General features: G+C 55.2%; 49 protein-coding genes and 1 riboswitch (1 of these 50 cut by a window edge). Of the genes, 18 read left to right on the forward strand and 31 right to left on the reverse strand.

All coding sequences use genetic code 11. The features are described from left to right. A protein-coding gene (gene uvrA, locus KCR01S_RS14200) for an excinuclease ABC subunit UvrA (RefSeq protein WP_061283356.1) crosses the window boundary here: on the forward strand, positions 1 to 86 show its 3' portion. The gene continues 2,740 nt to the left of window position 1, outside the view; the window shows 86 of its 2,826 coding nt (coding positions 2,741-2,826); the start codon falls outside the window, past its left edge; its stop codon occupies positions 84 to 86. On the opposite strand, the gene KCR01S_RS14205 is transcribed toward uvrA, so the two are convergent. The 5 genes from KCR01S_RS14205 to dnaB form a co-directional block, all read right to left on the reverse strand. Continuing rightward, entirely contained in the window at positions 87 to 440 is a 354-nt protein-coding gene (locus KCR01S_RS14205) for an MmcQ/YjbR family DNA-binding protein (RefSeq protein ID WP_061283357.1), read from the reverse strand. It abuts the gene before it with no gap. Between the two features lie 131 nt (positions 441 to 571). Further along, positions 572 to 1,285, reverse strand: coding sequence for an acid phosphatase AphA (aphA, locus tag KCR01S_RS14210; RefSeq protein ID WP_061283358.1), 714 nt, complete (start codon positions 1,283 to 1,285; stop codon positions 572 to 574). Between the two features lie 197 nt (positions 1,286 to 1,482). Next, positions 1,483 to 2,676 carry an aromatic amino acid transaminase gene (gene tyrB / locus KCR01S_RS14215; protein ID WP_061283359.1) on the reverse strand — a complete coding sequence of 398 codons (1,194 nt, stop codon included), beginning with the start codon at positions 2,674 to 2,676 and terminating at the stop codon, positions 1,483 to 1,485. Between the two features lie 129 nt (positions 2,677 to 2,805). Further along, complete coding sequence (gene alr, locus KCR01S_RS14220; protein WP_061283360.1) at positions 2,806 to 3,885, reverse strand: alanine racemase; 1,080 nt, start codon at positions 3,883 to 3,885, stop codon at positions 2,806 to 2,808. A gap of 47 nt (positions 3,886 to 3,932) precedes the next feature. Further along, a complete protein-coding gene (gene dnaB, locus KCR01S_RS14225) occupies positions 3,933 to 5,348 on the reverse strand; it encodes a replicative DNA helicase (protein ID WP_052281837.1) in 1,416 nt (471 codons plus the stop codon). Positions 5,349 to 5,411: 63 nt separating this feature from the next. On the opposite strand from dnaB, the gene KCR01S_RS14230 reads away from it, so the two are divergent. Then, complete coding sequence (locus tag KCR01S_RS14230; protein WP_061283361.1) at positions 5,412 to 6,395, forward strand: quinone oxidoreductase; 984 nt, start codon at positions 5,412 to 5,414, stop codon at positions 6,393 to 6,395. 172 nt (positions 6,396 to 6,567) lie between these two features. On the opposite strand, the gene pspG is transcribed toward KCR01S_RS14230, so the two are convergent. From pspG to KCR01S_RS14250, 4 genes are all read right to left on the reverse strand, one after another. Then, positions 6,568 to 6,807 carry an envelope stress response protein PspG gene (gene pspG / locus KCR01S_RS14235; protein ID WP_061283362.1) on the reverse strand — a complete coding sequence of 80 codons (240 nt, stop codon included), beginning with the start codon at positions 6,805 to 6,807 and terminating at the stop codon, positions 6,568 to 6,570. 139 nt (positions 6,808 to 6,946) lie between these two features. Next, positions 6,947 to 7,945 (reverse strand): tRNA dihydrouridine(20/20a) synthase DusA, encoded by a 999-nt coding sequence (dusA, locus tag KCR01S_RS14240; protein ID WP_061283363.1) that lies wholly within the window; start codon positions 7,943 to 7,945, stop codon positions 6,947 to 6,949. Between the two features lie 122 nt (positions 7,946 to 8,067). Beyond that, entirely contained in the window at positions 8,068 to 9,315 is a 1,248-nt protein-coding gene (locus tag KCR01S_RS14245) for a conjugal transfer protein TraF (protein WP_061283364.1), read from the reverse strand. Positions 9,316 to 9,489: 174 nt separating this feature from the next. Then, positions 9,490 to 9,978 (reverse strand): cupin domain-containing protein, encoded by a 489-nt coding sequence (locus tag KCR01S_RS14250; RefSeq protein WP_061283365.1) that lies wholly within the window; start codon positions 9,976 to 9,978, stop codon positions 9,490 to 9,492. Between the two features lie 125 nt (positions 9,979 to 10,103). Here KCR01S_RS14250 and zur point away from each other — a divergent pair, with 125 nt between their 5' ends. Then, positions 10,104 to 10,619 carry a zinc uptake transcriptional repressor Zur gene (gene zur / locus KCR01S_RS14255; RefSeq protein ID WP_052281831.1) on the forward strand — a complete coding sequence of 172 codons (516 nt, stop codon included), beginning with the start codon at positions 10,104 to 10,106 and terminating at the stop codon, positions 10,617 to 10,619. A gap of 42 nt (positions 10,620 to 10,661) precedes the next feature. Here zur and KCR01S_RS14260 read toward each other — a convergent pair whose 3' ends face one another. From KCR01S_RS14260 to KCR01S_RS14275, 4 genes are all read right to left on the reverse strand, one after another. After that, positions 10,662 to 10,871: a CsbD family protein gene (locus KCR01S_RS14260; protein WP_035897337.1), complete on the reverse strand. Its 210-nt coding sequence runs from the start codon at positions 10,869 to 10,871 to the stop codon at positions 10,662 to 10,664. Between the two features lie 135 nt (positions 10,872 to 11,006). Then, entirely contained in the window at positions 11,007 to 12,326 is a 1,320-nt protein-coding gene (gene dinF / locus KCR01S_RS14265) for an MATE family efflux transporter DinF (RefSeq protein WP_061283366.1), read from the reverse strand. Between the two features lie 69 nt (positions 12,327 to 12,395). Then, positions 12,396 to 13,004 carry a transcriptional repressor LexA gene (gene lexA / locus KCR01S_RS14270; RefSeq protein WP_061283367.1) on the reverse strand — a complete coding sequence of 203 codons (609 nt, stop codon included), beginning with the start codon at positions 13,002 to 13,004 and terminating at the stop codon, positions 12,396 to 12,398. Between the two features lie 99 nt (positions 13,005 to 13,103). Then, complete coding sequence (locus KCR01S_RS14275) at positions 13,104 to 13,472, reverse strand: diacylglycerol kinase (protein WP_061283368.1); 369 nt, start codon at positions 13,470 to 13,472, stop codon at positions 13,104 to 13,106. Between the two features lie 185 nt (positions 13,473 to 13,657). Here KCR01S_RS14275 and plsB point away from each other — a divergent pair, with 185 nt between their 5' ends. Continuing rightward, complete coding sequence (gene plsB, locus KCR01S_RS14280) at positions 13,658 to 16,099, forward strand: glycerol-3-phosphate 1-O-acyltransferase PlsB (RefSeq protein ID WP_061283369.1); 2,442 nt, start codon at positions 13,658 to 13,660, stop codon at positions 16,097 to 16,099. Positions 16,100 to 16,189: 90 nt separating this feature from the next. On the opposite strand, the gene ubiA is transcribed toward plsB, so the two are convergent. From ubiA to malK, 5 genes are all read right to left on the reverse strand, one after another. Further along, positions 16,190 to 17,062: a 4-hydroxybenzoate octaprenyltransferase gene (ubiA, locus tag KCR01S_RS14285; protein WP_061283370.1), complete on the reverse strand. Its 873-nt coding sequence runs from the start codon at positions 17,060 to 17,062 to the stop codon at positions 16,190 to 16,192. Positions 17,063 to 17,076: 14 nt separating this feature from the next. Then, positions 17,077 to 17,574 (reverse strand): chorismate lyase, encoded by a 498-nt coding sequence (gene ubiC, locus KCR01S_RS14290; protein ID WP_061283371.1) that lies wholly within the window; start codon positions 17,572 to 17,574, stop codon positions 17,077 to 17,079. A gap of 245 nt (positions 17,575 to 17,819) precedes the next feature. Beyond that, positions 17,820 to 18,758, reverse strand: coding sequence for a maltose operon protein MalM (gene malM / locus KCR01S_RS14295; RefSeq protein WP_061283372.1), 939 nt, complete (start codon positions 18,756 to 18,758; stop codon positions 17,820 to 17,822). 114 nt (positions 18,759 to 18,872) lie between these two features. Next, complete coding sequence (locus tag KCR01S_RS14300) at positions 18,873 to 20,210, reverse strand: maltoporin (RefSeq protein ID WP_061283373.1); 1,338 nt, start codon at positions 20,208 to 20,210, stop codon at positions 18,873 to 18,875. A 102-nt stretch (positions 20,211 to 20,312) separates the two neighbouring features. Further along, entirely contained in the window at positions 20,313 to 21,422 is a 1,110-nt protein-coding gene (malK, locus tag KCR01S_RS14305; protein WP_061283374.1) for a maltose/maltodextrin ABC transporter ATP-binding protein MalK, read from the reverse strand. A 370-nt stretch (positions 21,423 to 21,792) separates the two neighbouring features. Between malK and malE the strand changes: the two genes are divergently transcribed. From malE to malG, 3 genes are all read left to right on the forward strand, one after another. After that, positions 21,793 to 22,983: a maltose/maltodextrin ABC transporter substrate-binding protein MalE gene (gene malE, locus KCR01S_RS14310; RefSeq protein WP_061283375.1), complete on the forward strand. Its 1,191-nt coding sequence runs from the start codon at positions 21,793 to 21,795 to the stop codon at positions 22,981 to 22,983. 121 nt (positions 22,984 to 23,104) lie between these two features. After that, positions 23,105 to 24,649, forward strand: a complete 1,545-nt coding sequence (gene malF / locus KCR01S_RS14315; protein ID WP_061283376.1) for a maltose ABC transporter permease MalF — start codon at positions 23,105 to 23,107, stop codon at positions 24,647 to 24,649. 48 nt (positions 24,650 to 24,697) lie between these two features. Continuing rightward, on the forward strand, positions 24,698 to 25,588 hold the full coding sequence (malG, locus tag KCR01S_RS14320; protein ID WP_061283377.1) for a maltose ABC transporter permease MalG: 891 nt from the start codon (positions 24,698 to 24,700) through the stop codon (positions 25,586 to 25,588). 109 nt (positions 25,589 to 25,697) lie between these two features. Here malG and psiE read toward each other — a convergent pair whose 3' ends face one another. After that, positions 25,698 to 26,108 carry a phosphate-starvation-inducible protein PsiE gene (gene psiE, locus KCR01S_RS14325; protein WP_061283378.1) on the reverse strand — a complete coding sequence of 137 codons (411 nt, stop codon included), beginning with the start codon at positions 26,106 to 26,108 and terminating at the stop codon, positions 25,698 to 25,700. 203 nt (positions 26,109 to 26,311) lie between these two features. On the opposite strand from psiE, the gene KCR01S_RS14330 reads away from it, so the two are divergent. Then, a complete protein-coding gene (locus KCR01S_RS14330) occupies positions 26,312 to 26,821 on the forward strand; it encodes a GNAT family N-acetyltransferase (RefSeq protein WP_061283379.1) in 510 nt (169 codons plus the stop codon). Positions 26,822 to 26,830: 9 nt separating this feature from the next. Further along, a complete protein-coding gene (locus KCR01S_RS14335) occupies positions 26,831 to 27,286 on the forward strand; it encodes an acyltransferase (RefSeq protein ID WP_061283380.1) in 456 nt (151 codons plus the stop codon). Between the two features lie 45 nt (positions 27,287 to 27,331). Here the strand turns inward: KCR01S_RS14335 and KCR01S_RS14340 are convergent, their stop codons facing one another. The 5 genes from KCR01S_RS14340 to pgi all read right to left on the reverse strand — a co-directional run bounded on the left by KCR01S_RS14340 (position 27,332) and on the right by pgi (position 33,100). Continuing rightward, positions 27,332 to 29,428, reverse strand: coding sequence for a YjbH domain-containing protein (locus KCR01S_RS14340; RefSeq protein ID WP_061283381.1), 2,097 nt, complete (start codon positions 29,426 to 29,428; stop codon positions 27,332 to 27,334). After that, positions 29,428 to 30,168, reverse strand: coding sequence for a capsule biosynthesis GfcC family protein (locus tag KCR01S_RS14345; RefSeq protein ID WP_156478765.1), 741 nt, complete (start codon positions 30,166 to 30,168; stop codon positions 29,428 to 29,430). The genes KCR01S_RS14340 and KCR01S_RS14345 overlap by 1 nt, the downstream gene beginning before the upstream one ends. Beyond that, positions 30,165 to 30,803 carry a YjbF family lipoprotein gene (locus tag KCR01S_RS14350; RefSeq protein WP_061283383.1) on the reverse strand — a complete coding sequence of 213 codons (639 nt, stop codon included), beginning with the start codon at positions 30,801 to 30,803 and terminating at the stop codon, positions 30,165 to 30,167. Before KCR01S_RS14350 ends, KCR01S_RS14345 begins: the two co-directional genes overlap by 4 nt. Before the next feature lie 62 nt (positions 30,804 to 30,865). Next, positions 30,866 to 31,111, reverse strand: a complete 246-nt coding sequence (gene yjbE, locus KCR01S_RS14355) for an exopolysaccharide production protein YjbE (RefSeq protein ID WP_061283384.1) — start codon at positions 31,109 to 31,111, stop codon at positions 30,866 to 30,868. A 339-nt stretch (positions 31,112 to 31,450) separates the two neighbouring features. Continuing rightward, positions 31,451 to 33,100 carry a glucose-6-phosphate isomerase gene (gene pgi, locus KCR01S_RS14360; protein WP_061283385.1) on the reverse strand — a complete coding sequence of 550 codons (1,650 nt, stop codon included), beginning with the start codon at positions 33,098 to 33,100 and terminating at the stop codon, positions 31,451 to 31,453. Positions 33,101 to 33,344: 244 nt separating this feature from the next. Next, positions 33,345 to 33,542, forward strand: a riboswitch (Lysine riboswitch). A 114-nt stretch (positions 33,543 to 33,656) separates the two neighbouring features. Between pgi and lysC the strand changes: the two genes are divergently transcribed. The 3 genes from lysC to KCR01S_RS14375 all read left to right on the forward strand — a co-directional run bounded on the left by lysC (position 33,657) and on the right by KCR01S_RS14375 (position 36,643). Continuing rightward, the gene (gene lysC / locus KCR01S_RS14365; RefSeq protein WP_061283386.1) at positions 33,657 to 35,006 is read left to right on the forward strand and encodes a lysine-sensitive aspartokinase 3; all 1,350 of its coding nucleotides are present in this window, start codon (positions 33,657 to 33,659) and stop codon (positions 35,004 to 35,006) included. 336 nt (positions 35,007 to 35,342) lie between these two features. Further along, positions 35,343 to 36,269: a ketopantoate/pantoate/pantothenate transporter PanS gene (panS, locus tag KCR01S_RS14370; RefSeq protein ID WP_061283387.1), complete on the forward strand. Its 927-nt coding sequence runs from the start codon at positions 35,343 to 35,345 to the stop codon at positions 36,267 to 36,269. Between the two features lie 101 nt (positions 36,270 to 36,370). After that, positions 36,371 to 36,643: a YjbD family protein gene (locus KCR01S_RS14375; protein WP_052281808.1), complete on the forward strand. Its 273-nt coding sequence runs from the start codon at positions 36,371 to 36,373 to the stop codon at positions 36,641 to 36,643. On the opposite strand, the gene rluF is transcribed toward KCR01S_RS14375, so the two are convergent. After that, positions 36,640 to 37,512, reverse strand: a complete 873-nt coding sequence (rluF, locus tag KCR01S_RS14380; RefSeq protein WP_061283388.1) for a 23S rRNA pseudouridine(2604) synthase RluF — start codon at positions 37,510 to 37,512, stop codon at positions 36,640 to 36,642. The genes KCR01S_RS14375 and rluF overlap by 4 nt on opposite strands. Before the next feature lie 219 nt (positions 37,513 to 37,731). On the opposite strand from rluF, the gene KCR01S_RS14385 reads away from it, so the two are divergent. The 3 genes from KCR01S_RS14385 to pepE all read left to right on the forward strand — a co-directional run bounded on the left by KCR01S_RS14385 (position 37,732) and on the right by pepE (position 40,429). Then, the gene (locus tag KCR01S_RS14385) at positions 37,732 to 38,655 is read left to right on the forward strand and encodes a sugar-binding transcriptional regulator (protein WP_061283389.1); all 924 of its coding nucleotides are present in this window, start codon (positions 37,732 to 37,734) and stop codon (positions 38,653 to 38,655) included. A gap of 20 nt (positions 38,656 to 38,675) precedes the next feature. Next, the gene (locus KCR01S_RS14390) at positions 38,676 to 39,488 is read left to right on the forward strand and encodes a shikimate 5-dehydrogenase (RefSeq protein WP_061283390.1); all 813 of its coding nucleotides are present in this window, start codon (positions 38,676 to 38,678) and stop codon (positions 39,486 to 39,488) included. Positions 39,489 to 39,739: 251 nt separating this feature from the next. Continuing rightward, entirely contained in the window at positions 39,740 to 40,429 is a 690-nt protein-coding gene (gene pepE / locus KCR01S_RS14395; protein WP_061283391.1) for a dipeptidase PepE, read from the forward strand. Positions 40,430 to 40,495: 66 nt separating this feature from the next. Here pepE and KCR01S_RS14400 read toward each other — a convergent pair whose 3' ends face one another. Both KCR01S_RS14400 and metH read right to left on the reverse strand, forming a co-directional pair. Beyond that, positions 40,496 to 42,127: a Na/Pi cotransporter family protein gene (locus tag KCR01S_RS14400; RefSeq protein ID WP_052281802.1), complete on the reverse strand. Its 1,632-nt coding sequence runs from the start codon at positions 42,125 to 42,127 to the stop codon at positions 40,496 to 40,498. Between the two features lie 156 nt (positions 42,128 to 42,283). Continuing rightward, positions 42,284 to 45,967 carry a methionine synthase gene (gene metH / locus KCR01S_RS14405; protein ID WP_061283392.1) on the reverse strand — a complete coding sequence of 1,228 codons (3,684 nt, stop codon included), beginning with the start codon at positions 45,965 to 45,967 and terminating at the stop codon, positions 42,284 to 42,286. Positions 45,968 to 46,163: 196 nt separating this feature from the next. Here metH and iclR point away from each other — a divergent pair, with 196 nt between their 5' ends. Continuing rightward, positions 46,164 to 46,988 (forward strand): glyoxylate bypass operon transcriptional repressor IclR, encoded by an 825-nt coding sequence (gene iclR, locus KCR01S_RS14410; protein WP_052281800.1) that lies wholly within the window; start codon positions 46,164 to 46,166, stop codon positions 46,986 to 46,988. A gap of 10 nt (positions 46,989 to 46,998) precedes the next feature. Then, the gene (locus KCR01S_RS14415) at positions 46,999 to 47,412 is read left to right on the forward strand and encodes an ASCH domain-containing protein (RefSeq protein WP_156478766.1); all 414 of its coding nucleotides are present in this window, start codon (positions 46,999 to 47,001) and stop codon (positions 47,410 to 47,412) included. Here the strand turns inward: KCR01S_RS14415 and aceK are convergent. From aceK to metA, 4 genes are all read right to left on the reverse strand, one after another. Next, positions 47,370 to 49,127: a bifunctional isocitrate dehydrogenase kinase/phosphatase gene (gene aceK, locus KCR01S_RS14420; protein ID WP_061283393.1), complete on the reverse strand. Its 1,758-nt coding sequence runs from the start codon at positions 49,125 to 49,127 to the stop codon at positions 47,370 to 47,372. The two genes, KCR01S_RS14415 and aceK, sit on opposite strands and share 43 nt — an antisense overlap. 123 nt (positions 49,128 to 49,250) lie before the next feature. After that, positions 49,251 to 50,555, reverse strand: coding sequence for an isocitrate lyase (gene aceA / locus KCR01S_RS14425; protein ID WP_061283394.1), 1,305 nt, complete (start codon positions 50,553 to 50,555; stop codon positions 49,251 to 49,253). Between the two features lie 31 nt (positions 50,556 to 50,586). Continuing rightward, on the reverse strand, positions 50,587 to 52,188 hold the full coding sequence (gene aceB / locus KCR01S_RS14430; protein WP_061283395.1) for a malate synthase A: 1,602 nt from the start codon (positions 52,186 to 52,188) through the stop codon (positions 50,587 to 50,589). Between the two features lie 271 nt (positions 52,189 to 52,459). Then, positions 52,460 to 53,389, reverse strand: a complete 930-nt coding sequence (gene metA / locus KCR01S_RS14435) for a homoserine O-acetyltransferase MetA (RefSeq protein ID WP_061283396.1) — start codon at positions 53,387 to 53,389, stop codon at positions 52,460 to 52,462. 155 nt (positions 53,390 to 53,544) lie between these two features. Between metA and KCR01S_RS14440 the strand changes: the two genes are divergently transcribed. Continuing rightward, positions 53,545 to 54,000, forward strand: coding sequence for an acetyltransferase (locus KCR01S_RS14440; RefSeq protein ID WP_061283397.1), 456 nt, complete (start codon positions 53,545 to 53,547; stop codon positions 53,998 to 54,000). Positions 54,001 to 54,090: the final 90 nt, after the last annotated feature.

Genomic DNA, 54,090 nt, shown 5'->3' on the forward strand with positions numbered 1-54,090 from the left:
AAATCCTCGTTTCCGGCACCCCGGAAACGGTGGCTAACTGCGAAGCTTCGCACACCGCGCGCTTCCTGAAGCCGCTGCTGTCGTAATTACGAGTACATCTGCTGCCGGAGCGCTTCCGGCAGCAGCTCGACCGCCAACTGATAGGATGCATCGACCAGGTAGTAAATCTGTGAGTTTGGCAGTGAGCCGTCGAGATACACCGTACTCCAGTGCGCTTTATTGAGATGGCGGCTGGGGCGCACATCTTTATGCTGTTCACGCAGCAGTTCTGCCAGTTCGGGGCTGGTTTTCAGTGACACCGCCGGGCGGTCTTCCACATCTTTAACCATCGCGAAAAGCACATCGGCCACTTTAATCTGAGTTGCCTTCCAATCGCTGTGGACGCTTTGCTCCGCGCCACGCTTAGCCATGCAGTACAGCAGAAGATCCGAACTGGTCATCGTCATACTCCTTTGTATTACTGCCACCTGTGCAAAAAATCATCACCTTCAGTGTGCAACAAGACGCCGAAAGGTTAAACCTTCCAGCGCATTATTTCGCCTAAAAAAGCATCGTTTTTTTGGTGGGACGTTCAATACTCGGAGTTAACGATCACTTCTTCATTGAAGGCGCCGGCCTGTGGCAATGGGCGATAGGTTGAGTTTGAGGCGCGCAGCACGCGGATCCCTCTGGCTCCGACTTCACGCGCAGCGGTGATGTCGTTGTCGGAATCACCGTAGAACACCCGAACATTTTTCTCTTTCAGCCACTGCGTTTTGCTGTTTTGTCCCGGATGATCACCGGCAAAAATCACCGGATTCATGCTCGTAGCGGGGATCAGGAAATCATCCTGCAGCGTTTTGGAGACGGTTTCGGTTTTGGTCGGGCTGCGTCCGGTGACAAAGTAGATGCTGTCGCCGCGCTTCACGTGCATCGCAATCAGCGATCGCGCAACTTCTTTGGGAATGCTAAAAGCATCCCAACCGTTGTTCATTTTTTCCCAAAAATCAGGGTTCTTCAGGTAGTCCTCGCTGTCCGGTGAATAGGTTCTTTGTCCGCGCCAAAAGCCAGGGCTGGAGAACAACACGGTATCATCGATATCAAAACCGACGGCCATCGGCGGATGACCAAGCAGACTATTTTCAATCTGTGCCACAGAGACCCAATGGATAGGCGCTTGCTCAGCAAGTTTCGCAATATCGGTCCCTGGATAGAGTGGCGAAGGCGACGACGCATGAGCCGTCACCGAAGCATTCAGTGCAAATAACAAGCAGACGGCACTGAGAGCTTGCGTAATCTTGCGCATGTTTTCCCTTAATTCGTCGATTCGTTATTGTTTTAAAGTGAGTGGACTGCCAATAAAGCACTGCGACCTTACCGTCTGGGGTCGATGAAAGGAAGGTTTTTCTAAGAATAATCCTGAAAAAAGTAGGGGGATCACACTTTAATTAGTGGAAAACACTCTGGCTCGGCGCAAAGCTTAGAGCCAGAGTGAGCACATACTTACATTACCGCAGCAAAGGCTTTGGCAACCCGCTGTACGTTTCGGCTGTTGAGCCCTGCCACGCACATGCGGCCGCTGGCAATCAGGTAAACACCGAACTCATCGCGCAGTCGGTCAACCTGTTGCGCACTCAGGCCGGTGTAGCTAAACATCCCACGCTGCTTGAGCAGATAGTCGAAGTTGCCGTTCGGCATCTCTTCTTTCAGCACGTTGACCAGCGCCTGGCGCATTTCCAGAATACGTGTACGCATCCCTTCCACTTCCGCCAGCCAGTTAGCTTTAAGCTCAGCGTCGCCCAGCACCGCTGCCACCACCTGCGCCCCGAAGTTCGGTGGGCTGGAGTAGTTACGACGGACGGTTGCTTTCAACTGACCCAGCACGCGCAGCGCGGTTTCATTATCTTCACAGATAATCGACAGGCCGCCGACGCGCTCGCCGTACAGGGAGAAAATCTTAGAGAAGGAGTTGCTGACCAGCGCAGGCAGCCCGGCGGCGGCAATCGCGCGAATAGCGTAGGCGTCCTCATCCATCCCCGCGCCAAAACCTTGGTAAGCGATATCGAGGAATGGGATCAGTTCACGGGCCTTCAGCACCTCAACCACTGCGTCCCACTGCGCAGGCGTGAGATCGGCGCCGGTCGGGTTATGGCAGCACGGATGCAGCAGCACGATGCTGCGTGCTGGCAGCGTGTTGAGTTTTTCCAGCAGCGCGTCCACGCGCACGCCGTTGGTTTCGCTGTCGAACCACGGGTAGGTGCCAACGGTAAAGCCCGCGCCTTCAAAAATCGCGATATGGTTTTCCCACGTCGGGTCGCTGACCCACACGCCGGAATCGGGGAAGTAGCGCTTGAGGAAATCCGCACCAACCTTCAGTGCACCGGAGCCACCGAGGGTTTGAATTGTCGCCACGCGCTGTTGCTGGAGAACCGGGTTGTCCGCGCCAAACAGCAGCGGCGCCACGGTGTGACGGTAGCTGTTAAGCCCTTCCATCGGCAGATACAAAGAGGCGCCGTGCGGCTGCGCGTTCAGACGCGCTTCGGCTTTCGCCACCGCCTGCAGCTGTGGAATGATGCCGTCTTCGTTGTAGTACAGCCCGATACTGAGGTTAACTTTGTCGCTGCGCGGATCTTCTTTGAAGCGTTCCATTAACGAAAGAATGGGGTCGCCCGCATAGGCGTCAACTTTTTGAAACACGCGATGGTTCTCCAGGTTTACAGAAAGGCAGGAAATAACACAATAAACCGGATGCTGCGGAAGGTCGAGAGGTAGTTGCGGGTTTTGCCCGGCATCGCATAACGACGCCAGGCGGTGTGGCGTTAACGCTTAATCAATATACTTCATCGCCACGCGCGACGTCAGCCGCGTAATAAGTTCGTAAGCACTTACTTTTGTAATTTCAGCGATGCGTTCAACCGGCAGCCCCTGGCCCCACATGATCACCGTATCACCGGTTTTATCTTCCGCTTCAGGCCCTAAATCGACGCAAATCATATCCATCGCCACGCGGCCAACAATCGGGACTTCACGGCCGTTCACCAGTACCGGCGTTCCGGATGGCGCGGCGCGAGGATAACCATCGCCGTAGCCCATCGCCACCACGCCCAGGCGGGTGTCACGCTCGCTGATCCACGTACCGCCGTAGCCTACCGCTTCACCGGCTTTATGCTCGCGTACCGCAATCAGGCTGGAAGTCAGCGACATCACCGGCTGCATGCCAAAATCCGGCCCCCACGGCTTTTGCTCCAGCGGCGATACGCCGTAGAGAATAATGCCCGGGCGCGCCCAATCGAAATGCGATTGTGGCCACAGCAGAATGCCGCCGGAAGCAGCAATGGAGCGCAGCCCCGGCTTGCCGGCGGTAAAGGTATTGAAGATGTCCAGTTGGCGTTCCGTCGCCCCGCAGTCCGGCTCATCGGCGCGGGCAAAGTGGCTGACGATATTGACCGGCTGGCGAACATTTTTGCACTGGCTCAGGCGCTGATAAAAGGCTTCCGCTTCTTCCGGGCGAACGCCCAGGCGGTGCATACCGGTATCGAGCTTCATCCACACGGTGACCGGCTCATCTATTTCGGCGGTTTCCAGCGCTTCAAGCTGCTCAATGTTATGCACAGCGGTATGCAACTGCTGCGTCGAGATGGTCGGCAGATCCGTGGCGTTAAAGAACCCTTCCAGCAGCAGGATCGGCTGGGTAATACCGCCGTCGCGCAGGCGCAGGGCCTCTTCAAGGCGGGCAACGCCAAAAGCATCGGCGTCGGGGAGCGTTCGCGCGGTCTCGAGGAGACCGTGTCCGTATGCGTTCGCTTTCACCACCGCAACCAGCTTGCTGGCAGGTGCCAGTTCACGCAGACGTTGCAGGTTGTGTCGCAGAGCGCGGCGGTTAATGACTACAGTTGCCGCTTGCATTTGTGTTCCTTGATAAGTGTTTGCTTGAATGACCTGATTCAGTGTTGTTATTCGTCGTCGTACTGCGGACCGGCGTAGTTATCGAAACGCGACCACTGACCGTTAAAGGTCAGACGTACCGTACCGATTGGGCCGTTACGCTGTTTACCAATAATAATCTCGGCAATGCCTTTTAAGTCACTGTTTTCGTGATAAACCTCATCACGATAGATGAACATAATTAAGTCGGCATCCTGCTCGATGGAGCCGGATTCACGCAGGTCGGAGTTGACCGGGCGTTTATCCGCACGTTGTTCCAGGGAACGGTTAAGCTGCGACAGCGCGACCACCGGCACATGTAATTCTTTGGCTAACGCCTTCAGAGAGCGGGAAATTTCCGCAATTTCCAGCGTACGGTTATCGGAAAGCGACGGCACACGCATCAGCTGCAGGTAGTCGATCATAATAAGACCAATACCGCCGTGCTCGCGGGCAATACGACGCGCGCGCGAGCGCACTTCCGTCGGCGTCAGGCCGGAGGAGTCATCAATGTAGATATTACGTTTTTCCAGCAGGATCCCCATGGTGCCGGAGATACGCGCCCAATCCTCATCATCGAGCTGGCCGGTACGAATACGGGTCTGGTCAACGCGAGAAAGCGATGCCAGGGAACGCATCATAATCTGCTCTGATGGCATCTCAAGACTGAAGATCAGTACCGGTTTGTCCTGCAACATCGCCGCGTTTTCGACGAGGTTCATCGCAAATGTCGTTTTACCCATCGACGGACGCGCCGCGACGATAATCAAATCCGACGGCTGTAAGCCTGCGGTCTTTTTATTGAGGTCATCGTAGCCGGTATTCACACCAGTGACGCCGTCGTGCGGCTGCTGGAATAGCTGCTCAATACGCGCCACCGTGGCGTCGAGCACCTCGGTGATGTTTCTCGGGCCTTCATCTTTGTTGGCACGACTTTCGGCAATTTTAAAGACGCGGGACTCAGCCAGATCCAGCAGGTCTTCGCTGGTGCGCCCCTGCGGGTCGAAGCCGGCTTCGGCGATTTCGTTCGCGACCGCAATCATTTCGCGCACAACCGCACGTTCGCGGACGATGTCGGCATAAGCACTAATGTTTGCCGCACTTGGCGTATTTTTGGATAACTCAGCCAGATAGGCAAAACCACCGACGCTGTCCAGTTGGCCCTGCCGCTCCAGCGATTCCGCGAGCGTGATCAGGTCAATCGGGCTACCGCCTTCCTGCAGTCGGCCCATCTCCGTGAAGATGTGACGGTGCGGGCGCGTGTAGAAATCGTCGGCGACGACGCGCTCAGCGACATCGTCCCAGCGCTCGTTATCCAACATTAAACCGCCCAACACCGATTGTTCCGCTTCAATCGAGTGCGGCGGTACTTTCAGACCTGCCACCTGAAAATCGCGTTCGCGAGCTTCGGTTTGAGGTTTGTTGAAGGGTTTATTTGCTGCCATAGTGAATGGTATTACCGAGATAAAGAGTGGGTCGAAAGATTACCACATTGTTCTGGAGGAAGCATGGCAACCCGTATTGAATTTAGCAAACATGGCGGCCCCGAAGTGCTAAACGCCGTCGAATTCACCCCCAACGCCCCTGCTGAAAACGAAGTGCAGGTGGAAAACAAAGCGATCGGCATTAACTATATCGATACCTATATCCGCAGCGGCCTTTACCCGCCGCCATCAATGCCAAGCGGTTTGGGCACCGAAGCCGCGGGCATAGTCAGCCAGGTAGGCAGCAACGTTAAGCATATCAAAGCTGGCGATCGCGTGGTTTACGCGCAGTCGGGGCTTGGCGCCTACAGTTCCGTGCATAACGTCGCGGCCGATAAAGTCGCCCTGTTGCCGGCGGCTATTTCTTACGAGCAGGCCGCCGCTTCATTCCTGAAGGGGCTGACGGTCTTTTATCTGCTGCGCAAAACCTATGAAATCAAACCCGGCGAACCGTTTCTGTTTCATGCGGCCGCGGGCGGCGTCGGTCTGATTGCCTGCCAGTGGGCTAAAGCGCTAGGGGCGAAGCTCATTGGTACGGTCGGCAGCGCTGAGAAAGCGCAGCGTGCGCTACAGGCCGGAGCCTGGCAGGTGATTAACTATCGTGATGAAAATATTGCCGAGCGGGTGAAAGCCATCACCGGCGGTAAAAAGCTGCCGGTGGTGTACGACTCGGTTGGCAAAGACACCTGGGAAGCATCGCTCGACTGCTTGCAGCGCCGTGGCCTGATGGTCAGTTTTGGTAACTCGTCCGGGCCGGTGACCGGTGTTAACCTCGGCATCCTCAACCAAAAAGGCTCACTGTTTGTCACACGCCCTTCCCTCAACGGCTACATCACGACCTATGACGAACTGAAGGAAGCCAGCCACGAGCTGTTCTCACTGATTGCCAGTGGGATCATTAAAGTGGATGTGGCGGCGAACCAAAAATATCCGCTGAAAGAGGCGCGACGCGCGCATGAGATTCTGGAGAGCCGGGCAACCCAGGGCTCGAGCCTGCTTATCCCGTAAAGATTCTGCGGCACAAAAGACTAGGGCTTCCCGTAGGAAGCCCTTTCTTTTTTTAGTTCGGCTGTATGTAGGGTACAGCTCGATGAATTCGTTAACGCCAGTCATAGTGACAGATTTTTTACGCGAATCCTACGGCGTTTTATGCAAAACTTTTGAGGTTGTGACGAAGCCCTCAATACCTCCGATAGTCGCCGCGCAAGCTCTGATTTTTCGGTGAATTAATCGCCCGAACGATCCACACCACCACCACGGCCAACAGCAACCACGGCAGCAGTTTAATCATCAGCGCGAACAAGCCGCCGACAAACATCAGCACCGTTGCCACTACCAGTGCGGCTATAATCCCGAGCAGCGAAATGCCCGTGACCAGCAGCATGACAAAAAATCCAATCACAAATAATAGTTCCAGCATCGTCGCTCTCCCAGAATTCACACTTATCTGGTTGAACTATTACAAAAACCGTGCCAAAAATAACTTATTGAATATAAACAAAAACGCCCCGCAACATTGTGCAGAGCGTGGTGAATTTGACCAGGTTTTAGCGAAATAATTAACGCTTATCGGCAACCAGTTTTAGCGCATGCTCAAGGACGTCAATACCTGCGCCGGCTTTGTGCGCATTTTCACTCAGGTAGCGACGCCACTGACGCGCCCCCGGGATACCCTGGAACAAGCCCAGCATATGACGCGTGACGTGTCCCAGGTATGTACCATTGCTCAGCTCACGCTCAATGTAAGGGTACATGGCACGTACAACCGCCACCGGGTCGGCATCGACATCGCTCGCGCCGAAGATCTCGCGGTCCACCGACGCCAGGATACCTGGATTCTGATAGGCTTCGCGCCCAACCATCACGCCGTCCATATGCGCCAGATGCGCTTTGGCCTCTTCCAGCGATTTAATGCCGCCGTTGATAGACATCGTCAGGTGCGGGAAATCACGCTTAAGCTGATAGACGCGCGGGTAGTCCAGCGGCGGGATCTCGCGGTTTTCTTTCGGGCTAAGCCCAGAAAGCCAGGCTTTACGCGCATGGATGATAAACATCTCGCACTCGCCGCGGCCGGAAACCGTGTCGATAAAATCGCAGAGGAATTCGTAGCTGTCCTGGTCATCGATGCCGATACGCGTTTTAACCGTCACCGGGATCGACACCACGTCGCGCATCGCCTTCACGCAATCCGCCACCAACTGCGCATTACCCATCAGGCAAGCGCCAAACATGCCGTTCTGTACGCGGTCAGACGGGCAGCCAACATTGAGGTTAATCTCGTCATAGCCGCGCGCCTGCGCCAGCTTCGCACAGTGCGCGAGCTGAGCCGGATCGCTACCGCCAAGCTGCAGGGCAACCGGGTGCTCTTCTTCGCTGTAGGCCAGATAGTCGCCTTTACCGTGAATAATCGCCCCGGTGGTCACCATCTCGGTATACAGCAGCGTGTGCTGCGACAGCAGGCGCAGGAAGTAGCGGCAGTGTCTATCCGTCCAGTCGAGCATTGGCGCGATGGAGAAACGGTGTGCAGGGAGAGCAGCAGTCGAAGATTCTGACAACATGGCGATTATTTAAGCATCCGGGAAAAAGGGGCGGCTACTATAGCATAAAGCCTGAACAGAAACGTAATGCTCGAGGGGAATCCCCCGGCGGCGCTAAGCTTAGCCGGAGGATGTGGCGTGGCTTAGAACGTCACACTCACCTGCGCGCCGGCGCCCCAGGTTTGATCCTCACCGTACAGCCCCATCAGATCGAGATGGACGCGGTTAAACGGCGCAAAACCCACGCCGCCGGTAAAGACGTTGCTGTCGTTATTTTTCACATCCGCGCGATAACCCGCGCGCACCGCCAGCCAATCGAGTGGGCGTACCTCGGCCCCCACGCCGACGTACTGCGAGCTCTCCTCGCTCTTAAAGCCTTTGGTTTCAGTCAGGTCGCCGTCGGCACTTAACGTCAGCATATCGGTATGCCACGCCACGCCCGCGGTGACCAGCGGGCGGATTTGGTAGGTATCACGCACTCCCGCCACTTCCTTGGTGTCGATATCGCGGGAGAAGAGATTTTGCCCACTCAGCCCCACCGTCCAGTTTTCACTGAGATCGGCGGCCATCCCCGCATCAACGTTAAAACCGGTATCGTCATTACGATAGCGGCTGCTGTTGATATCGTCGCTGCTGAAGTTGTAGATCGACACGGTGTAGTTGTAGAGCCAGGTTTTTTGCAGTTTCGGCGTCACACCGAATGACACCGGGATGCCGCCAAAATCAAACTGGCGCGCAATCGCCACGCCATAATCGGAGACAATGGCCGCACGGCCATAGCCTTCTGATTTCAAATCATTGGTGTTGGCCGTCAGTACTTTAGATGGCGTGGCCTGAATACCGCGCAGAATGTCGATATCACCTTGATCGATATACGAACTCACCCGCGCACGCGCGTCAGCTTTCGCCACAAATGCTACCGCCAGCACATCGTTTGGAATGGTAATCGCCATCCCGGCGCCGGCTTTCGCCCGTGCGGTTTTTCCTTTTAGTGATGAGAGCTGATCCGCCAGATTGCCTGCCGCGGAAGAGACCTGCCGATAGCCAGGGCTACCGGGAATGAACAAATCGGCGAGGTTGATGTTGTTCAACGAACGGCGATAAGCATTCACATCATCGCTAATGTCATCAATCTTGTTACGCAGATTATCTTTGTCAGAAATCTGTGCCCCAATAGTGGGGAGAATGACCGTAATATCATCCTCCGGCTTAGCCTTCGCCAGCAATGCCGGGTTGATCAATACACCGCTGCCATAGTGAGCCGAAGCCACCCCGGTTCCCCCCATGGCGTCATTTCGGGCCTCCGTCCAGCCGTTTGCGGCCCCTGCCTGACCTGCCACCAAAAAAGAGACAGCGATCCCCATCAGCGAAAATTTTTCGTTTTTATTCACAGTTTGCTCGTCTTATTGTCTGTTTATGAAACAACCCTCCATCCGTTATCGCCTGGATGGAGACGAACTATTGCTGTGAATAACGGGACAAAAAGTGGTCTGTTCCCTTAACTGAAATTCTCAACGGGCCTGTCGTTATTAGTAAGCGCCCTAATCTTTTATAGAAGAAGATGGCTAATTTCGCCCAGGTTTTCCGTCATGCGGGCCGAAAAACTGCGGTGGATGGTCCACCCAGCGGTCTTCACGCGTCACGGCATAGGAGGCATTTAACGGGTAGTAAATACGGTTGGAGCGCTTATTCGCCTCCCCGACAACCAGTAGTCGCACCTCTTCTGACGTATTATTGATAAAGGTGTGACAGACCCCGGTTCCCGCCGGGAAACCCACGCTATCGCCCGGCTGGAGCTTCCACAGATAGCCGTTAATCCACGCCTGCGGATACCCCTCCAAAACGTAGATAAACTCCTCTTCATCGCTTTCCGCATGAGGATAGGACGTGCGGCGCCCCGGCGGTAAACGCTCGTGGTGAATACCAATGTGTCGAAGCCCTAGCGCGCGAGCCAGCGGCGCACCGATGGAAAAGCGTTCGTCGCTATCGGGATAGGTTGAGTCGTCCGGGCCTTCAACGTCGTGCCAATGGCGAATGCAATCGGGTCTTTTCATTATTTTTGGTCCTGAGTGTGATGAACACCTGCTATAACACACCTATAGCACACCGGTGGAAACTCGGCGTTTCTGCCATAACATGATAAAGTAGGTGTTTGTTTCGCCCGAGACCGAGGACGCCAATGGATAAGACCACTACGCAAGAACTGTTAGCGCAGGCTGAAAAGCTGTGTGCGCAACGCGGCGTGCGCCTGACTCCACAACGTCTGGAAGTCCTGCGGCTAATGAGTTTGCAGGAAGGGGCAATCAGCGCCTACGATCTGCTCGATCTGCTGCGCGTAAAAGAGCCGCAGGCTAAGCCTCCAACGGTGTATCGCGCGCTGGAATTTCTGCTTGAGCAGGGCTTTGTTCACAAAGTCGAATCCGCCAACAGCTACGTGCTGTGCCACCTGTTTGACCAACCGACGCATACTTCCGCCATGTTTATCTGCGATCGCTGTGGCGTGGTTAAAGAAGAGTGCGCGGAAGGGGTTGAAGACATCATGCATGCGCTGGCGGCGAAAATGGGCTTTGCTCTACGCCATAACGTGATTGAAGCACACGGTCTGTGCTCAGCATGCGTTGAAGTCGAAGCCTGCAAAGCGCATGAGCACTGCCAGCACGACCACACGATTCAAATTAAGAAAAAGTCCCGCTAGCGGGCGCTAAGCGGGACTGCGTACATCCTTGTACGCGCTGTGCTACCAGCGGTGGTTATGACGTTTATCCCAGCTATCGACCTCTTTTTCAGCCTGATCCTTCGCATAGCCGTAACGCTCCTGAATTTTACCGACCAGCTGATCGCGTTTCCCTTCGATCACCGTCATATCATCATCGGTCAGTTTGCCCCATTGCTCTTTCACTTTACCTTTAACCTGTTTCCAGTTGCCGCCGACTTCGTCTTTATTCATTGTCGAATCCTCGATCGTCAGTGAGTGAATAGCGAAAGTTTTTCTTCAGAACAAACATCTTTTCGCTAAGCTTGAGATTAATTGTAGTCACTCATTCTGACTTCGTTTCACTATTCGGAATCTTTAACCATCACGTCAGGCAAACCAGCTATTGTTTCGCCAGTGCCGACGCCATATAAACGCCAGCGACAGGCCGCGTAGCGCCAGGAAGACGGCAAGCGCCAGCCATAGGCCGTGGTTACCGAGCAGCGGTAGCGTCAGTAGCGTTAGCGCAAATCCCGCCGCCGCCACCGCCATGCTATTACGCATCTCCGCACCGCGCGTCGCGCCGATAAACATGCCATCAAGCAAATAGCACCACACGCCAATGACCGGTAGCACCATCTGCCACAGCACGTAGCGGTCAGCCAGCTCGCGTAGCTCAGGAAGGGAAGTCAGCAGCGCCACGATATGCTCACCCAGCAAGGCGTAAACCAGCGCGAAGGCCAATGCAACAACGCCAGCCTGACGGCACGCCGCCCGCCACACCTCCAGCAGTTGGCTGCCATCACGCGCCCCGTAGGCCTGACCGGAATGCGCTTCGACCGCATAGGCGAAACCGTCCAGCGCATAGGCCGTAAAAGTCAGCATGGTCATCAGTACCGCATTGACCGCCACAATGTCACTGCCAAGCCGGGCACCAAAAACGGTCAACGCACCAAAGCACAGCTGCAGCAGCAGCGAGCGCAGCATTATGTCGCGATTGAGCGCCAACAGGCGTTGAAAATCGCCCAACCACGCGGTTTTCAGCATCGCCCAGGAAATCCCGCGCATCACCAGCACCTTACGCACCATGCCCAAACCAACCAACAGCGTGGCGTATTCGGCGATGGCCGTGGCCAGCGCCGCCCCCTGCACGTTCATATGCAGCCCCATCACCAGCCACAGGTCGAGCACGATATTGAGCACGTTCCCCACCACCAGCAGGATCACCGGCGCACGAGCATACTGAACGCCCAACAGCCACCCCAGCAGCACCAAATTGGCTAACGAAGCGGGAGCGCTGAGCCAACGGATAGCGAGAAAACGCTGCGCCTGCTCGAGCACCTCACCGCTGCCACCCACAATAGAGAGCGCCAGATCAATCAGCGGGTTTTTAAATAGGATAATCAGCAACCCCGCGCCCAGCGCCAGCAGCAGCGGCTGTACCAGCGCCCGCGCCAATGCCTGCGGGTCTTTGGCACCAAACGCCTGCGCGGTCAGCCCGGTCGTGCTCATGCGCAAGAACAGCAGCAGCATAAACAGGAAGCTGGTTGCGGTCGCACCAATGGCCACGCCGCCCAGATAGACCGGGCTGTCGAGATGGCCAATCACGGCGGTATCCACCAGCCCCAGCAGCGGCACGGTAATGTTGGAGAAGATCATCGGTAGCGCAAGGCGCCACAGGGCCTTATCGGCAGAAGTCAGTAGCGGCATCGGTATGAACCAGAAAGAAAAAAGGCTGTGATAACAGAGGTATCACAGCCATTTGACAGAGGGGGATTGTTACAGCCACTCACCGTTGCGGATAACACCAACGGCCAGCCCTTCGATGGAAAAGTTCTGCTGACGCAGATCGACGACGATTGGCGAAAACTCGCTGTTTTCTGGCAGCAGTTCGACGACGTTACCCTGTTTTTTCAGGCGTTTCACCGTCACTTCTTCGTCGATGCGCGCAACCACTACCTGGCCGTTACGCACATCCTGGGTTTTATGCACCGCGAGCAGGTCGCCGTCCATAATACCAATATCTTTCATCGACATGCCGCTGACGCGCAGCAGGAAGTCGGCGCTCGGCTTGAAGAGCGATGGATCGACCTGATAATGGCCTTCAATGTGCTGCTGTGCCAGCAGCGGCTCGCCCGCCGCAACGCGGCCAATCAGCGGCAGGCCCGCTTCTTCTTCCACCAGCAGGCGGATACCACGCGAGGCTCCAGAGACAATCTCAAGCACCCCTTTACGCGCCAGCGCTTTCAGGTGCTCTTCAGCCGCATTCGGGGAACGGAACCCCAAGCGCTGAGCAATTTCCGCACGCGTTGGCGGCATGCCCGTTTGGCTGATGTGATCCCGAATGAGATCAAACACCTCTTGCTGCCTGGTCGTTAACGCTTTCATTCCGCCCCCTGGGTGTATATACAGTTATGCTGTGAGTATATACAGCTAGTGCCTATTTTGGAACCATAAAACGCACGAAATCAGGCAGTTTTCACAGCTTTAGTGGAAATGAGCCCACAGCAGAACGCCCCAGGTCATCAGCGCAACGAAAATCGCCAACAGCACCGCCGCCGAACCCATGTCTTTCGCGCGCCCAGACAGCTCGTGATACTCCGAGCCAATGCGGTCAACAACCGCCTCCAGTGCACTATTGAGAATTTCCACTATCATCACCAACAGGACGGAGCCAATAAGCAGCACACGGGTGATCGGATCAACATCCAGCCAGCAGGCGATAATAATCGCCAGTACGGATGCAACGCCCTCCTGGCGAAACGCGGCTTCGTTGATCCACGCCGCGCGAAATCCTTTCCAGGAATATCCAGCAGCTTTGATAATTCGGGTGAGCCCAGTGGTATTATTGGCCATCTCAAGAACCTTTTACGTTATGACGTCAATGACAATGCGTACTTCACGTTGCTGCTGGGTTTGCCGCCTTGCCGCCGCGCGAATCACTTAGTGTATTATTATGAGGCGGTAGAACAGAAATTCTGCCGACTTTCTGATATTCTTGCCGCGCATTTGCATGATTAACCAGAGGCTTTACATCGTTTATGTCCGGCTGGCCACGAATTTACTACAAATTACTGAATTTACCATTAAGTGTTCTGGTAAAGAGCAAGTCTATTCCGGCAGAACCTGCCCAGGAATTGGGGCTTGATACTTCACGTCCAATTATGTACGTCCTGCCTTATAACTCTAAGGCCGACTTACTGACGCTGCGCGCCCAATGCCTGGCGCACGATCTGCCCGATCCGCTTGAACCGTTAGAAATCGACGGCACCCTGCTGCCGCGCTACGTGTTCATTCACGGCGGCCCGCGCGTGTTCACCTACTACACGCCGAAAGAAGAGTCGATCAAGCTGTTCCACGACTACCTCGACCTGCACCGCAGCAATCCAGATTTGGATGTGCAAATGGTGCCGGTGTCGGTGATGTTTGGGCGTTCTCCAGGCCGTGAGAAAGGCGAAGTTAATCCGCCACTGCGGATGCTGAACGGCTTCCAGAAATTCTTCGCCGTCTCCTGGCTGGGTCGCGATAGCTTCGTGCGTTTCTCACCGTCCGTTTCTCTTCGCCGCATGGCCGATGAGCACGGGACGGACAAAACTATCGCCCAGAAACTGGCTCGCGTTGCGCGTATGCACTTTGCGCGTCAGCGCCTGGCTGCGGTGGGCCCACGCCTGCCAGCGCGCCATGATCTGTTCAAAAAGCTGCTGGCCTCTAAAGCCATTGCCAAAGCGGTAGAAGATGAAGCGCGTAGCAAAAAAATCTCCCACGAAAAAGCGCAGCAGAACGCCATTGCGCTGATGGAAGAGATTGCTGCCAACTTCTCCTACGAAATGATTCGCCTGACCGACCGTATCCTGAGCTTTACCTGGAACCGTCTGTATCAGGGCATCAACGTCAATAACGCCGAGCGCGTTCGCCAGCTGGCGCACGACGGGCACGAGATTGTTTATGTGCCTTGCCACCGCAGCCACATGGACTATCTGCTGCTCTCCTACGTGCTCTACCATCAAGGTCTAGTACCACCGCATATCGCTGCCGGTATTAACCTGAATTTCTGGCCAGCCGGTCCGATTTTCCGTCGCCTGGGCGCGTTCTTCATCCGCCGCACCTTTAAGGGCAACAAGCTCTATTCCACCGTATTCCGCGAATACCTCGGCGAGCTGTTCAGCCGCGGCTATTCGGTCGAGTACTTTGTGGAAGGTGGCCGTTCCCGTACCGGTCGTCTGCTGGATCCGAAAACCGGTACCCTGTCGATGACCATTCAGGCGATGCTGCGCGGCGGCTCCCGCCCAATCACCTTAGTGCCAATTTATATTGGCTACGAGCACGTGATGGAAGTGGGCACCTACGCCAAAGAGCTGCGCGGAGCGACCAAAGAGAAAGAGAGCCTGCCGCAGATGCTGAAAGGCCTGAGCAAGCTGCGCAATCTCGGTCAAGGCTACGTTAACTTCGGCGAGCCAATGCCGCTGATGACCTACCTGAATCACCACGTACCGGAATGGCGCGAGTCTATCGACCCGATCGAAGCCGTGCGCCCGGCGTGGCTGACGCCAACCGTGAATAAGATGGCGGCAGAATTGATGGTGCGTATCAACAATGCCGGTGCGGCTAACGCCATGAACCTGTGTTGTACCGCGCTGCTGGCCTCTCGTCAGCGCTCGTTGACCCGTGAGCAGCTAACGCAGCAGCTGGAGTGTTATCTGGCCCTGATGCATAACGCGCCTTATGCGCCGGATGCCACCGCACCGAAAGCGTCCGCGAGTGAGCTCATCGACCACGCGCTGCAGATGAACAAGTTCGAAGTCGAGAAAGACACCATCGGCGATATCATCATTCTGCCACGCGAACAGGCGGTGTTGATGACCTACTATCGCAACAACATTGCGCATATGCTGATTATGCCTTCGCTGCTGGCGTCAATTATGACCCAACATCGTGAGATCACGCGTCAGCAGGTGGCCGACTATATCGACACCCTGTATCCAATGCTGAAAGCCGAGCTGTTCCTGCGCTGGGATCGCGAAGAGCTGCCAACGGTTATCGACACGCTGATTGCCGAAATGGTGCGTCAGGAGCTGATTACCGTCAACGGCGACGATCTGCACATCAACGCCTCGCATTCCCGTACGCTGCAATTGCTGGCGGCCGGTGCGCGCGAGACGCTGCAGCGCTACGCCATCACCTTCTGGCTGCTGAGCGGCAACCCGTCGATGAACCGTAGCACGCTGGAGAAAGAGAGCCGTACGCTGGCGCAGCGTCTGTCGGTGCTGCACGGCATCAACTCACCGGAATTCTTCGATAAAGCGGTGTTCTCATCGCTGGTGTTAACCCTGCGCGATGAAGGCTATATCAGCGACAGCGGCGATGCCGAACCGGAAGAGACGATGAAGGTTTACCAGATGATGGCAAGCCTTATCACCTCGGATGTGCGCCTGACGATTGAAAGCGTCACGCAAGACGAAGAGCCTGTGCTGAAGGACGCCTGATAGCGTATCGTTTGGTTAAAAATATGTCGGGCGAGTCACTCTGCGTACGACACAAAAAAGCCGGATAATTATCCGGCTTTTTTTACAGCATCAGAACTGCCAATAACTCATCGCTAGCCCAATAAACAGCACCAGACCCACGTAGTTATTATTGAGAAACGCCTGGAAACACGGCCCGCGTTCGCGGTGACGAATCAGCTTTTGTTGATAAACAAACAGCGCCCCGGCAATCAGAATTGACCAGTAAAACTCCCAGCCAAGTCCATTCAACCAGCCAATCAGCGCCATCAGCCCCAGCACACAGACCTGCAGAATGCCGATAATTAAGCGGTCATTTTCCCCAAACAATATCGCCGTTGATTTGATGCCAATTTTCACGTCGTCATCGCGATCAACCATGGCGTACTGAGTATCGTAGGCCACGGCCCACAGGATATTCGCCAGCAGCATCAACCAGCAGCTAAGCGGCAGCGATTCGCTGACTGCCGCAAACGCCATCGGAATCGACCAGCCGAACGCCGCCCCCAGCACCACCTGCGGCAGATGGGTGTAGCGTTTCATAAACGGATAAACCCAGGCCAGCGCCAGCGCGGCAACCGACAGCAGGATAGTCATGGTATTGAGTGTCAGCACCAGCAGGAACGACAACAGGACCAGCACGGCAAACAGGATGCGGGCCTCTTTCTCGCTGACCGCGCCGCTTGGCAGCGGGCGATTGGCGGTGCGTTTTACATGGCCATCAAATTTGCGATCCGCGTAGTCATTCACCACGCAGCCTGCGGCACGCATCAGCCAGACGCCGGCGACGAACACCGCCAGGATCCACAGCGGCGGTACGCCCGGTGCGGCAACCCATAGTGCCCACAGCGTTGGCCACAGCAATAGCAGGGCACCGATCGGTTTGTCCGTGCGCATCAGCTGATGGTAAGCCAGCAGCTTGTTCGGCCTAAGACTCCTCTCCATTTTTCTTCTTCCTCTTAGTACAACGGCGATGCCGGTAGAAACAGCTCCGTCAGCAGCAGCGGTTTTCCACTCAAGCGGAGGCGGGAACGGCGCCCCCACAGCGCATCATGACGACCAATCTCAATAAAATCGCGGGTTAACTGGGAGGACGTAAACAGATAACGGCCCAACGGCGTCTGCCCCAGTTGCTGCAGCGCCAGCTCCGGACCGCATAGGGTCGACTCTGGCACCACCGTACGCCCGGCAAGCCACGGCTCCCCCCCGACGCACAATAATATTTCTCGCAGCCAATAGCGAGGTTCATCGGCCAGCAAATGCTGTTCATCGGCCAGCGCATCGCGGCGAATAAATTCTTCGTTTAATAGCGTCACGCTAACGGGTTTCCCATACTGCTCAAACCGCTTGGTCATCGAGTCTTCCAGCATCAGCCAATCGCGTTGAGCCGGTTCAAGCGGGGGAACGACGTCAAAATAGCGCAAAGCACGCAGCTGCGTCAGTGCAGAGTGCGACATGCCTGTCTCTCCAATACATAGCGTTGGGTTATTGTATCGCAGAAAGGTGCGTGAGGGGGTGCAGGAATGGTCAAATACGATCAATAGCGCAACAGCACTGCAACAGTCGCCGTAGCGCGTCAGGCACACCTCATCAGGAACATCTCCAACGCCAAAGCCGCCTGAGGAGTGAGGTGTATAAAAAAGGTGCGCCCCTAAGGGCACACCGAAAGGCTTCGCCTAAACATCGGCGCTGTGGGGAGAACTTACCCCTTGCCTTTTACAGCGCCGATAAAGGTGGAACGAGCAGATTTAGAGCCCAGGCGTTCGGCTTCATTCATCAGCTTCAGGGCCTTGTCGATATCCCCTTTCGCCACGGCCTGTTTAATACCGTTGTTGAAGTAGCTTTCCGTATCATTGAGCATCGGCTCGGCTTTTGCCGCCGGAGCTGGAGCTGCCACCGGCGCGGCGACAGGCGCTGCGTAGGCTGGTGCAGCAGTATTACCCACGGTTACCGGTACTGGACCGGAAGAACCAAACAGCGGGCCAACCAGTACGCTGGAGCTGCTGTTGGTTTTCACCTTCAGCTTCACCAGGCCATCGGTGGTGTGTTTCGCCACCGGATCAGGAATATCCGGTACCGCGTTACCTGTCCCTTTGGCATAGGCCTTCGCCGGATCCAGCAGCGTGGTGGTCTGCTGGAGATCTTTTTCCGTCGTGAAGACCAGCACGTAGAGTTTTTGCTGGCCCAGCGCCGGCGTCAGGCGCATTTCGCCTTCCAGACGGTCAGCGCTCATCACGCCCGGTGCCTGGTAGGTAAAGTAGCTGCTTGGGAAGTAGGCCGAAGGAGTCATATTCTGGTCAAGAATCAACACATTCGGCGCAAAGACGTTGGTTTGTTTGTTCACTTCGCTGGTCAGCGTCAGCGTTAGCTCGCCAATATTAGCCGGCACGCTGTAGGCCACCACTTTGCCGGTAATACCCGGTACGTTAAGCGTTTGCCCGCCCACCGCAATCTGTGTGGACTGCACTTTAGATTGGTCGACCGGCGTCCAGGTGAGCTGCTGCAGGTCAGCTGTCGGAATGGTTGGCGCGGCGCTGGTATTTTGCGGCACGTAGTTGACGTCAGCGAGGCTGATGCCCGGGACGCTCGCCAGCAATCCCGCGGATAAGCACAGAGCAACGAGACTTTTTTTCATTTTCATTATGATGACCTCAAAAATCGTCGATCTAGCGGTGGCCAGGCAATAGCGCGCTAAACCTCAAGGAACAGAGGGGCTTGCGCCCCTCGTCGGTTGTTACATCAGGCTAGTGCTGAATTACCACCAGATTTCCATCTGTGCACCGAAGGAGAACTCATCGCTATCGCCACGGTTGGTGTTGGATACGTTGGAATTGCTAGACACCGCGTAACGGGAGACGCTGTCGCCATTTTTCACATAACCCCAGTTCTCATCCCACTTCGCATAGGTTGCGAAGACACGAATTGCCGGACGGGACCAGATGCTGTCGCCCGCCTGCCATTGCTGTGCCAGGGTGATTTTGTACTGGTTGTTACGGTCGCCAGTCTGCTGAGATTTCACGTTGTCGTAGCCGACTTCCAGCAGGGTACTCATGATTGGCGTCCATTTGTACATTGGACGAATACCCACGGTGTACCATTCGGTACCCAGGTTGTTATCCAGGTCGATATTCTGGTACATACCGACATACATCAGGTCCCATTTGTCGCCCAGTGAAATCGCACCGTGGTCCAGAACGCGCCACATGTCGCCATTGTTATTCACGACGTTAGGATAGGTAATACCGCCAACGGTGAACGAGCTTGCGCTGTTTGTACCCTGAGGAATACCTTTGCCCTGCGTGGTCATAGCATCTGTTGCGTACTGGAGCACGAACTTGTTATAGCCCTTCAGCATGCTCTGGGTGTGTTCAGCGGTGAACATCCAGCCATCTTTGGACGCATTATCAGCAAAGCTATAGCCGTCAGTGTGGTTAGCACGGCCGTAGTCAGCACCTAATTCCAGCACGCCGTCTGGGTTAGTTTCCAGACCGGCTAAACGTACGTCGAATACGTCGTTCGCCGTGTCTTTAGATTTGTCATAAGTATTCTGACTCGTGAAGATGTAAGAACCACCCGCTTCCTGAGAACGGGTCGCTGCCAGAGACAGTTTACCGAAGCCCAGATCGACGTTTTCGATACCGGCACCAGGACCTGAAATATCCCAGTAGTAGAAGTCGATCATGTGAACGTCATGACGCTGGTAGAAGCGCTTACCGGCCCAGATGGTGGAGCCTGGCAGCCATTCAATCAGGTTTTTACCCTGCACGTTTGCTTCACGGAAAGCGGGGTCAGTCGCTTCCCAGTCATTCTGCTGTGCAACGGAGTAAGCCACGTTAGTATCGAAGTAGAAGCTCTTATCGCCCTCTTTCCACACTTCCTGGCCTAATTTCAATTCGGCGTAGGTTTCACATTCGTTACCCAGACGGTACTTACTTTGAGCACCGGTTGCCTGGAAACACTGTTGTTCGCCACCGCTACCCGTCCAGCCAATACCGGAACGTGCGTAGCCATGAAAATCTACGGCCATTGCCTGAACAGACATAATGCCTGCTGCTACGGCAACCGCCACGGGGAGTTTGCGCAGAGTAATCATCTATTCTATCTCCTGAGATCATTGCTTTTCTTTAACATTCCACCCGGTAACGCCTTATGGCTGGCGGTGTAAGGGCTTCATGCTTGTTTTGTTATGGGACTCTTAAACGCCGGGTTCTTTATGCAGCCGACGACATGCGGTGCCATCTTCACGGAACAGATGACAACGCTCTGGCGGCAAGCCGATGGCGAATGTGGCACCCTCTTCTACCAACACCACGTCGTTCTGGCGGTACACCAGGTTTTGACGAATGGCGGGGATCTGGATATGAATTTGTGTTTCGTGACCAAGCTGTTCAACAACGTGCACCACGCCTTCCAGCGTCACATCGGCGATGTGGCTAGGCAGCAGGTGTTCAGGACGGATGCCTAGCGACATGTTGGTTCCCACGGTGACGTTATTGCTCTCCACCGGTAACCAGATTTGCTGGCGGTTAGGCAGTTCAACCTGGACCTGATCAATGGCGGTCGCCGTGACTTTGACCGGCAGGAAGTTCATTTTTGGCGAGCCGATAAAGCCCGCAACAAAACGGTCGGCCGGATAGTGGTACAGCTCCAGCGGTTTACCTACCTGCGCGACGCGACCGGCATCCAGCACCACGATTTTGTCGGCCAGCGTCATCGCTTCGACCTGATCGTGGGTGACGTAAATCATCGTGCGGCCCAGACGTTTGTGCAGGCGGGAAATTTCAATACGCATCTGAACGCGCAGCGCGGCATCCAGGTTAGAAAGTGGTTCATCCAGCAAGAACACGCGCGGTTCTGCCACCAGCGTACGGCCAATGGCGACACGCTGGCGCTGACCGCCGGAAAGCGCCTTTGGCTTACGCTCCAGCAGGTGGGCTAACTGCAGCACTTCGGCAACCTGTGTCACGCGCTGGTTGATCACCTCTTTTTTGGCACCGGCCAGCTTCAGACCGAAGGACATGTTTTCAGCAACGGAAAGGTGGGGGTACAGCGCATAGGACTGGAAGACCATCCCCACGCCGCGCTCGGCCGGTGGGATGTCGTTCATGCGGGTATCACCGATCATCAGATCGCCGCTGGTGATGGTTTCGAGGCCCGCGATCATGCGCAGCAAGGTTGATTTCCCGCAGCCTGATGGCCCGACAAACACCACGAACTCCCCTTCCTGGATATCGAGGTTGATATCTTTCGACACCACCACATCGCCCCAGGCTTTCGTTACATTGCGCAGCTGTACGTTCGCCATGCCCTTCTCCCTCGTTACAACTTGTCACCAAAAGACACAATCAAGATGGGCTGACTATGCAACAGCCATCAATTTGGTGAATCCTCCACCCCCCCGGTTTTTTATGGGGGAGGAGGCGGGAGGATGAGAAGGTACGCTCTGCCCCCGTTGACATCTCATCGGGACGAAGATCGTGATGGGGCTTGCAAAAAACGGCGCTTTTTTTTGTGCGCTGGAACTCATAACCGGGAATTTTGTTACCAGGATCACACAATTACCCCCTAGGGCGTAGACTCCAGGAGGATGGAAAGGGGTTGCTAAAAAAGGAAACTCATCGACGTTAAACCACCTCTGTGTATCCACGAGTACATCACCAAAAAGGACGGGATATATGAAAATCAAAACTGGCGCTCGCATCCTCGCGCTGTCCGCATTGACCACGATGATGTTTTCCGCCTCTGCCCTGGCAAAAATCGAAGAGGGAAAACTGGTTATCTGGATTAACGGCGACAAAGGCTATAACGGCCTCGCCGAGGTAGGTAAGAAATTCGAAAAAGATACCGGCATCAAAGTCACCGTTGAACACCCGGACAAGCTGGAAGAGAAATTCCCGCAGGTTGCCGCCACTGGCGATGGCCCGGACATTATCTTCTGGGCGCACGACCGCTTTGGCGGCTACGCACAGTCAGGCCTGCTGGCTGAAGTCACTCCTGACAAAGCGTTCCAGGACAAACTCTACCCGTTCACTTGGGATGCGGTTCGCTACAACGGCAAACTGATTGCTTACCCAATCGCAGTTGAAGCGCTGTCGCTGATTTACAACAAAGATCTCGTTCCTAACCCACCGAAGACCTGGGAAGAAATTCCTGCGCTGGACAAAACGCTGAAAGCGAAAGGCAAATCAGCGCTGATGTTCAACCTGCAAGAACCGTACTTCACCTGGCCACTGATTGCCGCCGACGGTGGTTATGCGTTCAAGTTTGAAAACGGCAAGTACGACGTGAAAGACGTGGGCGTGGACAACGCTGGCGCGAAAGCGGGTCTGACCTTCCTGGTTGACCTGATCAAAAACAAACACATGAACGCGGATACCGATTACTCCATCGCTGAAGCGGCCTTTAACAAAGGCGATACCGCGATGACCATCAACGGTCCGTGGGCATGGTCCAACATCGATAAGAGCAAGGTGAACTACGGCGTAACGCTGCTGCCAACCTTCAAAGGTAAAGCCTCTAAACCGTTCGTAGGTGTACTGAGCGCCGGCATCAACGCCGCGAGCCCGAACAAAGAGCTGGCGAAAGAGTTCCTCGAAAACTACCTGCTGACCGATCAGGGTCTGGATGAAGTGAACAAGGACAAACCGCTGGGCGCCGTAGCACTGAAATCCTTCCAGGATCAATTAGCGAAAGACCCACGTATTGCGGCCACCATGGATAACGCCCAGAAAGGCGAAATCATGCCGAACATCCCGCAGATGTCCGCATTCTGGTATGCCGTTCGTACCGCTGTGATCAACGCAGCAAGCGGTCGTCAGACCGTTGACGCTGCGCTGAAAGATGCACAGGGTCGTATCACCAAGTAATGCTTTATCCCCTCTCCTTTAGGGAGGGGGTTAGGGTAAGGATTGTGTTCGCAATCAACTTACTCCGGCCCTCCTCCCCTGGAGAGGGAGAAAAGTTCAATCGTTGTAGAGGAAGATCCCCATGGATGTCATTAAAAAGAAACATTGGTGGCAAAGCGACACGCTGAAATGGTCAGTGGTTGGTCTGCTTGGCCTGCTGGTGGGTTACCTTGTTGTTTTAATGTATGCACAAGGGGAATATCTGTTCGCCATCATGACGCTGATTTTGAGTTCAGCGGGCCTGTATATTTTCGCCAATCGTAAAACCTACGCCTGGCGCTACGTTTACCCTGGTATGGCCGGAATGGGGCTGTTCGTTCTGTTCCCACTGGTTTGTACGATTGCCATTGCCTTTACCAACTACAGCAGCACCAACCAGCTCACCTTCGAGCGTGCTCAGGAAGTCCTGATGGACCGCTCCTATCAGGCAGGTAAAACCTATAACTTTGGTCTGTATCCTGCGGGCGATGAGTGGCAACTGGCCCTCACCGACGGCGAAAGCGGTAAAAACTATCTTTCCGACGCCTTTAAATTTGGCGGCGAACAAAAACTGCAGTTGAAAGAAGCTGACGCCCTGCCAACCAGTGAGCGTGCGGCGCTGCGCGTCATCACCCAAAACCGCCAGGCGTTAAATCAGCTAACCGCCGTCCTGCCGGATGAAAGTAAAGTCACTATGAGCTCGCTGCGTCAGTTCTCTGGCACTCAGCCGCTCTATACGTTGTCCGATGACGGACTGCTGACCAACAATCAAAGCGGCGTCAAATATCGCCCAAACAGCGAAATTGGGTTTTATCAAACCATCAACGCCGACGGCAGTTGGGGCAGCGAAAAGCTGAGCCCGGGCTACACCGTCAGCATCGGCTGGGATAACTTCACCCGCGTCTTTACCGATGAAGGCATCAAGAAGCCGTTCTTCGCCATCTTTATCTGGACGGTGGTCTTCTCCGTGCTGACGGTCATTCTGACCGTTGCGGTTGGCATGATTCTGGCCTGCCTCGTCCAGTGGGAATCTCTGAAAGGCAAAGCCATCTACCGCGTACTGCTGATTCTGCCGTATGCCGTACCGTCGTTCATTTCGATTCTGATTTTCAAAGGGCTGTTCAACCAAAGCTTCGGTGAAATCAACATGATGCTGAGCGCCCTGTTTGGTATCAAACCGGCTTGGTTCAGCGACCCAACCACCGCCCGTTCGATGATTGTTATCGTCAACACCTGGCTTGGCTATCCGTACATGATGATCCTGTGCATGGGCCTGCTGAAGGCGATTCCGGACGATCTGTACGAAGCGTCGGCGATGGATGGCGCGGGGCCGTTCCAGAACTTCTTCAAGATCACGTTGCCGCTGCTGATTAAGCCGCTGACGCCGCTGATGATCGCTAGCTTCGCCTTTAACTTTAACAACTTCGTCCTGATTCAGCTGTTGACCAACGGCGGCCCGGACCGTCTCGGCACCACCACGCCGGCTGGCTATACCGACCTGCTGGTTAGCTACACCTACCGTATCGCCTTTGAAGGCGGCGGCGGTCAGGACTTTGGTCTGGCGGCAGCAATTGCGACGCTTATCTTCCTGCTGGTCGGTGCGCTTGCGATAGTGAACCTGAAAGCCACGCGGATGAAGTTTGATTAAGCCTGAACGGCCTGGCGTCATTGGCGCAGCCAAGGAGTAAAGAAAATTATGGCTATGGTACAACCGAAATCTCAGAAATTGCGTCTTCTCACCACGCACCTTCTGCTGCTCATTTTTATTGCGGCGATTATGTTCCCGCTGCTGATGGTTATCGCGATTTCCCTGCGTGAAGGTAACTTCGCCACGGGCAGCCTGATCCCAGAAAATATCTCCTGGGAGCACTGGAAGCTGGCGCTGGGCTTTAGCGTTGAACACGCCGACGGCCGCGTAACGCCACCGCCGTTCCCGGTACTGCTGTGGCTGTGGAACTCGGTAAAAATCGCCGGTATCACCGCGATTGGTATCGTGACGCTCTCCACCACCTGCGCCTACGCTTTTGCTCGTATGCGCTTCCCGGGGAAAGCGACGTTGCTGAAAGGGATGCTGATTTTCCAGATGTTCCCGGCGGTGCTGTCACTGGTTGCGCTGTACGCCTTGTTTGACCGCTTGGGCCAGTACATTCCGTTTATCGGCCTGAACACCCACGGCGGAGTCATCTTCGCCTACCTCGGTGGCATTGCGCTGCACGTGTGGACGATTAAAGGCTACTTCGAAACGATTGATAACTCTCTGGAAGAAGCGGCTGCGCTGGATGGCGCAACCCCGTGGCAGGCGTTCCGCCTGGTGCTGCTGCCGCTTTCCGTACCGATTCTGGCGGTGGTATTTATCCTGTCGTTTATCGCCGCGATCACCGAAGTACCGGTTGCATCACTGCTGCTGCGTGATGTGAACAGCTACACCCTGGCCGTAGGTATGCAGCAATACCTCAACCCGCAAAACTATCTGTGGGGCGACTTTGCCGCAGCGGCAGTGCTTTCCGCCATCCCTATTACCGTGGTCTTCCTGCTCGCGCAGCGTTGGCTGGTAAACGGCCTCACGGCCGGCGGCGTGAAGGGCTAAGTTTCATCGTTAAATGCCACTGTTATCATCCTCAACTTGCAAGAACCCTAACTTGTGACTGTTTGGCGCTCTCCGGAGCGCCCTTTTTTTCGCTGTCATCGGGGATAATCTACTCTCGCTTTAAGCGTTTCGAATTACACAACCACAGCGTAATCACCAGCAGCAAAATCGCGGCAGAGTAAATCAGCACGTCCAAAGGTGATTTATGATCGACGATAATCAGCCGCACAATCGCGGTGATACCGATATAGACGAAGTAGCGCAGCGGGAAGTGAAAACCTGACTGGAAGTACTTCACAATCAGTGCGATAAATTCGAAATAGAGAAAATAGACCACCAGCCCTTCCACCAGCGCATACTTACTGGTGCTTTCCGGCGCGAACAGCACGTCCGCCAGATGGACCGTCTCTTTACCGAGAAAAACCACCAAGATCAGGCCAAGACTGAGCAGCCCTAAATTCAACACGGTCTGCAGAATGGTGGAGATAAACTCTACGCGTGGACGAGATAGCGACGTCATAGCTAACACCTCTTTCGCTGGGCCGAGATCTTTGTATAGCGCAAAAACGTGATCTAGATCTAGTTTTTTATCGTACTGGAATCATCACCAATCTCAACAGCACGGCAACCCTGCGCTCGCGCACATTATTTCCCGGCAAATTACCGAATCGCACCGCGTACTGGCACAATTACCGCTGATTTTGTGCTTTGAAGGTACGAGACATGCTTCATATTCGCCGTGCAACCCCCGACGATATTCCGTTGTTACAACATATGGCTATCACCAGCTACCGCCATCATTTCGCGCATTTGTGGAAAAATCCCGATGAGCTGGCGCATTTTCTGACGGAGGAATATGGCGAGGCGGCGCTACAACGCTCGCTATCCACCGCCAACTGCGTCTGGCTCATTGCCTCCGCAGGGGAACCGGTTGGTTTTGCTAAGTACACGCGACAACAGCGCATTGAGTCGGACAATATTATCGGCACCCTACTGCACAAGCTCTATCTCATGCCGGGTGAGACGGGGAAAAACTACGGTGAGCAGATTTTTTCTGAGGTGAGTGGGCAGTCAAAAGCATCGGAAGAAACGCATCTGTGGCTGGAAGTCCTGGCCGATAACCCTCGCGCCCGCCGATTTTATCAGCGCCTGGGTATGAAACACATTAAGGACATCACCTTCACTACCGCGACGCAAACCAGTACCTTGAATATACTGGCCAAAATGCTTTAAGAGGACACGATGAGCGCTTTTCGTCATACCGAGATTCGTAACGTTACTCGCGGCGACAATGTCGTTATCTACGAGCCAAGCAATCTCTACGACTGCACGCTAGGCAACAACGTGTTTGTCGGGCCCTTCGTTGAAATTCAGGGCAACAGTTGGATCGGCGACAACAGCAAAATCCAGTCGCATACCTTTATCTGCGAATACGTCACCATTGGCAGCCACTGCTTTATTGGCCACGGCGTGATGTTCGCAAACGATATGTTCCGCGAGGGAAAACCCGATGCCGACCGCGATAACTGGGGACGAATTACGCTTGGTGATAATGTCTCCATCGGCAGCGGGGCCACGATTCTGGCCGTGTCGATTTGCGACGGCGTGGTGATCGGTGCAGGCAGCGTTGTGACCCGCTCGATAACCGAAAAAGGGGTTTATGCCGGGAACCCGGCCCGCCTGCTACGCCGTTTATAGCCAAGCGGATTGCCGATAGCCGGGTCAGCTATCGGCAATCACCCGTTAGCGGAAGTTCTGGCTCTTATCGCCGGTCATGCTGTAGAGCTCAAACTTACGTCCCAGCATCTGTCCACCGTCTCGCGTCAGCGGCGTCCAGCCGACGGAAGCCCTGCTGCGAGTTGGGCCAGAGGTGAAGAGGTCCATTGGGATATTCACATATACCCCTTTGGTGAATTCCCCTTCGCCGTATTCATCCGCCGAAACGTTAGTGATTGTGGCATAAGCCCCCACAACGATACCGCTGTCAAAGTGCTTCGAGATATCCAGCGTGCCGCCTTTATCACCGGCCAGATACTGACCTACGCTGGCTTTCACCAGCACGTCCTGGGCAAACGACGGCGTCCAGTAAGCGGTGAGATGCCCGGTTTTGACGCTGTAATCGGTGAACTTCATCATGTCCTGCGCGCTGCGCCAGTCACGCTGCTTCACGTAGTTAGCGTTCAGGCCAAACGCCCAGTTACTGTCAACCGGACGGTAAAGTACTTCCGCCCCCGCACCGCCGTACATGGTTTCCAGATAGCCGCCGTAGACCTGGCCGTAGAAATCATTCCCCAGATACTGGAAGTAGTTGGCCTGCAGGTTATTCACATAGACATCGTTCTCAACGTATTCACGGATGTGCGTACGTACGCGCGGCAGCGCCGAGTCGTTCGGCGGGTTGGTGTAGTTAAACTTGTCGTAGTTGTTGGCGATATTGGCGAACACGCTGCCGCTGGTCAGCAGGTGATCGGTAACCCACCAATCCGCGGTACCCATTACGCCGATCTGATACATGTAGAAGCTTTCTGGCCCGCCAATCGACTGGCTCAGCACCGGATCAAGATGGAAATCGAAGCGGGATTTATCGATATACCACCCCTGCTCGGTTTTCTCCGGCACTACCGGCGCCATGCGTTTTTGCACCAGCGATGTTTCCTGGCCTAACGGCTCACCTTCCAGATGGCGCTTGAGGCTGGCCACGTCCGTTTCGGTAGTCACTTCCGGCAGGTTGAGGCGAGTTTCGGTAATGCGGATCGTGCGGATCCCATCAGGAAGATCGTTCATCACGATCCGATTGGCCCGTTCGATCCCTTCACGCGAGTCCCGATATTTCACCTGCTCGCCGGTCACGTACAGCGTATCGCCTTTTACCTGCATATTCGGCGCGGCAAATCCGGCGTTGTACTTCAGCATGGTCAGCTGATTCGCCACCACCGAGTGCTGAAGGATCGCATCCTGCGGCTGCGGGCGGTAAGTCGGCCGCGCGTTGTCATTATAGGACGGGCGCAGATCGTTAAAGTTGGTGCGCAAAGTAAAACCAAACATCACGGTGTTGCCGCGCTCATAGCTAAGGTTCACGTCGGCCCAATCGGTGACGCGATAAATGGCGCCGACGTTAAACTTGCTCTTTTGCTCAATTTTACCGGCAAAGTCCTGCTGGTAATTGTTGCCCTCATATTCCAGCTTCAGACGCAGCGGCTGCCACGGCGTCTGGTATTCAATACCGCCGAACCACGCCGCTGGGCCGTGGAACATCTGGCTACCATCAACCGAGCCCGCTTTGCGATAGCTGTTATCGCGGTAGCAGTATTTATCGCTGTACGAACAAAACGGATTGGTGGCGTTGCCGCTGGTCCCCAGGTAGCCCCAGCCTAAACCGAGCGAGAAATCAAATGGCCCCCAGGCTTTGCTGGCCACGACATATTCCGAATCAAACAGCCCAGTACCGCCGATATCACGCGCCCCCACGGCGACCTGCGGTAGCCAGTAACTCTCCTCCCATAGGCGTAGCTTCACGTCGAAGGCTTTATCTTTATAGGTTTGTGAGCCCGAAAATGACTCCACGCTGCTGTACTCTTTAGTACGCACGTCGGTGTAGCGCAGGGTAGTTTCCAGCCACGGGAACAGTTGGGCCGAAGCGGAGTAATAGCGGTATTGATCGTTATCGCGATAGTTGAGGCTGAACTCACCCTCACGCGCCATACGCGCCGTCGGAGTTTGCAACAGGCCGACGCCACCGAAGTCCGATTGTGACGGGCCAATCGGCGCCGGATAGGTTTCTGCATGGCAGGCCGCGCTCACCGCCAGGGCAAGCAGGCTATACAGACAGTTTTTTTTCATTATTCAGGTCTCCGCTGCGACAAGGAGCGAAGAATGGCGGCGTTGAGCGCCTCGTATTTATTCGTCCACAACGAGTCAGCAAAGCCGACAAAAAGAATGCTGCCGGGCATGGGTTCTATATGACGTTTATTCCAGTAAGCGACCGGCGCTTTCTGCGTGCGCCCATCCGGATAAACCACCCAGGCGTAGCTACGGTCCGCACCGCTGAGCAAATGGGTATCGTCGAGATAGCTCGCGACATCTTTCCCCGGCGTAAACGTGATGTTCCCCGGTTTATCCACCAGCCCAACACGCGTAATCGTTGAGGGTTCTTGCCCAAGCCAAAGCGTGTATTTCCCCTGTAACGGTGGATTATTTTGGCTGTGGACACGTACGATATCCGGGTCGAGCGGCACCTGTAGACGCCCGGTCACCGGCATCGCCTGCAGCTGATTGCGCAGTGCATTGATGGCCGCCGCGTCGCTACCGACTTCGTCCTTCGCCAGCGCACTCAGTTGCGCCAACAGCTCCTGGTGTTCACGCATAGCCTGCTCAGTCGCCTGCGGCGTAGTAATCACGGCGCCAGGCCACCAGCTTCCCGCCAGCCGTGGCTGCCCGACTAAATCCGCCAGCCGCTCGGCGTTCGTTAACGTGAGCGGTTTCGCCACGCCCGCCTGATGCACCTCAACGGTGCCTGCGGCCAGGGCGCTGGCAGAAGAAATAAGAGTGACGATAGCGGCAGCAATAAGCGTTTTATTCATGATTTCGCCGCCTTGATAAGCGTGGTGTTAACCGGGAAAGTCCCCGCCCCCAGGTACTGCTGTGATTGTCGGATCTGCCCTTCGCTATCCACCCAGTAGCGATTACGCCAATGGGTTTCGGAAGTGCTGACCTCTTCCTCCAGCACGCGAACCGCCGTTTGCGTTCCCGCCATGGTCAGCGTATCGCTACCGTCCCAGCGGAAGGTGGATTTTGCCGTGGCGTAGCGCACCTGTTGATGCTCGGTCCAGCCCATCGTCCGCGTCCAGGTGGCGCCATCGGTAATTTGATTGGCATGGTTCAAGGGATCGTTATCGAGGTTGTTCACCGTGAGCAGGTTGTCGCCCTTGAGCTGCGTTTTCACCAGCCGCCCATGCTGAGTCACTAACATTGCCTGGTCCTGAGTCAGCCATTTCTGCTGACCGTTTTCCGAGAACGCCAGCACCACAAAAATCTGCGGTCCACCGTTAAGCTGCATATATTGGCTGGCATACGGCATATTCTGGATATCGTCGTCGGTCATCTGTACGCCCGGCGAGCCCCAGACGCTCTCCCAAAGCGAGTGCCCCAGCCCCTTGGTGCTGGGTGAACACGCCTGAAGCAGCAGGCATAAAAGAGGGATAAAAAGTCGCTTCACGACGCTTCTCCAGGGGGCGAAATAACCACACCGAAGTGTGGTTAGAATTAACGTACCTTTAATTACTGGGTACTGGTGGTCGTGCTGGTGGTGGTGGTGGTCCCGGTATTGGAACCGTCACCGCCAGCCGCTGCCAGCGCCATACCGACAGCAGAGCCTGCGGTGCTGGCGCTGGTGGCGGTTGAACTCCCGGCAGACACGGACGTTGCAGCGACGCCAGCCGCTTCACCGGTTTCAATCGGTGCTGCGCTAGCGCTTGCCGCAGCAAACGCCGAAATGGCAAAAATGCCATAGAGGATTTTCTTCATAACAATTTCCCTTCAATGAATGAATGGATATTTGCCCAAGAGAATTCAGGCGTCATCGAGTATACACAACCAAATGAATAGATTTGGCGCAGGAAAAATAGACAGGGGCACTTTAGGATAATAAGCAAAAGCAATAACACGAAATAAATATAACATTTAAAAACATATGCTTATTTATTAATTAAAAAATAGCAATATACGGTTATTCCGAAAGAGAAGGTAAGTTGAATGGATATTTAGGATTATGCTCAATGCCAATATTAGGCAAATTTCAGGAATAAGCAGAATTATCTGACAAAAAAAATGCCGGCATCAAGCCGGCATTGAGAATATATAACCTTACGCGCGCCAGGACTTATAACGGTTAATCAGACCGTTAGTCGAGCTGTCGTGGCTATCGATCGCTTTATCATCATTCAGCTCCGGCAGGATGCGGTTAGCCAGCTGTTTACCCAGCTCTACGCCCCATTGGTCGAAGGTAAAGATGTTCAGGATGGCGCCCTGAGTGAAGATTTTGTGTTCGTACAGTGCGATCAGTGCACCCAGGCTGTAAGGCGTGATTTCACGCAGCAGGATGGAGTTGGTCGGACGGTTGCCTTCGAACACTTTAAACGGCACCACGTAGTCCAGCGTAGCCGGATCTTTACCCTGGTCACGATATTCCTGCTCAACCACTTCACGAGATTTGCCGAACGCCAGCGCTTCGGTCTGCGCGAAGAAGTTAGACAGCAGTTTCGGATGGTGGTCGGTCAGCGGGTTGTGGGTAATAGCCGGAGCGATGAAATCGCACGGCACCACTTTCGTCCCCTGGTGAATCAGCTGGTAAAACGCGTGCTGGCCGTTGGTACCCGGCTCGCCCCAGATGATTGGGCCAGTCTGGTGTGCCACTTTGTTGCCGTTACGGTCAACGTACTTACCGTTGGACTCCATGTTGCCCTGCTGGAAGTACGCAGCAAAGCGGTGCATGTACTGATCGTACGGCAGAATCGCTTCAGTTTCAGTGCCATAAAAATTGTTGTACCAGATGCCAATCAGCGCCAGCAGTACCGGCAGGTTTTTCTCAGCCGGCGTGGTGGAGAAGTGTTTGTCCATCGCATGGGCGCCGGACAGCAGCTGTACAAAGTTGTCAAAGCCAACGGACAGGATGATCGACAGACCAATCGCCGACCACAGAGAGTAGCGGCCACCAACCCAGTCCCAGAATTCAAACATGTTGGCAGTATCGATACCAAACTCAGACACCGCTTTACCGTTGGTAGACAGCGCCGCGAAGTGTTTCGCCACGTGCTTCTGGTCTACCGCACTCGCCAGGAACCAGTCGCGCGCGCTGTGGGCGTTGGTCATGGTCTCCTGAGTGGTAAAGGTTTTGGAAGCCACCAGGAACAGGGTGGTTTCTGGGTTCAGCGTCTTGAGCGTTTCAGCGATGTGGGTACCATCGACGTTAGAAACGAAGTGCATATTGAGATGGTTTTTGTACGGACGCAGCGCTTCGGTCACCATGAATGGACCCAGGTCGGAGCCGCCGATACCGATGTTCACCACGTCGGTGATCGCTTTACCGGTATAGCCTTTCCACTGACCGGAGATGATCGCTTCGGAGAACGACTTCATTTTCTCCAGCACCGCATTCACTTCTGGCATCACGTCTTTGCCATCAACCACAATCGGGGTATTGCTACGGTTACGCAGCGCGACGTGCAGTACGGCACGGTCTTCGGTGCGGTTGATCTTTTCGCCCGAGAACATGGACTTGATAGCACCGCTCAGATCGGTCTCTTTGGCCAGATCCAGCAGCTTCGCCAGCGTCTCTTCGGTGATGCGGTTTTTAGAGAAATCGACCAGCATCTGATCGTCGAAGGTCGCGGAAAACTTAGCAAAACGGTCACCATCTTTGGCGAACAGCTCCGCAATAGTAACGTCCTTCATTTCATCGAAGTGTTTCTGTAGTGCCTGCCACGCAGCGGTCTGCGTTGGGTTGATGTTTTTCATTAGCAATACCCTTCTGATTTAAAAATCGTAACTGTCCTCGATTGTAGCGCCAGTCACAAAAAATTGTGATGGTTTTAATGTTATCCCCCCTTCGGATGACAAAATCGCGCACAAAACAGACAAAAATATCGTCTTTATAAGCCCGATTACTACGGGCCACAGCTGCATGAAAAATCCGCATAACCCCAACGTTGACAACCTACCCGCTAACCCTTTATTTATAAACGTACTACCTGCGCACGCGCAGGCCAGAAGAGGCGCGTTGCCCAGGTAAACGGTGTTTGAGGAACCAGTCCTGTGAAAACATCTGAAGGGGAGCAACGCCGAGATGACTGAACTACCGGTTACGTTCACCATCGGCTACAGGGGCTGAATCCCCTGGGTTGTCACCAGAAACGTTCGCAGTCGCACGTTTCGCAAGTGGTGGAGCACTTCTGGGTGAAATCGTAGTTGTTTATCGCTCTGCGCCCACCCGTCTTTCGCTCTTCCCTTGTGCCAAGGCTGAATAATTTGGACTGACTCAGATAAGTCAGCCCTCCCCTGACACGAGGTTATTATGACAGCATTAGTAGTCGCCAAATTTGGCGGAACCAGCGTAGCCGATTTTGATGCTATGAACCGCAGCGCCGACGTGGTGCTTTCTGACGCCAGCGTGCGCGTTGTTGTGCTGTCGGCCTCTGCGGGCGTCACCAACCTGCTGGTCGCCCTGGCTGAAGGCCTGGAAGCCAGCGAGCGCCAGGCTAAACTCGATGCGATTCGCGCCATTCAGTATGCCGTCCTCGAGCGCCTCTCTAATCCAGCGGTTATCCGCGATGAAATTGAACGTCTGCTGGAAAATCTGGCCGCTCTGGCAGAAACCGCGGCGAGCGAAACGTCTACCGCCCTGACCGACGACCTGGTCAGCCACGGCGAGCTGATGTCGACCCTACTATTTGTGGAAATCCTGCGCGAACGTCGCGTTCAGGCACAGTGGTTTGACGTGCGTAAAGTGATGCGTACCAGCGATCGATTCGGCCGCGCCGAACCGGATGTTGCCGCACTGTCTGAGCTGGCAACCCAGCTACTGGCGCCACGTCTGAGCGAAGGGCTGATCATTACCCAGGGCTTTATCGGGAGCGAAAGCAAAGGCCGCACCACCACGCTGGGTCGCGGCGGTAGCGACTACACCGCAGCCCTGCTTGGCGAAGCGCTGCACGCTACTCGCGTCGATATCTGGACCGATGTACCGGGTATCTACACCACCGACCCGCGCGTAGTGCCAGCAGCAAAACGCATTGATGAAATTGCCTTTGAAGAGGCCGCTGAGCTTGCGACCTTTGGCGCGAAAGTCCTGCACCCGGCTACGCTGCTGCCGGCCGTGCGCAGCGATATCCCAGTATTCGTCGGCTCCAGCAAAGACCCGAAAGCGGGCGGTACGCTGGTGTGCAATGAAACCGCTAACCCGCCGCTGTTCCGTGCGCTGGCGCTGCGTCGTAAACAAACGCTGCTGACCCTGCACAGCCTGAATATGCTGCACTCCCGCGGCTTCCTTGCAGAAGTATTCGGCATTCTGGCGCGCCACAATATCTCCGTAGATTTGATTACCACCTCGGAAGTGAGCGTGGCGTTAACGCTCGATACCACCGGCTCTACCTCCACCGGCGATACGCTGCTAACGCAGTCCCTGCTGATGGAACTGTCGGCGCTGTGCCGCGTTGAAGTGGAAGAGAATCTGGCGCTGGTCGCGCTGATTGGCAACGACCTGTCAAAAGCCTGCGGCGTGGGCAAAGAGGTATTTGGCGTTCTGGAACCGTTCAACATCCGCATGATTTGCTACGGCGCATCCAGCCATAACCTGTGTTTCCTGGTGCCGGGTGCGGAAGCGGAGCAGGTGGTGCAGAAACTTCACCATAATTTATTTGAATAATATTTCAGCACGCGATAAACAATAACTATAGCCGGGCTCGAACCCGGCTTTTTTATAACAACACAACATCAATAGACACAAAATCATTCAAGTTGATTCGCAACACGCTTGCGCTGGCCCCGAAGGGGCGAGGCTGTAAGGCGAGTAACGCGGCAGGCAAGCGACAAATTCGTCAGGAGCGAATTTGACCAGCCGAAGGCTGGCCTCTGGTGAGGGACATAGATGTCCCTCATTAATCCCCCGGGAGCGTACATAAGTACGCGACTGGGATGAGAGCGCGCAGCCAACGTACAAGCAGCTTGAAGGAAGAAGTGTATAAATCGCAAGGAATACAATATGCTCGCCGTTCTCACCCGGCTGTTCCCGTTATGGGCGCTGCTGCTTTCTGTTATTGCCTACTTCACGCCGTCAACCTTCACGCCGATTGGTCCGCTGGTGCCTTCACTGCTAATGCTGATTATGTTCGGTATGGGCGTGCACCTGAAAGTGGACGATTTTAAACGCGTACTGTCACGCCCGGCCCCGGTCGCGGCGGGGATTTTTCTGCACTACCTGGTGATGCCGCTCGCCGCCTGGCTGCTGGCCCTGGCATTCCATATGCCGCCGGAGCTTTCCGCCGGAATGGTGCTGGTCGGCAGCGTCGCCAGCGGTACGGCATCTAACGTGATGATCTATCTGGCGAAAGGGGATGTCGCGCTGTCAGTGACGATCTCTTCCGTCTCCACCCTGGTTGGCGTTGTCGCCACGCCGCTGCTCACCCGTCTGTACGTCGATGCGCATATTCAGGTCGATGTGATGGGTATGCTACTGAGTATTCTGCAAATTGTGGTGATCCCGATTGCACTGGGCCTGGTGATTCATCACCTGTTCCCGCGCGTCGTGAAGGCGGTTGAACCTTATCTGCCGGCATTCTCTATGGTCTGCATTCTGGCGATCATCAGCGCCGTGGTGGCCGGATCCGCATCGCATATCGCTTCGGTAGGTTTTGTGGTCATTATCGCGGTGATTCTGCATAACACCATCGGCCTACTCGGCGGTTACTGGGGTGGTCGACTGTTCGGCTTTGATGAGTCCACCTGCCGAACGCTGGCGATTGAAGTCGGAATGCAGAACTCCGGGCTGGCAGCTGCCTTAGGCAAAATCTACTTTGGGCCGCTGGCCGCGCTGCCCGGCGCGCTGTTCTCAGTTTGGCATAACCTGTCCGGCTCGCTGTTGGCGGGTTACTGGTCCGGCAAGCCTATCGAAAATAAAAAGCGCAAATAACGCACAGCCCGTTCGGGACTTCACGAACGGGCGATAATTCCCTGTCGAATTCCCGCCGCTTTGCCGTACACTGGGTAAACCATCCGATAGAGGGCACCCCTATGGCACTCCCCCGCATTACGCAAAAAGAGATGACCGAGCGCGAACAGCGTGAACTGAAAACGCTGCTCGACCGCGCGCGCATCGCGCATGGCCGCCTGCTCACCAACGCAGAAACCAATAGCGTGAAAAAGGAGTACATCGATAAGCTGATGGTAGAACGAGAAGCCGAAGCCAAAAAAGCCCGCCAGTTGAAGAAGAAGCAGGCTTATAAGCCGGATACCGAAAGTTCATTTTCGTGGTCGGCGAATACGCCGACGCGCGGTAGACGTTAACGCCCTTTCTTTTTACGCCCCGGTGACACGAAGCGTTTACCGTTCGACGCCGGGCGCGCGGGTTTTTCGTTGGTTTTTTCCATCTTCACCACCGGACGCTTAATGCCCGCGGTTTTCGGCTTGGCCTTCGGTTTTGGTTTGGCTTCCGACGATGACCCCTCAATCAACTTGAAGAGATCGATAAGCTCGTCATCGGTCAAATCGCGCCATTCCCCCAGCGGGATCCCGGCCAGGCTGACGTTCATGATGCGCGTACGTTCAAGCTTGGTGACTTCAAAACCAAAATGTTCGCACATGCGGCGAATCTGGCGGTTCAGCCCCTGAACCAGAGTGATTCGGAAGACGAACGGCGCCTCTTTCTTCACCTTGCACTTCTTGGTCACCGTACCCAGAATCGGCACGCCCGCCCCCATCCCACGAATAAAGTCATCGGTCACCGGCTTATCTACCGTCACCAGATACTCTTTTTCGTGATCGTTACCGGCACGCAGGATCTTGTTCACCAGATCGCCGTGGTTGGTCAGGAAAATCAGCCCCTGCGAGTCTTTGTCCAGGCGGCCGATCGGGAAGATACGCTTGCTGTGGTTGACGAAATCAACAATGTTGTCGCGCTCGCCGTCTTCCGTGGTACTCACAATGCCGACAGGTTTGTTTAGCGCAATCAGCACTAAATCATCCGCTTCCCGCGGCTCAATCAACTGACCGTTAACCTTCACCACATCGCCCGGCTTCACCTGATCGCCAATCGTGGCGCGCTTGCCGTTAAGGAACACGTTACCTTGTTCGATATAGCGATCGGCCTCACGGCGTGAGCAAATCCCGCTTTCGCTGATGTATTTATTTAATCGGGTTGATGAGTCTGGCAGCATAAATTCTCCTGTAAAAGCGAAATATACCTCACCTTGGCGGTGAGGAAAAAGAGTCCGCCGGAAATCAGTGCCAATATCCTGCGGTCTTTGCACAAACGTGCAAAATCACCCTCTACCCTCATGAATAAAAGAACCTTGAACTCACCGAATGATGGCGCTATACCAGATCGATAATCGCCTTTTATGTTTTGCACATATGTGCAGGAGTCCGTGAGCGCAATGGAAAACAGTGACGATATACGGTTGATCGTGAAAATCGCCCAGCTCTACTACGAGCAGGAGATGACGCAGGCGCAGATCGCGCAAACGCTCGGTATTTACCGTACGACCATCAGCCGGTTGTTGAAACGCGGGCGCGAACTGGGGATTGTCAGCATCGCCATCAACTATGACTACAACGACAGCCTGTGGCTGGAGCAACAGCTCAAGCTGAAATTTGGCCTGAAAGAGGCCGTGGTGGCGCCGCAGGAGAGCGAAATCGGGCTGTACGGCGCTCATCTGGTGGAAAGACTGCTGACGCCCGGCATGATTGTCGGGTTTGGCTGGGGACGGGGCGTCAGCGCGCTGGTTGAGCAATTGTCGCCATCGAGTCAGCCTCACCGCCTGGTGTGCGTCCCGGTGGTCGGCGGGCCGGCGGGCAAGCTGCCTAGCCGTTTTCACGTCAACACCCTCACCTACAGCGCGGCAAGCCGGCTAAAAGCAGAATCACATCTCGCTGATTTTCCTGCATTGCTGGATAACGCCACGATTCGCAACGGCATTATGCAATCCCAACACTTCAAAACCATTGCCGAATACTGGCAACGGCTGGACATCGCCCTGGTGGGTATTGGCTCTCCGGCAATTCGCCACGGTGCAAACTGGCAGGCTTTCTACGGTAATGAGCAAAGCGACGATCTGGTCGTCCGCCAGGTCGCGGGGGATATCTGCTCACGATTCTTTGATAGCGAAGGACAACTCGTCCATACCACGATGCAGGAAAAGACGCTCGCCATTGAACTGGCAGCCCTGCGCAAGGCCCGTTACGCCATCGGCATTGCCTACGGTGAGGAAAAACAAGCGGCCCTGCTCGGCGCGCTGCGCGGCAAACACATCAACAGCCTGGTCACCGACCGGGCAACCGCTGAATATTTAGTGCAGTAATACAAAACGAGGACATGACCATGATCAACCGCGATACTCAACTGTGCATGTCGCTTGCCGGGCGCCCCGGCAACTTCGGTACGCGTTTTCATAACTACCTTTATGCAAAGCTGGGGCTGAATTTTATCTACAAAGCCTTCACTACCCAGGATATTGAAGCGGCAGTCAAAGGCGTTCGCGCCCTTGGCATTCGCGGCTGTGCGGTCTCCATGCCGTTTAAAGAAAGCTGCATGGTCTTTCTCGACGCCATCGATCCTTCAGCCAAAGTTATCGACTCTGTGAATACTATCGTCAACGATGAAGGCAAACTGACCGGATTCAACACCGACTATATCGCGGTCAAAAGTCTGATTATCAGCCATCAACTGGATACATCCGCTCGCGTGATGATCCGCGGCAGCGGCGGTATGGGGAAAGCGGTGATTGCCGCCTTCCGCGATGCTGGCTTTCGCGATGTGATTATCGCCGCGCGCAATGAAGCCAACGGCATGGCGCTGGCACAGCAATATGGTTTTCAGTGGCAGGCACAGCCGGAAGCCAGCGGGATCGACATTCTGGTTAACGTCACGCCGCTAGGCATGGCGGGCGGAAATGAAAGCGAGAGCCTGGCCTTCAGTGAAGCGATGGTCGAGCGCGCTGGCGTGGTGTTCGACGTGGTGGCACTACCGCCGGAAACGCCGGTGATAAAACTGGCGCAGCGTCTGGGGAAAAAGACCATCAGCGGGGCGGAAGTGATTGCGCTGCAAGCCGTTGAACAGTTCGTCATGTATACCGGCGTGCGCCCCGATGCCGAGCTGGTGGCTGAAGCGGCGAAGTTTGCACGGGAAGGGTAAACAGCATGAGCGCCTTAACCGGCGCTCGAATAGCCGTCGATCGCCCCGTCGCTTCGCCCTTTATGATGCAAGGCCCGACACCCGCTCGCCCAGTTCTTTGATAGGTATTCCAGCCATCACCTGCATCATGCTCGGCAAGCCATTCCTGCGAGCAGCATTGCGCAACATCGTGAACCCCATCAGTGAGCCGTCGGACGTAGAGTGATAACATCCTGCCCTGACTGATTATTTTCTAATTAAAGGGATAAACCATGGAACTGCTATTGCTGAGTAACTCGACGCTGCCGGGCAAAGCCTGGATGGAACATGCGATGCCGCTGATTGCCTCGCAGCTGAACGGCCGCCGCTCTGCGGTGTTTATTCCATTTGCAGGCGTCACGCAGACCTGGGATGAGTACACGGCAAAAACTGCCGCCGTTTTTGCGCCGCTGGGCGTCACGGTAACCGGCATTCACAGCGTCGCCGACCCTATTGCAGCCATTGAAAACGCCGAGCTGGTTATCGTCGGCGGCGGTAATACGTTCCAACTGCTCAAAGAGAGCCGTGAACGCGGCCTGCTGGCACCGATTGTCGACGTGGTTAAACGCGGCGCACTGTATATTGGCTGGAGCGCAGGGGCCAACCTTGCCTGCCCAACCATCCGCACCACCAACGATATGCCGATTGTCGACCCGCAAGGTTTTGACGCGCTGGGGCTGTTCCCGCTGCAAATTAACCCACACTTCACTAACGCCCTGCCGGAAGGGCACAAAGGTGAAACCCGCGAGCAGCGCATTCGCGAGCTGCTGGTGGTTGCGCCGGAGTTAACGGTGATTGGTCTGCCGGAAGGCAACTGGATTCAGGTGGCGCAAGGCCATGCCACCCTTGGTGGGCCAAACACCACTTACGTGTTTAAAGCGGGAGAAGATGCGGTGGCGCTGGAAGCAGGGCACCGGTTTTAAATAATGATGCGGGGCTGACACTGCTGCCAGCCCCGCACAGGCCCGATAAGCATTGGGTCTATCGGTTCAATAATCGTCGCGGTCGTCGTCTTCATCCGGCTGCTCCAGCACGCTGTATGCCACCGAGCAGAACAGCGAGTTCAGGCGCAGCATATCGCCCAGCAGGGCCAGGTGCAGCGTACTGGTTTCAATGCTCTGTACGTTTTGCTGGTGCAGACGGTCAACGTGCGCGTGCGCGTAGCGGCGATTCATGATGCGGAAGCGGTGCTTGCTGCGGCGCAGTCGGCGCGCGCTGGTCACATCGCCGGAGAAGAACACCGACATCGCCAGCTGCAGATTACTCAGCAGCAGTTCATGCAACCCGTCGAGCTCTTTTAAGCCCTCCACCGAGAACGCGCGACGGGCCGCCAGTGATTTATCCGCAATCTCACTGCCCATACGTTCGACAATATCCGAGGCCTGCTCGAGGTTAAGCGACATCTCGATAATCTCCGCCCAGCGCCGGGATTCCTCCTCCGCCAACTCATCTTTCGGCATCCGCGCCAAATACAATTTGATCGCAGTGTAGAGCACGTTAATGTCATCAGCCTGTTTGCGCAGGTTTTTCTCTTCACGCGGCTCGCCGTTCATCACCTTTTTTAAACCGTCCAGCATCTGTTCTGTCGCATCGCCCATGCGCAGGGTTTCACGCGCGGCGTTAGCCAGCGCCAGCGTTGGGGTATCGAGCGCGGTGACATCAAGATGCTTCGGCTTCAGGTGACCGTCCAGCTCCGGCTCATCGCGAATCAGCCGTTTACACAAACGCGCCATCGGTTCGGCGAACGGCACCATCGCCACGCAGCGGATCAGGTTGTAGAAGACGTGGAAATAGATAACCAACTCGGATTCCGGCAGCGGCAGCTTTTGCAGCGTCGTCGCCAGCACGTGAACAAACGGCAGAATCAGCAAGCTACCCACCAGCTTAAACAGCAGACTACCGAGCGCAACGCGGCGGGCAGAGGCATTAGCCGCGCTGTTATTCAGCATCGCCAGCAGGCCGGAGCCGAGGTTAGCGCCGATCACCAGACACAGCGCGACCGGGAAGGAGATAACGCCCGTGGTGGTCAGCGTGGCGGTTAACAGCACCGCCGCCAGGCTGGAGTAACTGATTATTGCGAATACGGCGCCAATCAGCGCATCCAACAGGATGTCGCCGGTCAGCGAAGCAAAGATAACCTGCACGCCGTTGGCCTGGGTAATCGGCGTGACCGCCTGCACAATCAGCTCCAGCGCCAGCAGGATCAGACCGAGGCCAATCCCCACGCGGCCAAGCTGGCCTTCACGCGTTTGTTTGCGGCCGAGGAAGAAGGTTACCCCAATAAAAATCAGCAGCGGCGACAGCCAGGAAAGATCGAAGGTCAGGATACGGGCCATCAGCGCCGTCCCCACATCGGCACCGAGCACAATCACCAGCGCGGGCGTCAGGGCGACAAGATCCTGGGCGACAAATGAGGTCACCAGCATGGTGGTGGCGTTGCTGCTTTGAACCAGCGCGGTGACACCGATACCCGCGCAGAAGGCGAGCGGCTTTTTCTCAACGCTGCGGCTGAGGACGGTACGCAGGCGGGCGCCAAAGACGCGCATCACCCCGGTACGAACAATGTGGGTGCCCCATACCAATAGGGCGACGGCAGAAAGCAGATGTAGCAGAGTTAACACAGAATCCGGTTCTCCTTATCGTTATATGTTCCTGAAGCGATCTCATCATCAATAATGACTCCAGGTTATTTCAGTATAAGGGTTTACGGGCAATAAAGAGACAGGGCGCTCATTGAGCGCCCTGTTAGTTGTAAGGAAAGATGACGGTTTTGTGAATCAGTCAGCATCGTACCCGAGGTTCGGTGCCAGCCAGCGTTCCACTTCCGCTACGCTCATACCTTTACGCAATGCGTAATCCTCAACCTGATCGCGCTGAATCTGCGCCACTGCGTAGTACTTGCTATCCGGATGACTGAAATACCACCCGGACACCGACGCTCCCGGCCACATGGCGAAGGATTCGGTCAACTTCATTCCGGTGTGGGTTTCCACGTCCAGAAGTTCCCAGATGGTGCCTTTTTCCGTGTGTTCCGGACACGCCGGATAGCCCGGCGCCGGACGGATGCCCTGGTAGTTTTCGCGGATAAGCTCTTCGTTGCTCAGGTTCTCGTTCGGCGCATAACCCCAGTAAACCTTACGCACCCGTTCATGCAGATATTCGGCAAATGCTTCAGCCAGGCGGTCAGCCAGCGCCTTCACCATGATTTTATTGTAATCATCGTGCTGAGCTTCAAAGGCATCGGCCAGCGCATCTTCCTCCAGACCGCCGGTGACCGCGAAGGCACCGATATAGTCGGCCTTGCCGGATGTTTTCGGCGCCACAAAGTCAGACAGGCAGTAGTTGGCGAAGCCCACTTTTTCTGTCTGCTGGCGCAAATGACGGCTGACGGTCAGAACATGGGTACGCGTCTCGTCGCGATAGATCTCCACATCATCACCGACGCGGTTAGCCGGGAACAGCCCGACGACTCCGCGCGGGTTCAGCGCTTTTTCCGCGCTCAGCTTATCCAACATATCATTGGCGTCTTTAAACAGGCGCTTGGCCTCTTCTCCCACCACTTCATCTTCCAGGATGCGCGGGTACTTGCCGGCCAGCGACCAGGTCATAAAGAACGGCGTCCAGTCGATGTAATTGCGCAGCGTTTCGATGCTGGCTTCCACATCCTGCACGCCCAGACGGTGAGCAACCGGCGGGGTATAGCTTTCCCAGTCGAAGGCCAGATCGTTTTCACGCGCGGCAGCCAACGTCACCGGCGGGGTTCGCGGCTTCTTACGTCCATGCTGAATACGCACGGTCTCGTACTCTTTACGGGTACGGGCAACGAAGTCGTCATGCTGCGTATCGGACAGCAGCGCAGCCACTACGCCGACAGTACGCGAAGCGTTCTGCACATAGACCGTTGGGCCACTGTAGTTTTGCTCGATTTTCACCGCGGTGTGCGCTTTCGAGGTGGTTGCACCGCCAATCAGCAGCGGAATGGTGAAGCCCTGACGCTCCATCTCCTTCGCCACGTTGACCATTTCATCGAGCGACGGAGTAATCAGCCCGGAAAGGCCAATCAGATCGGCGTTCACCTCACGTGCAGTCTTGAGGATTTTATCCGCCGGCACCATCACACCAAGATCGATAATCTCGTAGTTGTTGCACTGCAACACCACGCCAACGATGTTTTTGCCGATATCGTGAACGTCACCCTTCACGGTCGCAATCACCATTTTACCGTTGCTGGAGCCTTTCTCTTTGCTGGCTTCGATATACGGCTCAAGGTAGGCCACCGCCTGCTTCATCACGCGGGCCGATTTCACCACCTGCGGCAGGAACATTTTGCCCTCGCCAAACAGATCGCCCACCACGTTCATGCCATCCATCAGCGGCCCTTCGATAACTTCGATCGGTCGCGCTGCCTGCTGGCGGGCTTCTTCGGTGTCCAGCTCGATAAATTCAGTAATGCCTTTGACCAGCGAATATTCGAGGCGTTTTTTGACGTCCCAACTGCGCCATTCCGCCTGCTGGGCGTTAGCGCTGTCGTCGGTTTTGCTGCCGCGGTATTTCTCGGCCAGATCCAGCAAACGCTCGGTGCCGTCATCGCGACGGTTGAGAACGACATCCTCTACCGCATCGCGCAGCTCGGCGGGCAGATCATCATAAATCGCCAGCTGACCGGCGTTAACGATACCCATATCCATACCGTTACGGATGGCGTAGTACAGGAACACCGCGTGGATGGCTTCACGCACCGGGTCATTACCGCGGAACGAGAAGGAGACGTTGGAGACACCGCCGGAGATCAGCGCATGCGGCAGCTCGCGCTTAATGTCTTCACAGGCACCGATAAAGTCCTGCGCGTAGTTGTTGTGCTCTTCAATACCGGTCGCCACGGCAAAGATATTCGGGTCGAAGATAATATCTTCCGGCGGGAAGCCGACTTCTTTGGTCAGAATATTGTAGGCACGGCGACAAATCTCAATTTTGCGCTCGCGGGTATCGGCCTGGCCCACTTCATCGAACGCCATCACCACCACGGCGGCGCCGTAGCGGCGCACTTTTTTCGCGTGCTCGATAAACGGCTCAATGCCCTCTTTCATCGAAATTGAGTTAACGATGCCTTTACCCTGAATGCACTTCAGCCCTTTTTCGATGACCTCCCATTTGGAGGAGTCAATCATGATCGGCACGCGAGCAATGTCCGGCTCACCGGCGATCAGGTTGAGGAAACGCACCATCGCCGCTTCGGCGTCGAGCATCCCCTCATCCATATTGATATCGATAATCTGCGCGCCGCTTTCCACCTGCTGGCGAGCGACATCCAGCGCTTCGTTATACTTTTCTTCTTTGATCAGGCGTTTAAACTTCGCCGAACCGGTGACGTTAGTACGTTCGCCGACGTTCACAAACAGGCTGTCATCGCCGATGTTCAGCGGCTCAAGGCCGGACAGACGGCAAGCAACCGGCAGTTCCGGAAGTTTACGCGGCGGCAGACCTTCCACTGCGCGGCTCATGGCCGCAATGTGTTCCGGGGTGGTACCGCAGCAGCCGCCAACAACGTTGAGGAATCCAGCTTCGGCCCATTCGCGGATCTGCGTCGCCATAGTGTCAGCGTCAAGATCGTATTCGCCGAAGGCGTTTGGTAGCCCGGCATTCGGGTGCGCCGTGACATAGCATTCAGCAATACGCGACAACTCCTGCACATACTGGCGCAGTTCATCCGGGCCCAAGGCACAGTTCAGGCCAAAGGTCAGCGCATCAGCGTGGCGCAGCGAGTTATAGAAGGCTTCCGTCGTTTGACCGGAAAGCGTACGCCCGGAGGCGTCGGTGATGGTGCCGGAAATCATAATCGGCAAATCAACACCCAGCGCTTCGAATTCCTCTTTCACCGCAAAAATCGCCGCTTTGGCGTTGAGGGTATCGAAGACGGTTTCAATCAGAATCAGGTCGCTACCGCCCTCCACCAGCGCTTTGGTGGACTCGCGATAAGCGGCCACCAGCTGATCGAAAGTGACATTACGATAAGCGGGGTCGTTCACGTCCGGAGAAATTGACGCCGTGCGGTTGGTTGGGCCAAGCACCCCCGCGACGTAGCGCGGTTTATTTGGCGTGCGGGCGGTCCATTCGTCGGCGCAGGCGCGCGCCAGTTTTGCCGCCGCAAAGTTGATTTCCGCCGACAGGGATTCCATCTGGTAATCCGCCATGGCGATGGTGGTGGAGTTGAAGGTGTTGGTTTCAATGATATCCGCACCCGCTTCAAAATAGGCGTTATGGATAGCGCCAATCACCTCCGGCTTGCTGAGCACCAGCAGGTCGTTATTGCCTTTCAGGTCGCAGGGCCAGTCGGCAAAACGCTCACCGCGGAAGTCCTGCTCGCTCAGACGATAGCCCTGGATCATGGTGCCCATGCCCCCGTCCAGAACCAGAATACGTTCATTTAACTGCGCACGCAGTTGCTCAACTTTGCTGCTCACAGACACTCCCGACAACGCTCAACGAAACCCAGAGAAAAAGGTAATAAGGCATACTGGCATAAACCGGGGTGGCGGAAAAGAAAACAACCGTCTACATGAGACAAGTTCAACATGACTCATCGGAGCAGTAATAACAACGGTTGTATTATAATCAATAAAAACGAAAACAATTTCCACGATACAGAAAGGAGTTGCGATGGTTGCCAACGTTCCTGCTAAACGCGGTAGAAAGCCCGCCGCTGCCGCCGCACCCGCGACCGGCCAGGTGCAATCCCTTACCCGCGGCCTGAAGCTGCTGGAATGGATTGCCGAATCCCACAATAGCGTCGCACTGACCGAACTGGCGCAGCAGGCCGGGTTACCGAACTCCACCACTCACCGTTTGCTCACCACCATGCAGCAGTTGGGTTTTGTTCGTCAGGTGGGAGATTTAGGGCACTGGGCGGTGGGCGCGCATGCATTTATCGTCGGCAGCAGCTTCCTGCAAAGCCGCAACCTGCTGGCTATTGTCCACCCGATTTTACGCCAACTGATGGAAGACTCCGGTGAAACGGTCAATCTGGCGGTGCTGGACAAGAGCGATCATCAGGCGATTATCATCGACCAGGTCCAGTGTACGCAGCTCATGCGTATGTCAGCACCCATTGGCGGCAAGCTGCCGATGCACGCCTCTGGCGCGGGGAAAGCCTTCTTATCGCAGCTTAGCGAAGAGCAGGTCACCGGCCTGCTGCACCGCAAGGGGCTGCACGCCTACACCCACGCGACGCTGGTGTCACCGCTGCATCTGAAGGACGATCTGGCCCAAACGCGTAAGCGCGGTTATTCGTTTGATGATGAAGAACACGCGCTCGGGCTGCGCTGCGTGGCATCGTGCATCTATGATGAGCACCGCGAACCGTTCGCGGCAATTTCCATTTCCGGGCCGATTTCGCGTATCACCGATGATCGCGTCACCGAGTTTGGTGCGATGGTGATTAAGGCTGCAAAAGAGGTGACGCTGGCTTATGGCGGGCTGCGTTAAGATGCGCGATATGAAATCCGTCTGGCAGGAAAAATATCCACAGGCGTGGTGCTGGTCGTTTGGCGACTCCCCCGAGCTGGCTGATGAGTTGGCCGATCTGGTGGTCGCCGGAAAGAAAACCGGGACCTGCGGCTCTTTTGCCAGCTATCAAAAAGAAGAGCCGCGTTTAACGCCGGGCACCTACCATATTGTCCTCAACGGCAGCGGTGAGGCAGTGTGTGTGATCCGCACGCTGGCCATCAGGCTCATCCGTTTTCATGAAATGAGCCCGGCGCTTGCCGCACTGGAAGGTGAAGGGGATTTGAGCCTGGCCTACTGGCAGTCGGCGCACCAGGCCTTCTTCGAACGCGAAGGCAGCTGGTCGCCGGAGACGGAGCTCATTTATGAAGAGTTTGCGGTCATTGAAACCGCCAGCGCCGAGTAGCGCACGCTAAACCGCTGACGGCGGCGGTAGGCGTAAACATCCTCCACATGGCCGTTTTTAATCCACGTTTGCAGGCCGCGCCAGTAGTCGGCGCTGAACAAATCGGCGTGCATTTCCTCAAATAGCGGCCCAATACGCGGATCGGCGCACAGCCAGTGGCGAAACTCTTCCGGAAACACATCACCGGGCGAGACGCTGTACCACGGTTCGTTGGCCAGCTCATCTTCCGGGTAACGCGGCGGCGGGATATGGCGGAAGTTCACCTCGGTCATGTAGCAAATTTCATCGTAATCGTAGAACACCACGCGCCCGTGTCGGGTGACGCCAAAGTTTTTAAACAGCATATCGCCGGGGAAAATATTGGCGGCAGCCAACTGGCGGATAGCGTTGCCGTACTCTTCGATAGCATCGCGCAGCTGCTGGCCTTCCACACGCTCCAGCCAGAGATTGAGTGGTACCATTCGCCGCTCAATATAGAGGTGGCTAATGGCGATTTTATCCCCCATATCGACGATTTTCTCCGGTGCTTCCTGCAACAGCAGCGCCATTAGCGCCGGGGAGATTTGTCGCTTCTCCAGTACGAAATTTTCAAACTCCTGGGTGTCCGCCATGCGCCCAACGCGGTCATGCTCCTTCACCAATTGATAACAGGCGCGGACGTGGGCCGCGGACATCTCTTTTTGCGGAGCAAATTTGTCTTTAATCACTTTAAACACCCGGTCAAAACCCGGCAGCGTAAACACCAGCATCACCATGCCACGAATGCCGGGCGCTTCAATGAACGGTTCATCAGCTTGGGCAATGTAGTGCAGATATTCACGGTAGCTTTCCGTTTTCGCATGCTTCTGGCAGCCAATCGCCATGTACAGTTCAGCGGTGGTTTTCCCCGGCAGGATCTCCCGCAGCCATTCGACCAGCGCAGCCGGTAGCGGGGCGTAAACCATAAAGTAAGAGCGGGCGAAGCCAAATACGATGCTGGCCTCTTCCGTAGTGGTGAGGCAGGTATCGACAAACAGTTCGCCTTCATCGGTGCGATGAATCGGGATCAGAAACGGCAGCGTGCCGTTGGGCGTAATCAGCTTGCCAATCAGCCAGGCGGCCTTATTGCGATAAAACAGTTCGTTATTGATCTGCAAATGCGAGTGCCGCAGGGTTTCCGTGTCCAGCGTTTCACTCAGATGCGCCATGATGTAGCCCACGTCGCGAAACTTATTTTGCCAGGGCAGGCGTAACGGCAGGTCACTGAGCATTTTAAAGATCACCGCCTCCCAGCCATGTTCCGGGAAGAAATCTTTGGCCAGCGGTCGGGGAATGGCGCGAAAACGTCGCTCGGGCTGCGAGCTGAAAATAAACAACCGCTCGGGGCTAAGCGAGCGGTGGTCAAATAACCGGCAATAGACGGAGTTGAAAAAGCTTTCCGCAATCTCGAAGCGTGGATAATCAGGTAACAAACGCGTGTATTGCGCTTTTACCCGCAGCAGAAAATCGGCATCGGTACTTTTGCCGTCGGTAATGCAGCGCAGCTGTTCGACCACCAACCCCACGTGGTGATCGTACAGATGGATACGGCTTTTCATTGCCTGCTGTACCGCGTGCCAGTCAGCCTGTTCAAAACGCTGCTGTGCCCCGGATGTGACTTCCAGGAATCGACCATACTGTGCGTCAAAGCCTTGCAGGATGGTTTGAGCAATCAGTAATTCCAGACCACGCGACATACACTCCCCTCATCCCTCTCCCCGCTGCGGAGAGGGAGAAAAATAGCCTCAGTACCGTATTTAAACTGCCTCCATGCCGTCTCCTCTCCCCGGTGGGGAGAGGGTCAGAGTGAGGGGGCAAAATCAGAACTGCGATTCTTCGGTAGAACCCGTCAGCGCCGTGACCGAGGAGGTGCCACCCTGAATAATGGTGGTGACCTTATCGAAGTAACCTGTCCCCACTTCCTGCTGGTGAGAGACGAAGGTATAACCATCTTTCGCCGCCGCAAATTCTGGCTGCTGAACCTTCTCAACGTAGTGCTTCATCCCTTCGCCCTGTGCGTAGGAGTGCGCCAGATCGAACATGTTGAACCACATGCTGTGAATACCGGCCAGGGTGATGAACTGGTATTTGTAACCCATGTCGGACAACTGTTGCTGGAAGCTGGCGATGGTTTTGTCATCCAGCTTTTTCTGCCAGTTGAACGATGGCGAGCAGTTGTAGGCCAGAAGTTTGCCTGGGTATTTAGCGTGGATAGCATCCGCAAAGCGCTTCGCCAGCTCCAGATCCGGCGTCGAGGTTTCGCACCACACGAGATCGGCATACGGGGCATATGCCAGGCCACGGCTAATGGCTTGTTCAATTCCCGCCTGGGTGCGATAGAAACCTTCGCTGGTACGCTCCCCGGTAATGAAACCGCTGTCATAAGGGTCACAGTCAGAAGTAATTAAGTCGGCCGCATCCGCGTCAGTACGCGCAATCAGCAGAGTTGGCACACCCATGACGTCGGCCGCCAGGCGTGCCGCAACCAGCTTCTGAATCGCTTCCTGGGTCGGTACCAAGACTTTGCCACCCATGTGACCGCACTTCTTCACTGACGCCAGCTGATCTTCAAAGTGTACCGCCGCTGCACCGGCCGCAATCATCGATTTCATCAACTCAAACGCGTTCAATACGCCGCCAAAGCCCGCTTCCGCGTCGGCCACGATCGGCAGGAAGTAATCCACGTAGCGCGGATCGTTTGGTTCGATCCCATTCGCCCACTGGATCTGATCGGCACGGCTGAAAGAGTTATTGATCCGATCCACCACCGCCGGTACCGAGTTTGCCGGGTAGAGTGATTGATCCGGATACATGCTGGATGCCAGGTTCGCATCCGCCGCCACCTGCCAGCCGGAGAGATAAATCGCTTCAATGCCTGCTTTCGCCTGCTGCAGGGCCTGCCCACCGGTCAGTGCACCCAGGCTATTCACGTAGCCCTTTTTGGATTCACCGTGCAGCAGTCGCCACATTTTGGCCGCGCCCAGCTGCGCCAGAGTGTGCTCCGGATTGACCGAGCCGCGTAATTTCACCACTTCTTCCGCGCTGTACGGGCGGTTGATGCCTTCCCAACGTGGCTGTGTCCATTCTTTTTGTAATTCTTCGATTTGTTGAGTACGGGTTTTCATGTGCAGATGCTCCATTTTGTTATGTGGTGAATTAAGCCAACAGGCGGTAGCCTGGCAGGGTCAGGAAGTCGATCAGTTCGTCGGAGGTGGTGATTTGCTCCATCAGACGCGCGGCATCGTCGAAACGGCCGCCGTTGAAGCGGCTATCGCCCAGCTCGTTTTTGATAACCAGCAGCTCTTCGGCCAGCATCTGGCGGAACAGCGGTTTGGTTACCGGCTTGCCGTTGCTGAGCGTTTTCTGATGGTGGATCCACTGCCAGATAGAGGTACGGGAGATCTCCGCCGTCGCGGCATCCTCCATCAGGCCATAAATCGGTACGCAGCCGTTGCCGGAGATCCACGCCTCGATGTACTGCACGGCGACGCGGATATTGGCGCGCATCCCCTCTTCGGTTCGTTCGCCATCGCAGGGCGTCAGCAGCTGTTCAGCCGTAATAGGTGCATCCTCGGTGCGAGAGACGTTCAGCTGGTTTGGACGCGAACCTAACACTTCGTTAAAGACCGCCATCGCGGTATCAGCTAAGCCCGGATGGGCAACCCAGGTACCGTCGTGGCCGTTGTTCGCTTCCAGCGATTTGTCCGCTTTAACTTTGTTCAGCACCTGCTCATTGCACTCGGCATCTTTGCTTGGGATAAAAGCAGCCATACCGCCCATCGCAAACGCACCGCGCTTGTGGCAGGTTTTGATCAGCAGGCGCGAGTAGGCGCTGAGGAAGGCTTTATCCATCGTGACCACCTGGCGATCGGGCAGTACGCGATCAGGGTGGTTCTTCAATGTTTTGATGTAGCTGAAGATGTAATCCCAGCGGCCGCAGTTCAGACCCACGATATGATCGCGCAGCGCATGAAGAATTTCGTCCATCTGGAAGACTGCTGGCAGCGTTTCAATCAGCAGCGTGGCCTTAATGGTGCCGCGCGGCAGGTTAAAGCGGTCTTCCGCATAACAGAACACGTCGTTCCACCAGGCAGCTTCCTGCCAGGCCTGCGTTTTCGGCAGGTAGAAGTACGGGCCGCTGCCTTTCGCCAACAACGCTTTGTAATTGTGGAAGAAGTAGAGCGCGAAATCGAACAGGCTGCCGGGAATGGCTTCCCCACGCCAGGTCACGTGCTTTTCAGGCAGATGCAGGCCGCGTACGCGACAGACCAGTACAGCCGGGTCGGGCTTAAGCTGGTAAATTTTCCCTGCATCGTTGGTGTAGCTAATGGTGCCATTGACCGCATCGCGCAGGTTGATCTGCCCTTCAATGACTTTATTCCAGTCAGGCGCCAGTGAGTCTTCAAAGTCAGCCATAAAGACTTTCACATTGGCATTCATGGCGTTAATCACCATTTTGCGTTCAACGGGGCCGGTAATTTCCACACGACGATCCTGTAAATCGTCGGGAATACCGCGAATGGTCCAGCTACCATCACGAATGGAAGCGGTTTCCGAAATAAAGTCTGGAAGCTTTCCATCGTCAATATCTTGCTGCTGCTGAATACGCGCAGCCAGCAGCTTGTTACGTTTAGGCGTAAATCGGGTCACCAGTTCGGTCAGAAACTCCACCGCTTCCGCAGTCAGAACCTGCTTCTCCTGTTCGCCAGAAGGCTTCAGAAAAGCCAGCTCATCGGTTGTTGTGGCCTGTTGTGTCATGTTGCTGCTCCTCGTTAGTGATCCGAATAGTGTCCCCGCAAGATGGGCTAACGATCGTTGTCGTTTTTTCGCCCAACGTTTTTAAGCCTAATCAATAAAAATAAAAAATCAAAAACGATTTCCATTTTTAATTAAAATTAATCTTAATTAATTGATTAATATGAAATTAAAAATTTATTATTTACTGGTGTGCTTTTCGGAAACAAAAAAGGCACCCGAAGGTGCCTGATTGAGGATGCTGAAACGCTTTAGGATCGTGAGGAGTAGTGGATCAATCCAGCGTTGGATTCATATTCCGCAGATCGTATGGTGTGATTTGGTAGACGTAGTAGTTGAGCCAGTTAGCAAACAGCAGATTTCCATGGCTGCGCCAGGTGGCGTGCGGTTTGTTTTGCGGATCATTTTTGGGGAAATAGTTGTACGGCACTTCCGGGCTTAAGCCGGCTTCCACATCACGGAAAAACTCGCTCGCCAGCGTGTGGGCATCATACTCAGGGTGGCCGGTGACGAAGGCAATACGCTTGTCTTTGCTGGCAAACAGATAGGCATCGCCTTCTGATGTTTCGGCAAGGATTTCGAGATCGGTATAATCACGAATCAGCTTCGCCGGGAAGTCAGCATAGCGCGAATGCGGTGCGAGGAATGTGTCGTCAAAACCACGCGTAAGCAGCGCATGTGGGTGGAGAATATTGTGTTCGTACACGCCGGAGAGTTTGTCATTGCGGGTCTGTTTTGGAATACCGTAGAGAATATTGAGCGCAGCCTGCACCGCCCAACAGACAAACAGCGTGGAGGTGACGTGATCTTTCGCCCACTCCAGTACCTGCTGGATCTGCGGCCAATAGGCAACATCATTGAATTCAACTAATCCCAGCGGCGCCCCGGTAACAATCAAACCATCGAAGTTTTCGTGGCGAATGTCGTCGAAATTGCAGTAAAAGTTATTAAGATGCTCTGTCGGCGTGTTACGCGATTCGCGAGCATCAATGCGCAGCAGTTGAATATCCAGCTGCAGCGGAGAGTTCGACAGCAGACGCAGGAACTGGTTTTCTGTCTCAATTTTCTTCGGCATCAGGTTAAGGATCAGTACCTTCAACGGACGAATTTCCTGACCTGTTGCGCGCGATGCTGTCATCACAAAGACGTTCTCATCACGCAAAAACTTGACGGCTGGTAGCTCGTCCTGCACCCGAATCGGCATAACCTCATTACCTCACAGCATACGTATATACGTTTAGACTTCCAGACACCTAACGATACCCAGAATTCAGCGAAATGTCGAGTCTGCATGCAGAAGGTGAGAAAGTTTCAATTACCTCTACGGTATACTGCGGAAACGATTCTTAAGGAAACTGAATGATGATGATCAGACGTTCACAACGCCATGAAGGCGAACGATTAATTGCTATCTGGTGCCGCGCTGTCGATGCGACGCATGACTTTCTTTTGGCACAGGACAGAGCTGATATTGAGGTCCAGGTGCGAGAGTTTCTCCCCAAAGCACCTTTATGGGTGGCGGTAGATGATGCAGATGCGCCGGTCGCATTTATGCTGCTATCCGAGCATCACCTTGAGGCACTGTTTGTCGATCCTGACGCTCGGGGAATGGGCATTGGGCGCGATTTAGTTAAGCATGCACTGTCGTTAATTCCCAATCTGACGACGGATGTCAACGAACAGAACGGCCAGGCAGTGGGATTTTATCAGAAGATGGGGTTTGCCGTTTGCGGACGCTCAGCGACCGACGATCATGGCCGGCCTTATCCGCTACTGCATTTACGTTATGAAGGGAACTCGGACAAAACAGCTTAACAATATTCGCCGATCTGTACGTTATGGTCGGTTTTTTACCAACGTACAGACGCAAAAAAGCCCATCCGTCAGGATGGGCTTCTTCACTTG

The sequence above is a fragment of the Kluyvera cryocrescens NBRC 102467 genome (assembly GCF_001571285.1).
GTDB lineage: Bacteria > Pseudomonadota > Gammaproteobacteria > Enterobacterales > Enterobacteriaceae > Kluyvera > Kluyvera cryocrescens.

Excerpts from the sequence above, each read along its gene's own strand:
- KCR01S_RS14345 (WP_156478765.1), bottom strand. The coding sequence starts at position 30,168 with ATGAATAAAACGCTTATTGCTGCCGCTATCGTCACTCTTATTTCTTCT.
- KCR01S_RS14275 (WP_061283368.1), bottom strand. The coding sequence starts at position 13,472 with ATGGCCAATAATACCACTGGGCTCACCCGAATTATCAAAGCTGCTGGA.
- KCR01S_RS14330 (WP_061283379.1), top strand. The coding sequence starts at position 26,312 with ATGCTTCATATTCGCCGTGCAACCCCCGACGATATTCCGTTGTTACAA.
- malF (WP_061283376.1), top strand. The coding sequence starts at position 23,105 with ATGGATGTCATTAAAAAGAAACATTGGTGGCAAAGCGACACGCTGAAA.
- pspG (WP_061283362.1), bottom strand. The coding sequence starts at position 6,807 with ATGCTGGAACTATTATTTGTGATTGGATTTTTTGTCATGCTGCTGGTC.
- alr (WP_061283360.1), bottom strand. The coding sequence starts at position 3,885 with ATGCAAGCGGCAACTGTAGTCATTAACCGCCGCGCTCTGCGACACAAC.
- aceK (WP_061283393.1), bottom strand. The coding sequence starts at position 49,127 with ATGTCGCGTGGTCTGGAATTACTGATTGCTCAAACCATCCTGCAAGGC.
- KCR01S_RS14375 (WP_052281808.1), top strand. The coding sequence starts at position 36,371 with ATGGCACTCCCCCGCATTACGCAAAAAGAGATGACCGAGCGCGAACAG.
- yjbE (WP_061283384.1), bottom strand. The coding sequence starts at position 31,111 with ATGAAGAAAATCCTCTATGGCATTTTTGCCATTTCGGCGTTTGCTGCG.
- KCR01S_RS14415 (WP_156478766.1), top strand. The coding sequence starts at position 46,999 with ATGAAATCCGTCTGGCAGGAAAAATATCCACAGGCGTGGTGCTGGTCG.
- KCR01S_RS14335 (WP_061283380.1), top strand. The coding sequence starts at position 26,831 with ATGAGCGCTTTTCGTCATACCGAGATTCGTAACGTTACTCGCGGCGAC.
- malK (WP_061283374.1), bottom strand. The coding sequence starts at position 21,422 with ATGGCGAACGTACAGCTGCGCAATGTAACGAAAGCCTGGGGCGATGTG.
- dusA (WP_061283363.1), bottom strand. The coding sequence starts at position 7,945 with ATGTTGTCAGAATCTTCGACTGCTGCTCTCCCTGCACACCGTTTCTCC.
- KCR01S_RS14205 (WP_061283357.1), bottom strand. The coding sequence starts at position 440 with ATGACCAGTTCGGATCTTCTGCTGTACTGCATGGCTAAGCGTGGCGCG.
- aceB (WP_061283395.1), bottom strand. The coding sequence starts at position 52,188 with ATGACACAACAGGCCACAACAACCGATGAGCTGGCTTTTCTGAAGCCT.
- dinF (WP_061283366.1), bottom strand. The coding sequence starts at position 12,326 with ATGCCGCTACTGACTTCTGCCGATAAGGCCCTGTGGCGCCTTGCGCTA.
- psiE (WP_061283378.1), bottom strand. The coding sequence starts at position 26,108 with ATGACGTCGCTATCTCGTCCACGCGTAGAGTTTATCTCCACCATTCTG.
- lysC (WP_061283386.1), top strand. The coding sequence starts at position 33,657 with ATGACAGCATTAGTAGTCGCCAAATTTGGCGGAACCAGCGTAGCCGAT.
- ubiA (WP_061283370.1), bottom strand. The coding sequence starts at position 17,062 with ATGGAGAGGAGTCTTAGGCCGAACAAGCTGCTGGCTTACCATCAGCTG.
- pepE (WP_061283391.1), top strand. The coding sequence starts at position 39,740 with ATGGAACTGCTATTGCTGAGTAACTCGACGCTGCCGGGCAAAGCCTGG.
- dnaB (WP_052281837.1), bottom strand. The coding sequence starts at position 5,348 with ATGGCAGCAAATAAACCCTTCAACAAACCTCAAACCGAAGCTCGCGAA.
- lexA (WP_061283367.1), bottom strand. The coding sequence starts at position 13,004 with ATGAAAGCGTTAACGACCAGGCAGCAAGAGGTGTTTGATCTCATTCGG.
- KCR01S_RS14440 (WP_061283397.1), top strand. The coding sequence starts at position 53,545 with ATGATGATGATCAGACGTTCACAACGCCATGAAGGCGAACGATTAATT.
- KCR01S_RS14230 (WP_061283361.1), top strand. The coding sequence starts at position 5,412 with ATGGCAACCCGTATTGAATTTAGCAAACATGGCGGCCCCGAAGTGCTA.
- malM (WP_061283372.1), bottom strand. The coding sequence starts at position 18,758 with ATGAAAATGAAAAAAAGTCTCGTTGCTCTGTGCTTATCCGCGGGATTG.
- aceA (WP_061283394.1), bottom strand. The coding sequence starts at position 50,555 with ATGAAAACCCGTACTCAACAAATCGAAGAATTACAAAAAGAATGGACA.
- malG (WP_061283377.1), top strand. The coding sequence starts at position 24,698 with ATGGCTATGGTACAACCGAAATCTCAGAAATTGCGTCTTCTCACCACG.
- malE (WP_061283375.1), top strand. The coding sequence starts at position 21,793 with ATGAAAATCAAAACTGGCGCTCGCATCCTCGCGCTGTCCGCATTGACC.
- zur (WP_052281831.1), top strand. The coding sequence starts at position 10,104 with ATGGATAAGACCACTACGCAAGAACTGTTAGCGCAGGCTGAAAAGCTG.
- ubiC (WP_061283371.1), bottom strand. The coding sequence starts at position 17,574 with ATGTCGCACTCTGCACTGACGCAGCTGCGTGCTTTGCGCTATTTTGAC.
- KCR01S_RS14250 (WP_061283365.1), bottom strand. The coding sequence starts at position 9,978 with ATGAAAAGACCCGATTGCATTCGCCATTGGCACGACGTTGAAGGCCCG.
- plsB (WP_061283369.1), top strand. The coding sequence starts at position 13,658 with ATGTCCGGCTGGCCACGAATTTACTACAAATTACTGAATTTACCATTA.
- KCR01S_RS14260 (WP_035897337.1), bottom strand. The coding sequence starts at position 10,871 with ATGAATAAAGACGAAGTCGGCGGCAACTGGAAACAGGTTAAAGGTAAA.
- KCR01S_RS14300 (WP_061283373.1), bottom strand. The coding sequence starts at position 20,210 with ATGATTACTCTGCGCAAACTCCCCGTGGCGGTTGCCGTAGCAGCAGGC.
- metA (WP_061283396.1), bottom strand. The coding sequence starts at position 53,389 with ATGCCGATTCGGGTGCAGGACGAGCTACCAGCCGTCAAGTTTTTGCGT.
- panS (WP_061283387.1), top strand. The coding sequence starts at position 35,343 with ATGCTCGCCGTTCTCACCCGGCTGTTCCCGTTATGGGCGCTGCTGCTT.
- KCR01S_RS14340 (WP_061283381.1), bottom strand. The coding sequence starts at position 29,428 with ATGAAAAAAAACTGTCTGTATAGCCTGCTTGCCCTGGCGGTGAGCGCG.
- KCR01S_RS14385 (WP_061283389.1), top strand. The coding sequence starts at position 37,732 with ATGGAAAACAGTGACGATATACGGTTGATCGTGAAAATCGCCCAGCTC.
- pgi (WP_061283385.1), bottom strand. The coding sequence starts at position 33,100 with ATGAAAAACATCAACCCAACGCAGACCGCTGCGTGGCAGGCACTACAG.
- aphA (WP_061283358.1), bottom strand. The coding sequence starts at position 1,285 with ATGCGCAAGATTACGCAAGCTCTCAGTGCCGTCTGCTTGTTATTTGCA.
- KCR01S_RS14390 (WP_061283390.1), top strand. The coding sequence starts at position 38,676 with ATGATCAACCGCGATACTCAACTGTGCATGTCGCTTGCCGGGCGCCCC.
- rluF (WP_061283388.1), bottom strand. The coding sequence starts at position 37,512 with ATGCTGCCAGACTCATCAACCCGATTAAATAAATACATCAGCGAAAGC.
- iclR (WP_052281800.1), top strand. The coding sequence starts at position 46,164 with ATGGTTGCCAACGTTCCTGCTAAACGCGGTAGAAAGCCCGCCGCTGCC.